The 57,671-nt window shown below is 45.1% G+C and carries 44 protein-coding genes (1 of these 44 running past the window's edge); 26 read left to right on the forward strand and 18 right to left on the reverse strand.

Features of this window, described 5'->3' with window-relative positions; all coding sequences use genetic code 11:
* Positions 1-760: 760 nt before the first annotated feature.
* The gene (locus BKN38_RS01200) at positions 761-1,075 is read right to left on the reverse strand and encodes a cytochrome c (protein WP_367593401.1); all 315 of its coding nucleotides are present in this window, start codon (positions 1,073-1,075) and stop codon (positions 761-763) included.
* Positions 1,076-1,129: 54 nt separating this feature from the next.
* Here BKN38_RS01200 and BKN38_RS10900 point away from each other — a divergent pair, with 54 nt between their 5' ends.
* Both BKN38_RS10900 and BKN38_RS01205 read left to right on the forward strand, forming a co-directional pair.
* The gene (locus BKN38_RS10900; protein WP_156528104.1) at positions 1,130-1,303 is read left to right on the forward strand and encodes a hypothetical protein; all 174 of its coding nucleotides are present in this window, start codon (positions 1,130-1,132) and stop codon (positions 1,301-1,303) included.
* 130 nt (positions 1,304-1,433) lie between these two features.
* Positions 1,434-2,573 (forward strand): glycosyltransferase family 2 protein, encoded by a 1,140-nt coding sequence (locus BKN38_RS01205; protein ID WP_066454152.1) that lies wholly within the window; start codon positions 1,434-1,436, stop codon positions 2,571-2,573.
* 21 nt (positions 2,574-2,594) lie between these two features.
* Here BKN38_RS01205 and BKN38_RS01210 read toward each other — a convergent pair whose 3' ends face one another.
* The 9 genes from BKN38_RS01210 to BKN38_RS10905 form a co-directional block, all read right to left on the reverse strand.
* Positions 2,595-3,662 (reverse strand): glycosyltransferase, encoded by a 1,068-nt coding sequence (locus BKN38_RS01210; RefSeq protein ID WP_066454160.1) that lies wholly within the window; start codon positions 3,660-3,662, stop codon positions 2,595-2,597.
* 47 nt (positions 3,663-3,709) lie between these two features.
* Positions 3,710-4,546 (reverse strand): radical SAM protein, encoded by an 837-nt coding sequence (locus BKN38_RS01215; RefSeq protein WP_158655932.1) that lies wholly within the window; start codon positions 4,544-4,546, stop codon positions 3,710-3,712.
* A gap of 43 nt (positions 4,547-4,589) precedes the next feature.
* The gene (locus BKN38_RS11590; RefSeq protein ID WP_256325506.1) at positions 4,590-4,724 is read right to left on the reverse strand and encodes a hypothetical protein; all 135 of its coding nucleotides are present in this window, start codon (positions 4,722-4,724) and stop codon (positions 4,590-4,592) included.
* 56 nt (positions 4,725-4,780) lie between these two features.
* Entirely contained in the window at positions 4,781-6,340 is a 1,560-nt protein-coding gene (locus BKN38_RS01220) for an O-antigen ligase family protein (RefSeq protein ID WP_066454164.1), read from the reverse strand.
* A complete protein-coding gene (locus BKN38_RS01225) occupies positions 6,333-7,370 on the reverse strand; it encodes an aspartate-semialdehyde dehydrogenase (protein ID WP_066454166.1) in 1,038 nt (345 codons plus the stop codon). The genes BKN38_RS01220 and BKN38_RS01225 overlap by 8 nt, the downstream gene beginning before the upstream one ends.
* Positions 7,371-7,523: 153 nt before the next feature.
* A complete protein-coding gene (locus BKN38_RS01230) occupies positions 7,524-8,858 on the reverse strand; it encodes a carboxynorspermidine decarboxylase (RefSeq protein WP_082942455.1) in 1,335 nt (444 codons plus the stop codon).
* Positions 8,859-8,906: 48 nt separating this feature from the next.
* A complete protein-coding gene (locus tag BKN38_RS01235; RefSeq protein WP_066454169.1) occupies positions 8,907-9,863 on the reverse strand; it encodes a chemotaxis protein in 957 nt (318 codons plus the stop codon).
* A gap of 90 nt (positions 9,864-9,953) precedes the next feature.
* Positions 9,954-11,159, reverse strand: a complete 1,206-nt coding sequence (locus BKN38_RS01240) for an LL-diaminopimelate aminotransferase (protein ID WP_066454172.1) — start codon at positions 11,157-11,159, stop codon at positions 9,954-9,956.
* Positions 11,160-11,396: 237 nt separating this feature from the next.
* Positions 11,397-11,546 (reverse strand): hypothetical protein, encoded by a 150-nt coding sequence (locus BKN38_RS10905; RefSeq protein ID WP_156528107.1) that lies wholly within the window; start codon positions 11,544-11,546, stop codon positions 11,397-11,399.
* 125 nt (positions 11,547-11,671) lie between these two features.
* On the opposite strand from BKN38_RS10905, the gene BKN38_RS01245 reads away from it, so the two are divergent.
* The 5 genes from BKN38_RS01245 (at position 11,672) to BKN38_RS01270 (ending at position 16,598) form a co-directional block, all read left to right on the forward strand.
* Positions 11,672-12,277, forward strand: coding sequence for a hypothetical protein (locus tag BKN38_RS01245; RefSeq protein ID WP_066454175.1), 606 nt, complete (start codon positions 11,672-11,674; stop codon positions 12,275-12,277).
* Positions 12,278-12,458: 181 nt separating this feature from the next.
* Positions 12,459-13,943, forward strand: coding sequence for a replicative DNA helicase (locus BKN38_RS01255; RefSeq protein WP_070957649.1), 1,485 nt, complete (start codon positions 12,459-12,461; stop codon positions 13,941-13,943).
* Between the two features lie 6 nt (positions 13,944-13,949).
* On the forward strand, positions 13,950-14,417 hold the full coding sequence (locus tag BKN38_RS01260; protein WP_066454189.1) for a hypothetical protein: 468 nt from the start codon (positions 13,950-13,952) through the stop codon (positions 14,415-14,417).
* 110 nt (positions 14,418-14,527) lie between these two features.
* Entirely contained in the window at positions 14,528-15,754 is a 1,227-nt protein-coding gene (locus BKN38_RS01265; protein WP_083329077.1) for a ComEC/Rec2 family competence protein, read from the forward strand.
* Between the two features lie 151 nt (positions 15,755-15,905).
* Complete coding sequence (locus BKN38_RS01270; protein ID WP_070957651.1) at positions 15,906-16,598, forward strand: hypothetical protein; 693 nt, start codon at positions 15,906-15,908, stop codon at positions 16,596-16,598.
* Between the two features lie 77 nt (positions 16,599-16,675).
* Here BKN38_RS01270 and BKN38_RS01275 read toward each other — a convergent pair whose 3' ends face one another.
* Complete coding sequence (locus BKN38_RS01275) at positions 16,676-17,599, reverse strand: PLP-dependent cysteine synthase family protein (RefSeq protein ID WP_066454194.1); 924 nt, start codon at positions 17,597-17,599, stop codon at positions 16,676-16,678.
* A gap of 3 nt (positions 17,600-17,602) precedes the next feature.
* Positions 17,603-18,829 (reverse strand): PLP-dependent aspartate aminotransferase family protein, encoded by a 1,227-nt coding sequence (locus BKN38_RS01280; protein ID WP_066454196.1) that lies wholly within the window; start codon positions 18,827-18,829, stop codon positions 17,603-17,605.
* Positions 18,830-18,959: 130 nt separating this feature from the next.
* Between BKN38_RS01280 and gltX the strand changes: the two genes are divergently transcribed.
* The 3 genes from gltX (at position 18,960) to BKN38_RS01295 (ending at position 22,462) form a co-directional block, all read left to right on the forward strand.
* Complete coding sequence (gltX, locus tag BKN38_RS01285) at positions 18,960-20,405, forward strand: glutamate--tRNA ligase (RefSeq protein ID WP_066454199.1); 1,446 nt, start codon at positions 18,960-18,962, stop codon at positions 20,403-20,405.
* Positions 20,406-20,501: 96 nt separating this feature from the next.
* The gene (locus BKN38_RS01290) at positions 20,502-20,786 is read left to right on the forward strand and encodes a YggT family protein (RefSeq protein WP_066454202.1); all 285 of its coding nucleotides are present in this window, start codon (positions 20,502-20,504) and stop codon (positions 20,784-20,786) included.
* A 14-nt stretch (positions 20,787-20,800) separates the two neighbouring features.
* Entirely contained in the window at positions 20,801-22,462 is a 1,662-nt protein-coding gene (locus tag BKN38_RS01295; protein ID WP_082942457.1) for a transglycosylase SLT domain-containing protein, read from the forward strand.
* Positions 22,463-22,816: 354 nt separating this feature from the next.
* Here BKN38_RS01295 and BKN38_RS01300 read toward each other — a convergent pair whose 3' ends face one another.
* On the reverse strand, positions 22,817-25,678 hold the full coding sequence (locus tag BKN38_RS01300; RefSeq protein ID WP_066454205.1) for a transglycosylase domain-containing protein: 2,862 nt from the start codon (positions 25,676-25,678) through the stop codon (positions 22,817-22,819).
* A gap of 693 nt (positions 25,679-26,371) precedes the next feature.
* Here BKN38_RS01300 and BKN38_RS01305 point away from each other — a divergent pair.
* The 8 genes from BKN38_RS01305 to BKN38_RS01340 all read left to right on the forward strand — a co-directional run bounded on the left by BKN38_RS01305 (position 26,372) and on the right by BKN38_RS01340 (position 42,163).
* Positions 26,372-32,026, forward strand: coding sequence for an alpha-2-macroglobulin (locus tag BKN38_RS01305; RefSeq protein WP_066454211.1), 5,655 nt, complete (start codon positions 26,372-26,374; stop codon positions 32,024-32,026).
* A 396-nt stretch (positions 32,027-32,422) separates the two neighbouring features.
* On the forward strand, positions 32,423-33,430 hold the full coding sequence (gene pta / locus BKN38_RS01310) for a phosphate acetyltransferase (protein ID WP_070957652.1): 1,008 nt from the start codon (positions 32,423-32,425) through the stop codon (positions 33,428-33,430).
* A gap of 363 nt (positions 33,431-33,793) precedes the next feature.
* Complete coding sequence (gene mqnE, locus BKN38_RS01315) at positions 33,794-34,876, forward strand: aminofutalosine synthase MqnE (RefSeq protein WP_066454216.1); 1,083 nt, start codon at positions 33,794-33,796, stop codon at positions 34,874-34,876.
* 3 nt (positions 34,877-34,879) lie between these two features.
* On the forward strand, positions 34,880-35,959 hold the full coding sequence (flhB, locus tag BKN38_RS01320) for a flagellar biosynthesis protein FlhB (RefSeq protein WP_066454218.1): 1,080 nt from the start codon (positions 34,880-34,882) through the stop codon (positions 35,957-35,959).
* A gap of 306 nt (positions 35,960-36,265) precedes the next feature.
* Positions 36,266-37,276 (forward strand): phenylalanine--tRNA ligase subunit alpha, encoded by a 1,011-nt coding sequence (gene pheS / locus BKN38_RS01325; protein ID WP_066454220.1) that lies wholly within the window; start codon positions 36,266-36,268, stop codon positions 37,274-37,276.
* Positions 37,276-39,813: a phenylalanine--tRNA ligase subunit beta gene (gene pheT / locus BKN38_RS01330; protein WP_082942458.1), complete on the forward strand. Its 2,538-nt coding sequence runs from the start codon at positions 37,276-37,278 to the stop codon at positions 39,811-39,813. Before pheS ends, pheT begins: the two co-directional genes overlap by 1 nt.
* A 1-nt stretch (position 39,814) precedes the next feature.
* On the forward strand, positions 39,815-41,263 hold the full coding sequence (locus BKN38_RS11595) for a 3-phosphoshikimate 1-carboxyvinyltransferase (RefSeq protein ID WP_066454223.1): 1,449 nt from the start codon (positions 39,815-39,817) through the stop codon (positions 41,261-41,263).
* A 60-nt stretch (positions 41,264-41,323) separates the two neighbouring features.
* Entirely contained in the window at positions 41,324-42,163 is an 840-nt protein-coding gene (locus BKN38_RS01340; protein WP_066454226.1) for a 4-hydroxy-3-methylbut-2-enyl diphosphate reductase, read from the forward strand.
* Between the two features lie 84 nt (positions 42,164-42,247).
* Here BKN38_RS01340 and bioB read toward each other — a convergent pair whose 3' ends face one another.
* Positions 42,248-43,198, reverse strand: a complete 951-nt coding sequence (gene bioB / locus BKN38_RS01345; RefSeq protein ID WP_066454229.1) for a biotin synthase BioB — start codon at positions 43,196-43,198, stop codon at positions 42,248-42,250.
* Between the two features lie 367 nt (positions 43,199-43,565).
* On the opposite strand from bioB, the gene BKN38_RS01350 reads away from it, so the two are divergent.
* From BKN38_RS01350 to BKN38_RS01360, 3 genes are all read left to right on the forward strand, one after another.
* Positions 43,566-44,171 (forward strand): hemerythrin family protein, encoded by a 606-nt coding sequence (locus BKN38_RS01350; RefSeq protein ID WP_066454349.1) that lies wholly within the window; start codon positions 43,566-43,568, stop codon positions 44,169-44,171.
* Between the two features lie 329 nt (positions 44,172-44,500).
* Positions 44,501-45,073 carry an HdeD family acid-resistance protein gene (locus tag BKN38_RS01355; RefSeq protein ID WP_066454231.1) on the forward strand — a complete coding sequence of 191 codons (573 nt, stop codon included), beginning with the start codon at positions 44,501-44,503 and terminating at the stop codon, positions 45,071-45,073.
* A gap of 139 nt (positions 45,074-45,212) precedes the next feature.
* Positions 45,213-48,107, forward strand: a complete 2,895-nt coding sequence (locus BKN38_RS01360) for a PD-(D/E)XK nuclease family protein (protein WP_066454238.1) — start codon at positions 45,213-45,215, stop codon at positions 48,105-48,107.
* 196 nt (positions 48,108-48,303) lie between these two features.
* Here BKN38_RS01360 and BKN38_RS01365 read toward each other — a convergent pair whose 3' ends face one another.
* The 3 genes from BKN38_RS01365 to BKN38_RS01375 all read right to left on the reverse strand — a co-directional run bounded on the left by BKN38_RS01365 (position 48,304) and on the right by BKN38_RS01375 (position 51,407).
* The gene (locus BKN38_RS01365; protein ID WP_066454240.1) at positions 48,304-48,924 is read right to left on the reverse strand and encodes a hypothetical protein; all 621 of its coding nucleotides are present in this window, start codon (positions 48,922-48,924) and stop codon (positions 48,304-48,306) included.
* A 57-nt stretch (positions 48,925-48,981) separates the two neighbouring features.
* A complete protein-coding gene (gene dnaJ, locus BKN38_RS01370) occupies positions 48,982-50,112 on the reverse strand; it encodes a molecular chaperone DnaJ (protein ID WP_066454242.1) in 1,131 nt (376 codons plus the stop codon).
* A gap of 101 nt (positions 50,113-50,213) precedes the next feature.
* Positions 50,214-51,407 carry a hypothetical protein gene (locus BKN38_RS01375; RefSeq protein WP_066454244.1) on the reverse strand — a complete coding sequence of 398 codons (1,194 nt, stop codon included), beginning with the start codon at positions 51,405-51,407 and terminating at the stop codon, positions 50,214-50,216.
* Between the two features lie 247 nt (positions 51,408-51,654).
* On the opposite strand from BKN38_RS01375, the gene BKN38_RS01380 reads away from it, so the two are divergent.
* A complete protein-coding gene (locus BKN38_RS01380; RefSeq protein WP_066454352.1) occupies positions 51,655-52,632 on the forward strand; it encodes a transaldolase in 978 nt (325 codons plus the stop codon).
* A gap of 281 nt (positions 52,633-52,913) precedes the next feature.
* Here BKN38_RS01380 and rdgB read toward each other — a convergent pair whose 3' ends face one another.
* Complete coding sequence (gene rdgB, locus BKN38_RS01385) at positions 52,914-53,540, reverse strand: RdgB/HAM1 family non-canonical purine NTP pyrophosphatase (RefSeq protein WP_066454247.1); 627 nt, start codon at positions 53,538-53,540, stop codon at positions 52,914-52,916.
* Positions 53,541-53,823: 283 nt separating this feature from the next.
* Between rdgB and BKN38_RS01390 the strand changes: the two genes are divergently transcribed.
* The 4 genes from BKN38_RS01390 to mqnP all read left to right on the forward strand — a co-directional run.
* Positions 53,824-55,167: an MFS transporter gene (locus BKN38_RS01390; RefSeq protein WP_172798596.1), complete on the forward strand. Its 1,344-nt coding sequence runs from the start codon at positions 53,824-53,826 to the stop codon at positions 55,165-55,167.
* Between the two features lie 111 nt (positions 55,168-55,278).
* A complete protein-coding gene (locus BKN38_RS01395; protein ID WP_066454248.1) occupies positions 55,279-56,226 on the forward strand; it encodes an LEA type 2 family protein in 948 nt (315 codons plus the stop codon).
* 12 nt (positions 56,227-56,238) lie between these two features.
* Positions 56,239-56,781, forward strand: a complete 543-nt coding sequence (locus BKN38_RS01400) for a DUF502 domain-containing protein (protein ID WP_066454250.1) — start codon at positions 56,239-56,241, stop codon at positions 56,779-56,781.
* A gap of 267 nt (positions 56,782-57,048) precedes the next feature.
* On the forward strand, positions 57,049-57,671 hold the 5' portion of the coding sequence (mqnP, locus tag BKN38_RS01405) for a menaquinone biosynthesis prenyltransferase MqnP (protein ID WP_082942460.1). It continues 295 nt past the right edge of the window; 623 of the gene's 918 nt are visible here — the first part of the coding sequence; it begins with the start codon at positions 57,049-57,051; the stop codon falls past the right edge of the window.

Consider the following 57,671-nt stretch of genomic DNA (forward strand, 5'->3'; position numbering starts at 1 on the left):
TCCACCTTTGGGTTTTGGGGTTTGTGGTTTGTGGTTTAGTGTGGTTTTTTTGCCTTTTGTTTTTGGTGCTTTTGTATTTTTTGCTTTTTTGGTGTGAGGGGTGATGCAAGCAAATAGTTTGGAGGGGGCTAAGCGATATTATGCTGGCCTAAACAAAAGCTAAGCGCAATATATTGCTATTTTCCCTAGTTTTATTTTTGTAAATTAGATTCTGCGTTTTGAGAATAGAAAATTGCAAAATAAAAGATTGCAAAAAGCCTAAGCAAAGCACTTGGAGAATCTAAAGCAACCAAGTAGATAAACAACTCGGAGGGTTGATTGTTGGTTTGGCATTCAGCGGGTATTTGTTTGGTTTTTAGTTTAGTTTGGCTTTTAGCATAAGCGAGGCTATATGGATATAATATTTATGTTGGTGTTTAAGCTCCTATATTTTTTTGTTTTATTTCCTAAACCCAGGCTTTATTTTAAGATTTTTTCTCTCTTTGCAAAATATTTTAACCATCTCTAAAAACAATTTTTAAGCTTTTGTAAACCAGAATGTAAATTCAAAGAGGCAGTAATATGAAGTTAAAAAATTAAAGACTCTAAATACGAAGATTGCTAAAGTATGACCAATGAAGTTATTATGAAAATTAGATTCTGCTTCAGACTCACATCTTTGGCAGAATCTAAATAAAGCCAGCAAGTGTCGGCTAGATGCTCTTATAGCTTTCTAGCCGAGTGTTTTAGCTAGATTTGGCTATTTGAGCTTTTGCTAGGCTTATTTTTTTAGTGTGGGGATGTATTTGGATAGCGCGTCGATCTCTTCGTCGCTAAGCGCTGCAGCTTGCCCCCACATAGTTGCGCCCAAACCGAAGTGGTTTAGCGTTTTTGCTTTGTAGCCTAGCAAATCTTTTTTGATCTCCTCTGGCGTCATGCTGTTGGTGACTTTGCTTTTGCCAAGGGCGTTTTTTTCCATGTTTGCGCCATGGCATGATTGGCACTTTGTCTTGATGATGTCAGCTGGAGCAGCCGCATTTAGCGCAGCGACGCAACCAAATATACCTAATGCAACGAGTATCTTCTTCATCTTCATCTCCTTTTGCGATGTGCAAAGGTAATTTTACAACTAAAAGATAAATGAGAATCTTTGCGCGGCGATTTTTTCTCAAAAATGTGTAATTTTGATAGCAGAGGGGTGGATTGGTGGTGGATTGATGGCTGGGGTTTGGCATCTGGCGCGGTTTTAGTATCTGACGCGGTTTTGGCAGCTGGCGCAGTTTTTACATCTAAGATGAGGCGGCGTGCGGAATCCAGAATCTAGATTTTTAGATTCTAGAATCGCCACAGAATAAGTATGGCGCAAATTTGATAGATTCTGGTGTTTTTGTGGTAGAATTTGCGCTTTAATATCCAGCAAGTAGTGGAATATAAGAATATTTTAAGGTTTTTCCATGATGTCGCATAGCCCGTTTTTTTCTATCGTTATTCCAACTTATAATGTCGAACAATATATCACAAGATGTCTAGAATCTTGCATTAACCAAACTTTTAGTGATATTGAGATTCTTATCGTGGATGATTGCGGAAGTGATGATTCTTTGCAAATCGCGCAGGGTTTTGCGGACAAAGATTCTAGAATCCGCATTATTCATAATCCTCGCAATTTGGGGCTATTTGGCGCGCGACTAAGTGGCGAGAGAGAAGCAAAGGGAGAATATATCCTGCCGCTAGATTCTGATGATTATCTTGAGCTAAATACTTGTGAATTGCTTCATAGAAAAATTATTTCACGCAATTTGGAATATACGCCTGATATTATCCATTTTAAGGCGCATTATTTGGGGGACAAAAACGCTGGCTTTGTGGAAAACTGCAAGCACAAGCTCCGCTATCTCCTCCCCACGCGATTTTCGCGCGCACCGCTTCAAAATGAGCAGATTGCGTATAATTTTTTCCTTAAAAGCAAGCAGTTTCCAAAATTCACCCTTTGGGATAAATGCTACAAAGCAAGCCTGCTAAAGCAAAGCGCGCTATATCTTAAGGGTATCACGCGTCCGCTGACGATGGCAGAAGACATGCTGAAGTTTTTTGTCATCGCAAGCCTTGCAAAAAGCTATACGAGCATTAACAATAAGCTATATGTCTATTGCCTAAATCATAGCTCCATTACGCAGAGGGCGGATTCTGCGGATAGAAAAATCAATGATATGCTATTTATTATGGAGAATTTAGACAGGCTAAGCACAGTGCTAAGTGGCGGCAACTCATATATGCCGCAAATTTCAACAAGAATGCGCTACAATCTAGCCTCTCTTGTTTTGCTAGAATTGCGCTTTAAAAATTCGCCAATAATATTTGCCGATAGCGGCAAAAGCGCAACGATACAATGTCAGCAACAAGCACTAATCCTGCCACCATTGCCAAAAAATGGATTTTTTATACGCACGCTAAAGCGTATAGCCACCGCGCTTAATGGCGCTGGTAGCACCTATTTGGCTTCTTGTGTATTTTCCCTAATGTATTGGAATCGCATTTTGACTTATATTCGTATTTTTGGTTATATTGTGAGCTTTGGTCGGGTTAGGCTTTAGCTATCGCATAAAGGCGCTCTTCTAGCTTTTGCTGCTTTTATAGATAGTGCAGCCAAAGATTTTTATTATATTATATTCTTTAAATAATCGGATTCTGAAATATTTTTTTGCATACAGATGCCATTTTTGTGCTACTATGATAGCCGCCTTGCATTTTTGGATAAAATCAAAATCACCAAAGTCGCCATTATAGCGATTTATCATAGCCTTATCTAGCGTGCCTTTTTGCGCACAATTAATTAAATCTTGAAGCAATATGACAGGGCTTACAAAATAAATCTGTCCTTCATAAATCCCTCGTGATAGGTTTCTCATCTCTTGCTTTGCTCTCGAAATACTCAATTCATACAATATCGCTAAATCATTTTTGCTAGCCAAGGTAAGCACATCGTTTAAGCCTCTTATCTGATCAACCCAAGATTTTTTATCCCATGAAATGTATCCGATTTTGTGGCCTATTCTATAGCGATAAGTAACCTCTGGAACTGCATAAAATCTCTGTGCTTTTATCATGGCTTGCACAAAAAACGGCGGATCTTCATATTTTGTATATGGAGGTTGAAAAATATTGTTTGCAAGCAAAAAATCTAGCCTATAAATAAACCTAGTCCAGCCAAAATCAAATTGATAGTCTTTGTATTCTACAAAATCTTCTTTTTCAAAGGTGTAGCCAAAAAGATGTGGCGGAAAATCTACAACAATTTTGCCTTGCATATATTCACTAAAGCATCCGCCGCAGATGAGCGCATCATTTTTTTGCGCTTTGGTGCAAAGCAACTCGATAGTATTTGCATCAGGATAAAAATCATCAGGGTCCATAAAGCACACATACTCGCCTTGCGCTACTTTTATCCCCATATTTCTAGCACTCGCCACCCCTTTATTTTCTTGCCCCATGTATTTTATCCTAGAATCTAGCGCGGCGTATTCTTGCGCTATTTTGCCGCTATTGTCGCTGCTGCCATCATTTATAAGGATTATTTCTAGATTTTTATAGGTTTGGTTAATGATAGAATCCAAGCATTCGCGCAAATATAGCTCGACATTGTATATGGGGACTATTATAGATACAAAAGGGGCAGAATCCAAATCGCAACCTTTGGCTTAAATATTTTGCAAATAAGATTGCTATCATATCACAAAAATGTGGATTCTGGTGGCATTAACTCCAATGTTTTTTTGGTCTGTACTGCTGGTGATATTGGCTTAGCTTCTTCCCATTTGTTGGGGCAATAGTCACATGCTTTATAAAAATCTTGTGCATAAAATCGCAATATGTCGTTTTTAAAATTGGGTGAATATGCGCGCACAAAATCACCTTCGAATTCTTTTGCACCTTTTAGCTTGACAAGCGCGGAAGCTATGGGACATATAGATATTATCGCTTCAGAATCTTTCTCTTTATCCTGGCATAGCAGGCTGACGCAGGGCATCTTGCATGCCAAATAATTTCGTCGTATTTCTTCAGTGGGTCTATTGCGCTTGTAGATTCCGCCTATTTCTCTCCACACATCGGCTGACTTTAACACAATATGGTTTATGTCAAAATTCACTAGTGATTTCATTATTGCTTGTTGTTTTAATATGCTTTTTAGAGCAGGATTTGAGCTATAGTCAGATATCGCTACGCGTATTTTTGGCGACCGAAGTGCTACAAGTAGCTTGTCGCCAAAAGGAATGGTAGCATTTGTTATAAGCTCTATGAATTTTATTTTTGACTGTTTTGAGAGATAGCCCATAAGTTCTGGCAGCTCTTTAAACAGCAATGGCTCGCCTCCCAAAACGGTGAAAAGCGATATGGAATCTATATTCTGCAATAGCTTATCTACATTTGATTTTATATTATCAATATTTGTTGTGAATTGTTGATTGCTTGAAAAATACTGCATCAAGTTGGAGCATGACTCGCATCTCAGCGTGCATTTGGTGGTTAATATTACCTCTATTTTTGGAATATCAACAAAGCCTAGCAATACGCGAAGCCGAAAAAAGCTGCTACCAAACTTTTTGAAAAATTTACGCTTGATTTTTGTCTTTATGCCCCCCCCCCCCCCTATTAGACAGCAAATCTATGACATATAGTCTAGAATCCTTGTTGCGATGTATATATACCTCTTTAAATAGTCTATTTTTTAACAATGCCAATCTCAATTGCATCTCCTTATATTTGATATTTGGGTATAAGCAATAAATATGCCCAAATGACATTATGACAGATCTTTTTGCGCAGAGGCCGGGATAATAGCTAGCGCAATACCAAAAATCATAAATAGCATAATCTGCCCCGCCCTATTTGGCAATGCGTCAAATAGATTTGAAACTATAAGCCCCACAAGTAGAAGCGTTAAGCTTATCGAAAAAATTTGCGCCAAGATATTAAAACTGTTCTTTGGGCGCAGGTTGTGTTTTTTGTATAATGTTCTCATTTGCATAAATATCCAAGCATGCAACCAAATCATAAAAATAACACCAAAGACACCTAACTGAAACCAAATATATAAAACCCCATTGTGATTCGTCCAATAATATGGCAGTATAGAACCATCTCGTTGTATTTGTATGGGGTAGGGCATATTTTGTGGAGATTTGGCAAAAATTTGTGCTATATTTTTACCAAATAATATTAATCCAAAACCATTTGGCCTAAATGGATTATCAAGAATAGCAAGGATGGCGGATTTTGTCATGGAGATTCTGCTTAGAGATGAGTGTTCTAGCTCTATATGACTATCTTTTGGTAATGATTGGGGCATACATATTCTATTTGATACACACAAGCTGTCAAACTTTCCCATAGCAGCCGGTGGCATACTCCATATTTTTGCGACATTATCAAGTATTTTTTGCAGATTGTAGCGGTCGCTAAAAGATGCGCTTATATAGTAAAGTGATACAAAGAATGCAAAAATCACTATGCCAACTAGGCTAATAATTTTATATTTATGCTTATAGCTAAAAATAAAAAATGGCATAGCGCACACAACAATGGTGGCGATATATAAAAATCTTGTGCCTGCAAATGTACATGCAATCAAGTTTATAATAACCAATATAGCAAATAATGCTTTATATTTTGTGGCAATAAGCCCCCCTATGCTTATACTTAAAGGAATTAATAAAAAAAAGGCATAACCCGTTTGAGCTTCGCTGAAAAATATAGGCATAGCCCTATAAAAACCTAGCGAATGCGTATTATCAGTATCAGAAAATTTCATATGCCGCTCTGTCATAAAATCAAAAAAATCAATAATTGTAAATAGTGGTTGTAACATGCAAATCGCAACAAAAACATATAAAAATATTATTTTTGCTCTTACATTTATGCTAGCAAAATAAAAATATATAGTAATAAGAAAAATGCTTGGCTCCAATAGAAAACGCCTCAAATATACTGCACTTAGTTTTTTATCTACAGTAAATATAAGCGATATAAATGCAAGGACAATGATTGCAAAGAGGCACATAAAAAATATTTTAGATTCTGTAAATTTGTTTTTTGTAGATATCAAAAAACTATGTATTTTCATTTTTAGCGGTTGTTTTTGTTTTATAAATATATATGTCTGGCATAATGCAAAAATAATAAGCGCTACATATAGCGCATTTATAGCTATTTTAAATAATGGATTTGGTTTTATTGTGGGTTCGCCCGTGTTAAGCAAGGCAAGGCCTACTAAAAACAAAGCGCCAGCAATGCTATAGCCAATACTGCGTATTTTATGCATGGTATTTGGGCTGTCTTTATCTCCACCAAGCGCTTTACGCATCTCTGCCTTGCTCCAGCTCTATCCATTTTTGCGCGATTCGCACGGCATTTGTCGCGGCACCCACGCGGATTTGATCCGCCACACACCAAAGATGCAAAATCTTTTTGTCAAAATTATCCTCGCGGATTCTGCCCACATAGGTATGATCGGTGTCTGTGGCGATGGAGGGCATAGGGTAGATGTGGCTTTTTGGCTCATCAAGCAGCACGATGTTTGGCGCTTTTTCCAGCACTTCGCGCGCTTTTTTGGCACTCATCTCTTTACTAAATCGTATCGTGATGCTTTCACTATGACTCCTAAGCACTGGCACACGCACGCAAGTAGCACTCACCGGGAAGTTCGCGTGCATGATTTTATGCGTCTCATTTATCATTTTCATCTCTTCTTTGGTGTAGTCATTGTCGATGAAAATATCGATATGCGGGATCACATTGAGCGCCAAACGATGCGCGAAGACTTCGGGCTTGCAGTCCTCCAGCTCAAATGCAAAAAACTTTTGCATCTGCATCACAAGCTCTTCCATACCGCGCTTGCCCGCACCGCTGGCGGCTTGGTAGGTGCTGACATCCACGCGCTCTATCGCGCATACTTCATGCAAGGGTGCGAGCACTTGCACCATTTGGATGGTCGAGCAGTTGGGATTGGCGATGATGTTGCGCGCGCGCCAGGCGGCTATGTCTTGCGGATTGACTTCGGGGACGACTAGCGGGATGTCTTTGTCCATGCGAAAATGACTGGTGTTGTCTATCACGAGCGCGCCGACTTTTGCAGCGCTTGGCGCAAACTCCTTGCTGACACTCCCGCCAGCGGAGAAAAACGCTATCTCAATGCCTTGCTCGCCAAAGACTTCATGTGTCGTCTCAAGCACTGGAATCTGCTTGCCAAACGCCTCTATCTCCGTGCCAGCCGACCTTGCAGAGGCGAGTGCCACGATGCGCTCCACTGGGAAATCCACCTCTTCTAGCACTTTGATGATCTCTTCGCCCACCGCTCCGCTAGCACCCACGATGCCTATGACAAATTTTTTCATTATCGCCTCCTTTTTGGATTTTGGATTTTGGATTCTAGAATCTGCTCTGCGCTTTGGCTTTTAGATTCTAGTTTTGGATTCTAGATTCTAGTTTTTAGATTCTGGGCTGGTTTGCGCTCTTGATTTTTCTAGTTACGCTCTTTAGTTTGCTTCCTAGTTTCGCTCTTTATAGTCTTGGTAGCCAAACTCTTTTAGCATCACAAATCGCCCATTTTCCACCACGCCAAGAGAGGGCAGCGGGACGCCATTAAAAGTGGTGTTTTTCACGATAGTGTAGTGCAGCATATCCTCAAACACCACTCTATCGCCCACATTTAGCGGCGTATCAAAGCTAAAATCCCCGATGATATCGCCTGCTAGGCATGTGGGGCCACCTAGGCGATAGTGGTATTTGCCGCAGGTTTTGGGTGGATTCTGGTTTGGATTCTCGTGCGCGCTTTGGCTTGCCTTTATGTCAGATATATCAGAATCTGGCTCGCGCGGATCGCCTTTGTCCGCTTCGGTTATCTCTATTTTGCCATCGCTTGCCTCATCGCTTATTTGTCGCGATACTTTAAACACACTCGGGCGATAGGGCATCTCTAGGCAGTCAGGCATATGCGCGCTAGCACTCACATCAAGGATAGCGATTTGCCCATCATTTTCCACGATATCCACCACTTCGCCGACTAAGAATCCACACTGCCAGCCCACCGCCTCGCCCGGCTCCAAAAACACCTCGATATCATGATGCTTGGCTTTAAACTCTCGTATGAGCGAAACAAGCAGCCCTCTATCATAATCCGCGCGCGTGATGTGATGCCCCCCGCCGAAGTTTATGCACTGCATCTGCGGGATATACGCGCCAAAGTGCTTTTCGACATGCGCTAAGGTGCGCTGCAGCGCGGCAGAATCCTGCTCACAATGCGTGTGAAAATGCAAGCCGCTGATGCCTTCCAGCCCATAAGATTCTACGCCCTTTTGAAACTCGCTAGGTATGATGCCAAGCCTGCTTTTTGGCGCGCATGGATTGTATATCGCGGGGCTTACTTCGCTATAGAGTGGATTTACCCGAAGCCCCACAGATATGGGCGATAGCCCGAGCGTTTCTAGTTGCTTGTTTTTAGAATCTATCGCGCTTTTGTAGCGCTGCCATTGCGCGAATGAGTTGAAAATGATGTGCGTGGCGATTGGCAAAAGCGCGTTTATCTCGCTAGGCTTATAGGCCGGCGAAAACACGCACACTTCCTTGCCACTCTCCCTCCCGCCTATCTCTTCAAACCCAAGCCTTGCTTCATGGATCCCGCTAGCAGTGCTTCCGCTCAAAATCTTGCCAACCTCTTGGAATCTACGCCAAAACGCATAGCCTTTGAGCGCTAGCAGGACTTTGGCGCCGGATTTTTCTTGTATGTCAGAGAGTGTGGCGAGGTTAGATTCTAGCTTGTCTTTTTCTAGCACATAGCTGGGTGAGGGGATAGAGAAAAATTTTATATTATTATAAGATTGCATATGCGCTATTCCCGATTATGCTAGTTGCGCTGGTTGGCATTGCTTTGGCTACTTTAGCATAAAGTTTTTGATGACGCGCTCCACATCCAGCGGATTTGACTTGGAAATAAAATCATTTGCCTTAAGCGACATCGCCATATCTTCGTTGCTGCTGCCACTCATCGATGAATTTACGACGATTGGGATGTGAGCGGTGTTTGCATGCGCTTTTACTTGCTTGATGACTTCAAAGCCGCTCGCCTCTGGCATTTCTAGGTCAGTGATGATAAGCCCGATTCTGCTTATATCTGTCGTTGGCGCGAAAAGATAGTCCATAAGCTTTTTGCCATTCAAAAAGTCATGATGCACCACACCTATGCGATCAAGGATGAGGCGCATAGTTTTTAGCACGCTTGGGCTGTCATCTGCGAGCAAGATTTCTTTATCTGTCTTGATTTTGGAGACTTTTTGCAGATCTTCTTCTTTTTCTTTCTCAATCCATGGGAACACATCCACAAGCATCTTTTCGATATCCACCACCTGCACCAATCGCCCATCAAAATACCTTGTGCGGCTCACTAGCTTGCTTGTTGGGTTATTGCCTACAGCGCCGGTGCTTTGCTCTATCTCTGTCCATTTTTTGCTTAGGATTCTATCTGCTTCATACACGCGCACGCCGATAGTCCAGCGCGAAAACTCACAAATCATCACAATATCTTCATTGCCATCTTGCTGGATTTTGTAAGGGCGGAGATCTTTTGTTTTGTTGGCACTATCATAGTAAAACCATTTTCGCATATCAATAAGCGGAATGGTAAGCTCGCGAATCGTGATAAGCCCCTCTACGAGCGAACTTGGCTCATGGCTTACGATAGTGATAACCCCGCGATATTTCACCACCTCGCGAATCTTAAAAACATTCACCGCGTAGAGATCTTTGCCCTTTTCTATGCGAAAGCATAGCAATTGTAGCTCGTTGTTTTTATGCAGGTTGGTGACTTGATCTACTTGTGATAGATTTGACATGTAAAATCCTTTAGTCAAAGTTAGTCAAAGTGCGATATGCTAAACCCTATTTATAATCCGTTATGATAGCATAAAAAGAGCGCGTTTAAATTAAAATTGCTTTAAAAACACTTTTAGATTCTTAGCGGCTTGGCGGATTCTATTTTCATTCTCGATAAGTACGATTCTCACATAGCCTTCGCCATGGTGTCCAAAGCCAACTCCGGGGCTCACAGCGATTTTTGCCTCTTGCAAAAGGCGCTTTGAAAACTCCATGCTTCCTAAACTCCTCGCACATTCTGGAATCTGCGCCCAGATAAACATACTCGCCTGCGGTTTTGCCATCTCCCAGCCCGCGGATTTAAAAGATTCTATCAAAACCTCCATGCGCTTTTGGTATTTTGCGCGGATTTCATCCACGCATTTTTGCTCGCCATTGAGCGCGATTGTCGCGGCGATTTGCATTGGCGTGTAGATTCCATAATCAAGCCAGCTTTTTATTTTTTGCAATGCCTCTACCATCTTTGCATTTCCCACCACAAAGCCCACGCGCCAGCCCGCCATATTGTAGGTTTTACTCAAAGTGTAGCACTCCACCGCCACATCTTGCGCGCCCTCCACTTGCAAAATGCTAGGCGCTTTATACTCGCTAAAGCAAAGCTTGGCATACGCAATATCGCTAATAATATAAAAACGCTCTTTTTTTGCCAACGCCACGAGGCGCTCATAAAAGCTAAGATAGGCGATTGTCGTGGTTGGATTATGTGGGAATCCTACGACGACAAATTTTGGCTTTGGCGCGGATTCCTGCAAAGAGGCAAGGAGTTTTTCAAAATAATCCTCCTCATCAAGCTCCATTTTTTCATTCCATTTGATAGGGAAGCTGATGACATTTGCGCCATTTAAGATAAAGGCGTAAGAGTGTATCGGATAGGCTGGCTCGGCTACGATGGCGGTGTCACCCGGATTTGTGATAGCCTGTATCAAATGCGCGTAGCCCTCTTTGCTCCCCATAGTGACGCAAGCTTGCGTGTTTGGCTCAAGCTTCACGCCATATTCGCGCATATACCAATCACATATCGCAACTCTAAGCTTATAGATTCCCTTGCTTACGGAATAGCCGTGATTTTTTGGCTTATTTGCTGCCTCGCACATTTTGTCAATTATATGCTGTGGTGTCGCGCCATCAGGATTCCCCATGGAAAAGTCGATCACATCTTCGCCATTTTGGCGCATGGCAAGCTTTATCTCATTAATCGCGGCAAAGACATATTTTGGCAGTCGCCTTATTTTTTCAAATTGTATTTCATCAAACATCGCTTCTCCTTAAAGTATCCTCACAAGCTAACATTCTTGACAAGCCAAAGCATTCTCGTAAGCCAAAGTATCTCGACAAGCCTTGCAAAAGATGCAAGTTTAGCGTATTTTACAAAAAGATTTATAGAGATTTTGCCAAGTTTGTAAAAGTTTGCATCAAAAGCGCACAAAATCGCAGAATCCAAAAAACACCAGAATCTAAATTATGCACTAGAATCTAAATGACAATAAGATGATTTAGCTTAAAGTTTTGGTAGAATCTGCGACTCGATTTGGCTTGGCAGAATCTAAACTTTTGGCAGAATCTAAAAACTTAATATTTCGGAGGTCATAAGTGCAAAAATTTCTGCAATGGTATAAAAAAAGCACAAAAAACAAGGTTATCATCTTTGGTATTGTCTTTGTTCTTTCTTTATTTTATTCATTTTTGCATAGACCTTTGGGGCTAATAATGTGGTATAATATCAGCTTTATACGAAGAAAAAGAGCGAATAGGAACATTAAAAAATTACATGGTTAATGAAGAAAAGTTTTTAGAATCCTATAAACAATATAATATTACAGATAAATTTTATAAAAACCAAAAAGAGCTTTTTAGATATATTGATGATTTTGAAATAGACTTGCTTGCGAGCTCTTTTGTGGGATTGAGCGAATGGTATCTGCAATCTTTTTTGTCAAAAAGTAAAAATTATATCTTTTATTTTGGTCTCTATATAACCTACCAGAAATACTATGACAACACCTATACCCCTGAAAATACCGCTATGTTTATGGAGTTTTTGAACAAAAATGAAAAAATATCTTTTTTTATTGATAAATTAGAACTTAATGATGAGGAATTTGCGCGTTATGCGATTCAACAAAATATACTTAAAATAGTATTTATATTTCCATATATATCTTTTCTCTCACAAGAGCAAGTTTGTGCTTTGCCAGATAGAGAAAAAATTTTAGAGAATTTGGAGCAATCTAATGCTGTATTACAAAAAGAACTAAAAAATGGCAATATGATATATGAAGAAATGAAACAAAAATCAGAAGGACTTGAAAGTAATATTCAAGGAATATTTGATATGTATAATAAAACTAAGGACAAACTCAATGAATGCAAATGAAAATACAAGATAAAAAGCGATATGCGAGCCAAAAAGCTTAGGCCAAAAGCTTATCTAATGCTTTTATGCATTTATTCTTTGTTTTTGTATTCCTTGTTTTTATCTTTCGCTTTTATCTTTTACTTCTATACATTTTGCTACAATCCGCTTGCAAAATACACACCAAAACCACGAGAAAACAATGAAAAACAACGATTCTAGCGCGCAGATTCTAAACATCGAGCGCGGGCTGATTGCGGCGATTTTGTTTGATGAGGAGATTTTTTCAGAGGTGAATGATTCTTTGGCGATAGAGGATTTTCTCTATCCCTCACATCAAAAAATCTATGATGTATGCTGCGAGCTAAAAGCGCAAAACACGCCTATAAACGCCGATTTTGTGCGCGCGCGATTGCAAGAGAAAAAAGCGATTCCAGATGAGGATTTCGCGCAGATTCTAGCGACAAGCCCCATCGCCAACATAGAAGCCTACATCAAAGAGATAAAAAACGCCTCTATCAAGCGCAACCTCGCCAAACTCGCGATGAATATCGCAACACTTACCAATGACACAAGCCTGCAAAGCGAAGACATCCTCGATAATATCGAGAAAGAAGTCTATGCGCTCTCATCCAAAGGCGCGCAGGTGGATTTCAAGCATAGCAAGCAAGTCGTGCTAGAGATGCTAGAATCTATAAAAGAGCTAAAAGAGCGCGGGAATAATATCCTTGTGGGGCTGGATACTGGATTTATGCGGCTAAACCGCTATACGACGGGATTTAACGCGGGCGAGCTTATAGTCATCGGCGCGCGCCCTTCTATGGGAAAAACCGCGCTTTTTTTGAATATGATACAGCACACCATAAACCGCAATGAAGGCGTGGCGGTGTTTAGCCTAGAGATGCCAGCTACGCATCTTATGCAGCGTATGCTTTCATCGCTTACTTCGATCCCGCTGCATGATTTGCGCGTGGGGAGGCTTGATGATGTGTCGCTAGAAAAGCTCACCATAGCTATGGATAAAATGGCAAAAAGACCGCTTTATATCGATGAAAGCAGCTCGCTAACTATCGCGCAGCTGCGCTCCAAACTCCGTAAGCTAAAAACCAAAGAGCCAAATCTAAAAATGGCAGTCATCGACTATCTGCAACTAATGCGCGGAAGCGGGCTAAGGCGCGGCGATGGCGCTAGGCAAGAAGAGATTAGTGAGATTTCACGCGGGCTAAAAACACTAGCGCGCGATTTGGAAATCCCAATCATCGCGCTTTCACAGCTAAACCGCGTAGTCGAGACGCGCGAGGATAAGCGCCCGATGCTCTCCGACCTAAGAGAATCTGGCGCGATAGAGCAGGATGCGGATGTGATTTTGTTTTTGTATCGCGATGATGTGTATGCGAGGCGCGCGGATAGAGAAAAGATAGCCAAGGCAAAGCGCGAGGGCAAAGATGATGAGGTGAAAAAGCTAGAAGAAGCCTTTCTAGCGCGCGAGCGCGAGCACACTATCGAGCCTGCAGAAATCATCATCGCCAAAAACCGCAATGGCGAAACGGGCACGGTGGATATCCAGTTTAACAAGCCTTTTATACGATTTGAAGATAAAGAAAAGCCACAGGAGCTAAACTATGCGCCAACAGACACGAGGATAGAATCCGATAATAGCGATGTGATAGAGACTATCCAGATATAGCGCAAAATGAAACGAGGGGTGCAAAAAGCAGAATCTAGGGGCAAGAAAGCCAAAAATGTGGAATCCAAAGGGGTGGGTTTGGTGAAAATAGATTCTGGGGGTTTTGGTGCGGTAGATTCTGGTTTTTGCGCGGATTCTCGCGCGGCGGATTCTGCGGGCGTAGATTTTGGGGCGAATTTTGTGGATTCTGCGGGCGTGGATTCTGGAGTAGATTCTCGCGCGGATTCTGGCAATGTAAAATCTAAAAAGCTAGAATCTAAAGAATCTCAAAAGCCAAAAACCAAAAAGCTAGATTCTGGTTTTCGCAAAGCAATTTTTGCCAAGATAAAATTACTACAATCGCTACAAGCAAAAATCCCAGAATCCAAAATCCCAGAATCTAAAATCCTAGAATCTAATTTTGCCAAAATCAAATCCGCGCTCGCCACCCCCAATCCACATTCAAATCCAAAGCTGCCAAACTCAAATCCATAAAATCCAAACTCGCCAAATTTACCAAACTCAAATCCGCCAATTCCAAATCCGCCAAAACCAAGCGCTCGCCCTATGACATCGCACTTTTTGAAGGCAAAGAATGGCTGTTTGTGATAGGGATTTTGGCGCTTGTATTTTTGGCGCAAGTCGGGCTAGAGTATCGCAAATGGCGCGCACTGCCCTTCGAGACACCCGGCGAAATCACAGCGCAAATCCTAAACCAATACCAAAAAACAAAAGATAATAAAACCTACTGGGTGATGAAGCTAAAATCAGAAGGGCATACATTCTACACTACTTCGAGAGAGGATATCAAGCCTTTGCAAGGGCGGTATGTGCGCGTGTATGGCAAGACGAATTGTAGCTTTGTCGAGTATTTTAGAAGCTGCTTTTTTATAAACTTCACCTTCTCGCTCCTCCCGCATCAAGAATCCACCAAGCCCATAAAAGACTACATCGCAAGCCAGCATGAAAATCAAGAAAACGCAAGCTTATTTAACACGCTATTTTTCGCCGACACGCTTAGCAAAAAATGGCGCGGTGTTAGCAATCTGCTGGGGCTTGCGCATATTTTGGCGATAAGCGGGTTTCATCTGGGGATTTTGAGCGCGTTTTTGTTTGCGATTTTGGTGCTTCCTTATCGCTTTTTGCAGCGGCGATTTTTTACTTATCGCAATGAAGTGTATGATATCGGCGCGATTATTTTGGTGGTGCTGTTTGGGTATTTGGTGGTGCTTGATTTTGTGCCTTCATTTTTGCGCGCGTATGCGATGGCGGTGTTTGGCTTTTTGCTGTATTTTTCTGGCTTGCAGATTCTAAATTTTAAGCTCCTAGCACTCGTGGGGCTTAGCTGCATCGCGCTATTTCCAAGTGTGGCGTTTAATATCGGCTTCATTCTCTCCATGGCTGGCGTGTTTTATATATTTTTGTTTGTGCGATATTTTCCCAAATGCCATGCGCTGTGGTATTTCACGAGTTTTAATATCGCGGTGTTTTTTAGTATCACGCCGATTGTGCATTATTTTTTCCCATATTTTTCGCCCTATCAGCTGGTGTCTATCCTAGTAAGTATCGCGTTTGTGGTGTATTTTCCGCTGATGATAGTGCTGCATATTTTTGGGCTTGGCGGGGTGCTTGATAAGTGGCTAGATATGGTGCTAGCGCTTGAAATCCCAAGCATTGATTATTATCTGCCATGGTATTTGGCGCTCATTTATGCAGGGCTTGGCATGGCGGCGATGTTTTCTCGCGCGGCGTATGTGGTGATGCTTATTTGTGCGCTTGCGTTTTATGCGTATTTGTGCGCGCTGTTTTGGGGACTTGTGGGGATTGCTTAAATGGCGTCTGGATGGATTTGGATTCTAGTTTAGATTCTAGTTTGGATTCTGGCGCAGAATCTAGTTTTGGAATCTGCTTTAGATTCCAGCGCTTTTGGAATATCTTTTGCTTTTCTAGGGCATAAAACTTAGCAAACTTTTGGAGAATCTTGTGCGATTTTTTATCTATATCTGCGGTGTGATTTTTGCTGTATTCTTTGCCGGAGCGTCGCTCGCGGGCTGTGCTAGCAATATGGTAGAGATGAAATACAGCTCTAGCATCAAGCAAAACTACCAACTAAACATAAACTCCCCCATAATCATCGCTTACAACAAAGGCGATTTGCTCGCGGCTTCATACATCCCCTATGTCATCGAGCTGCTCGGCAGGCGCGGGTTTAACTCACTCTACACACAAGACCAGCTCCCCATCCAAAAAGCGCGCAACATCATCTACATAAGCCTCGTCAAAACGATAAAAACCACGCCGATTTCTAGCGTGCAATATGTGCCTACAAAAATGCTCGATAAATCATCTTGCATCAATTATGATGGCATGTATTACTGCCGCGAGGAGACTTACCCTATCATCACAGGCTACTCCACGATGCTAAATCTATCCTCGGGGTATCATTTCATCATGGATTGGTATGATGTGCATATGCGAAAGCGGATACTCTACATCGATGGCAGCGTGGATGATGGACCATGCCTTGGTGAAGGTGTGTATCAAGACCTCATCTATCAGACGATTTCACGCATCGATTTTATGCGCCCAGAATCCTATAGCTACTCTTCACTCATCGCGCGCCAAAGCTTTGGCTGCATGTTTCAAACCTCCAAAGTCCTAGGCGTCAAGCGGTAGGATTATTTTTGTTTTATTTTAGCAATATGAAGATGCAAACAATTTAGTCAAAATATCATAAAAATTGCCAAAATATACTAAATAATATCTCGGCTTAGGTATCTATCTAGCCCATCGGGGAGGATGGTAAGGATGTTTGCGTTTTGCACCTTTTGTGCCAGCTTCATGCAGGCAGAAAAGCTAGCGCCCGCTGAGATTCCAGCTAGCACGCCTTCACTCTTGGCAAGCATCCTCATGCCCTCATACGCCTCTTCATCGTTGATTTTATACACCTCATCTATCAAAGACATATCCATAGTTTTGGGGATGAAGTCGTTGCCGATACCCTCGATATGTGATTTTTGCGTGTTTGGATTCTCGCAGCCGCCGATTATCGAGCTTAGCGGATCACAAAGCACAGCTTTGGTGCTAGATGAGCGCTCTTTGAGATAGCGCGCCACGCCGCTGAAGCTCCCTCCGCTCCCCGCCCCGCACACAAAATAATCGATATGTAAGCCATTGCTAGCCATATCGCTATAAATTTCTCTCGCGGTGCTTTCATAGTGCGCGCGCGGATTGTCCGGGTTTTCAAACTGCGAGAAGCTTATCGCATTTGGCATGCTAGCTAGAATCTCTTGCGCCTTTTTTATCGCGCCCTGCATGCCTTCATCCTTTGGCGTGAGGCAGATCTCAGCACCTAGTGCTTTGATGAGTGCCTGCTTTTCTTTGGAAAAATATTCTGGTATCACTAGCAGCGCCTTGCAGCCTACTTCTATCGCGCCAAGTGCGATGCCAAGCCCTGTGTTGCCAGCAGTAGCCTCTACTATGATAGAGTCAGAATCTATCTGCCCGCGCTCTTTCATGCGAGAGAGTATATAGAATCCGATGCGGTCTTTGATGCTGCCAGCAGGGTTGCAAAACTCGCATTTGACAAAAATGCGGTTGTTGTTTGGGATGCGGATTTTGTGTAGCTCAAGTAGCGGCGTGTCGCCGATGAGCTCTGAAATACTATGATATAGCATATTTTATCGCCCAAACTTGTCTATCGAGGATTTGTCTATCGCGGATTTATCTATCACAGATTTGTCGATAGCGCGCGAGACATCCGCGATAAGATCGCTCACAGATTCTATGCCTACAGATAGCCTTATGAGATTGTCGCTGATACCCATTTGCGCGCGGATGTCTTTGGGGATGGAGGCGTGCGTCATGCTCGCTGGATGGCATAGCAGGGATTCTGCGCCGCCTAGGCTTTCAGCTAGCACAATGATCTCTGTCGAGGCGAAAAACTTCTTATAGTCATAGCCCTCTTTTAGCTCAAAGCTTATCATCCCCCCGCCCCTGCTTGCTTGCGAGGCGTGTATCTCATATCCTTCAAAGCCCTTTAACCCCGGATAATACACCCTCTCCACCGCGCTATGAGCGCTCAAAAACTCCGCTAATGCTAGCGCGTTTTCACAATGCCTTTGCATCCTAAGCCCAAGCGTCTTTATCCCGCGTATCAGCAAAAAGCTATCAAATGGCGCTAGCACGCCGCCGATGCTGTTTTGCAAAAAGCCTATTTTGCTAGCTAGCTCCTCATCATCCACCACCGCAAGCCCCGCTACTAGATCGCTATGCCCGCCTAGATATTTGGTCGCAGAATGCAGCACGATATCCGCGCCTAGCTCTAGCGGGCGCTGGAGATAGGGCGTCATGAAGGTATTATCTACGATTGTCAAAATTTTTTGCTTTCTAGATTCTGATTTTGTCTTAGCGATTTTCACCACCTCGCGCAGAGGCGTCACACTCATCAAAGGATTTGCCGGCGTTTCTAGCAGCAAAGCTTTGACATCGCTAGTTATCGCTTGCTCTAGCGCGCTTAGATCGCGCATATCGATGATTTTATAAGTGATGCCAAAGTTTGCAAACACCTTATCCAGAATCCTAAAAGTCCCGCCATACACATTATGCGAGATAATCACACAATCCCCGCTTTTAAAAAGGCTCAAAATCGTGCCAATCGCCGCCATCCCAGAAGCAAAGGCAAAGCCATATTTCCCGCCCTCAAGCTCGGCTATCAAGCTTTCTATGCCATCGCGCGTGGGGTTTTTGGTGCGCGAGTATTCATAGCCTAGATTCTGCCCCAATGCTGGCTGCGCAAATGTCGAGGTCTGATATATAGGCGTATTTACCGCGCCTGTGCGTGCATCTGTGGTGCTGCCGCCATGTATCAAAAGCGTGTCAAAAGCTATATTTTGCGTGTTTTTCATACTAGAATCCTTGTCGATGATATGCTATAAAAGCGCGCATTATAGCGAATTTGCATTGCGTTATTGTTAATATATGGCGGATTTGTGCGCTTTGTGCTAAAATGCCAAAAATCTATGTCAAAGGTCAAACATGCTTCGTTTCGCTCCATCGCCCACCGGTGATATGCATATCGGGAATCTACGCGCTGCTATTTTTAACTACATCCTTGCCAAACAGCGCGGCGAGCGCTTTTTGATACGCATCGAAGATACGGATATGGAGCGCAATATTGAGGGCAAAGACAAAGAGATTTTGCAGATTCTTACACTTTTTGGGCTTTTGTGGGATGAGCTGGTGTATCAAAGTGGCAATTTCGAGCGACATCGCGCCTTTGCTAGCAAGCTACTGGATGAAGGCAAGGCGTTTTATTGCTACTGCTCCAAAGAATTCCTAGAATCCAAAAAACAAGAGGCGATAGCCCAAAAGCGCGCTTTTCGCTATGATGACTCCTGGGCGGATTCTGGCAAAGCGGATTCTCGCGTGCGCCCGGTGGTGCGACTCAAAGGCAGCACAGAATCCATCGCGTATGATGATATGATAAAGGGGCATTTGGAGTTTGCGCCAAATGAGCTTGATAGCTTTGTGATTTTGCGCGAGGATGGTGTGCCGACTTATAATTTCGCGTGCGCGTGCGATGATATGATATATGACATCAGCGCGATCGTGCGCGGCGAGGATCACACGAGCAACACGCCAAAGCAGATTCTCGTGCATAAAGCGCTTGGCTATGCGCGCGAGATAGAATACGCGCATTTGCCTATCATTTTGGGCGAAAGCGGCAAAAAGATGAGTAAAAGAGATAGCGCATCAAGCGTGGCGTGGCTGCTTGAAGAGGGGTTTTTGCCAAGTGCGATTTGCAACTATCTCATCGCTATGGGAAACAGCACACCACAAGAGATTTTCACGCTAAATGAGGCGATAGAGTGGTTTGATATCAAAAAGCTTGCCAAATCGCCGGTGAGATTTGACATCGCGCGGCTGCGCTTTATAAATCACGCGCATTTGCAGAGGCTAGAAGATGGCGCGCTGGCGTATCTGCTAGAATCGGTGCTTGATAAAGAGGTGCTGGAGGCTATTGGTTTGGATTCTGGTGTGGACTCTAGTGCGGCTGGTGGTTTGGGCGGTGTGGATTCTAGTGTTTTAGATTCTGGCGCGACTGGCGGCATTAGTGATGCGGTAAAAAATCTAGGCGCGCTTGGCAGAATCTACCTCGAAGAAGCAAGCACACTCAATGAATTGCGCGCCAAAATCACACCGATTTTTATGCCAAAAGACATACGCGCGCAATATGAAGGCGAGGATTTTTCAAACGAATGCGAGAAACTTTTACAAAGCCTAGCGCCAAACTTTGCGAACCCGCCAGCGACTTATGATGAGTTTAAAAAGGTAGCGATGGAGGCTAGCGGGCTAAAGGGCAAGGCGTTTTTCAAGCCTTTACGGATATTGCTAAGTGGCGCGAGTCATGGTCCTGATATCGCGCTTCTTTATCCGCTTTTGCGCGAGAATCTAGCAAATATCATGCGCGTGAAAAGTTAGAATGGGGCTAGATTCTAGATTTTTGGATTCTGCGCCAGCGCATCGTTTAGAATCTAAAACCGCAAGCCAAAAACTAAAAGCCAAAAAGGAGAATCTATGAGTATCATAATAAACGCCCTCGCGCAGACTTTGCACATGCTGATTTGGGCGTATATGTGGATTATCATCATCGCGGTGTTTTTGAGCTGGGTGCGCCCAGATCCTAGCAATCCTATCGTGCAGGTGATTTATCGCCTAAGCTATCCGCTGCTAGATTTTGTGCGCAGGAAGCTGCCATTTTTGGTGATAAATGGCATTGATCTTTCCCCGCTTGTGGTGGTGATTTTGCTGCAAGTGATAGATCAAGTGCTTATGCAAGTGCTGCTACAGCTAGCTAGATAATGGAGGAGTAAATAATGCCTAGCAAATTTTTGCAAATCTTGCCTTTTTCACTCGTCCTAGCTTTTGTCGCTTTTAGCGCATTTGCCACAAGCGCGCACGCTACGCCACTTCTTAGCCTAAAAGAGCTGCAAAGCAAGCCAAAAGGCGTGGAAAGGGATTTTTATATCTGGGAGTTTATAAGCGACAAAGATACGAACCTACAAGAATCCATCCAAGCCTACAAACTCGTAAATACCGAAATCCCAAAGCTAAAAAAGGCGCTGCAAGAAAAGGGCTTTCACGAAGAGATGCCAAAAAGCGTAGCATGCGTGCAGCTGCCTATAAATGAGCTTAAAAAAAAGGATGCCGAGTGCATCGCCTATGGCTTAAAGCTTGCCAATGTGCCTACGATGAACGCTAGCGATATAGAGTTTTTCAGCAAAAAACTAGCTAGCAACAAAAATATTACAACCCAGATAAAAATCCTGCGCGCGCCAAATATCGCCCAAGCGATGTTTGATTCTGATGCGGTGATGTTTGCTAGCATTTTCAACGCCCTGACTTATACCCAAAAGCTAAAAATATTTGAAAGTGGCATCAAGCCAAGCAATATAAAAAAGCTAGCGCATGAGAACAAATACGCCTTCAATCGCGTGCTACAAAGCATCATCTTAGATGCTAATTTCGCGCATTTTAAAAAGGCGATTTCCCAAGCAGATATCAGCATCTCTGATACCAACACCTTCTTTTTGCTAGGTATCAATGAAGTGCTAAATGGCAGCAAACGCGACGCACTAAAATACTTCGCACGCTCACGCGAGGCAGCACTTGATCCGTTTTTCCGCGATAGAGCGATATTTTGGCAATATCTTTTGAGTGACAATGAGCTTTATTTGCATGATTTGCAGACAAGCAATTTTGTGGATATTTTCTCTATTTTTGCCAACCAAAAGCTAAAAACAACGCCCAATTATCAGATAATCTCTAGCTTTGAAAACATCACCAAAAAAGCGCCAATCATCGATATAAAAGACCCATTTGCATGGCAAATCATACGCCAAAAAGTCACCGCCATAAAAGACGAAGAAAAATACGAAGCCGCCACCAAAACATTTTACACCACCGATACGATCCCGCATCTTGCGTATTTTAGCAACCGCCTCACCAAATACAGCATGAACTACTACATCATGCCCTATGTCGAGCTGGTAAAATGGCGCGATGATAGCAAAAAGGCTATGAGCCTAGCTATCGCCAAGCAAGAGAGCAATTTTTTGCCAGCACTTGTTTCACGCTCCTATGCGCTTGGGATGATGCAAATCATGCCTTTTAATGTCGAGCCATTTGCCAAAAAGCTAGGCATGCAGAATGTGTCGCTTGATAGTATGTTTGACCCAGCGTTTGCGTATCGCTTCGGCTCGATGTATTTGGATGAGCTTGATGCAGAGTTTAAACACCCGCTTTTTGTCGCGTATGCGTATAATGGCGGTCCGGGATTTTTGCGCCGACTGCTCGTCAAAAAGAAGCTTTTCCTAAAATCGCGCAAATATGAGCCATGGATTTCTCTAGAGCTGATGCCTAGCGAGGAACCGCGATTTTATGGGATGAAAGTGATTGCAAACTATGTCATCTACCAGCAGCTTTTAGGCAAAGAAATACCCATCGAAGAGCTGCTAAAAAAGACACTTCGATACTAGGCAACCAGCTATCTGGCAGATCGCGTTTAGTGAGTCGTATTTAGCAAAGCCGCGCTTGGTAAGCAACATTCCGTCATTGCAAGCATAGCGAAGCAATCCAAAGAAAAAATCCGCAAGGATTTTTATATAAATCGAGATAGAAGGCGCGCTAGCGCCAAACCTAGATTCTACCCAGATTTCACAATGCAGAATCTAGGCAGAATCCAAATCCCAAACTAAGCAAAACTTACAAAACCAATAAACCAAAAGCGGCTAAGGTAGTCAGTTTTTAGATTTTAACGCTTTTTTGTGGATTGCTTCGGATTTTTCAAATCCTTGCAAAATGCTAGCTTATTTGGCAATAAATGTGTGGCGTTAGCGTATCACTTCAAACCACACGCTGTCGCTGCTGCCATCTTGTTTTATCACATAGAGCGTGTTTTTGCCGACTTTTGGCGCTAGGCGTATGCGCCCGAGCGCGTTTGCGCCGACAAACTCGCCATTTAAGAAAAAATACGCCTTCTCTTTGGCATCAATAAGCGCTACTAATTCTATGGCACTGCTTTGTGTGCTGTTGCGCGGTTTGGCGCGCGATGCTGGCGTAGAATCTGCAGAATCTACAGAATCCAAAGCAGAATCCCTCTGCAAATCCACTCTAGAATCTACCCTAGAATCCATTCGCAAATCCGCCCCCAAATTCACTTCAGAATCCGCGCTAGATTCTGCATTTTTAGATTCCGCGCTTCTAGATTCTGCCCTATTTACACCAGAATCCACCTTTTGCACCCGCGCAGAATCTATCTTTTGCATTTGCATAGCTTCCGCTCCTTGTGCCCGCAAATCCGCCCTCGTAAAATCCGCCCTTGCTTGCATATTTTCCAGCCTAAGCCCTTGCGTGGGATACACGATGATGGGCTTGTTTGCGCTAGATTCTTGCGCGGTGCGAAGCGGTTTGGCAAAAGCTGGCATATACGCCACTCGCGCACTAGAATCCAGCGTGCGATAGCCATTTTCATCGATATGCACCGCGCGCATTTGCGACGCCCTGCTCCATTTCCCCACCTCCGCCCACGCGTCAAACTCGCGCGCATCCTGCGAAAGCAGCCCAAAAATATCAAACATAAATCGCCCCGCAATCTCCCTGCCTGTGATTTTCGTGCTAGAGCGCGCGTCAAAATTCCCGCCCCACACGCCAATCACCCATTTATCGCTCGCGCCAATCGCCCAGCTATCGTGGTTGCCAAAGCTAGTGCCGCTTTTCCACGCAATTTTATCGGCTAGCTTTGCGCTTTGCAGATCAAATGACAAATCCAGCAAGCTTTGCAGCGTGATATAGGCGGCTTCTTTGGATATGGGCGTGGCGGAGGTGGGATTTTGTGCGCTTTGGTGGTGGATGTAGGCATCTAGCAAATCGATATGGCGCGCTTTAGAATTCAAACCTGCAGAATCCACTTTTGCAAAATCCGCTCTACTAGATTCTGCTATTTTAGATTCTCGCACGCGTGTGTTTGTTGCACTAGAATCTACCCTGCCGGAATCCACCTCACCAAAACCCACTTCACCCCTCTCAATCGTATTTGTGCCTAGCTTTATCTCATCAAACACCCCGCCGCGCCTTAGCCCTAGATAAAGCTTGCTAAGCTGAAAAAGGCTAAGCTCCTTGGTGCCAAGGATGAGTGAGAGCCCATATTTGGAAAAATCGCGCTCATAAAAGCCCGCATTTGCGCGCAAAAAATAAAAAAACTCCTCCAGCCCAAAATCCTGCAAAAGCGCGACAAAAGGCGCATTTAGCGAGGCTCTAAGCGCATTTAGCGCAGACACTTTGCCATAAAAATTTAGCGAGGCGTTTTGCGGGTTGAAATTGCCATAAAACTGATTGACATCAGGCAGCTTGGTTTGCGGGATGATGAGCCCAGCATCAAGGGAGAGCGCGTATAAAAACGGCTTTAGCGTCGAGCCGACACTGCGACTTGCCTGCACGCCATCGATTTGCCCAAGCCCCTTGATATCATAAAAATCCTGCGAGCCCACATAGCCCGCCACCTCACCATCGCGAGAATCTAGCACGATGAGCGCGAGATTTGATGCGCCTTTGTCCTTCACCACGCTTGCATATTCTTTGGCGCGCCGCTCTAGCAGGCTTTGCAGCGATTTGTCAATATGCGTATAAAACACCTTCTGCCCCGCGTATCGCTGCGCTAGAAACATCGTGTAATGCGGCGCTATTGAGTTTTGGCGCTCGAGCTTTGGCAGCGGCTCTAGCAGGGCTAGCTTATAGTCTTGCGCGCTTATGAGATTTTGCTTCAATGCGCGCTCTAGCAAGAGATTGCGCTTGTTTGCTAGTTTGTCTGGCGCGGTGAAAATCAGATTTGGCGCGTTTGGCATCACGGCTAGGAGCGCCATCTCTGCGGGGCTTAGCGCGCCTAGGGGCTTGCGGAAATAAAGCAGCGCCGCACTTTTGATACCTACGATATTGCTCCCATAAGACGCATTATCGACATAGATTCTCAAAATCTCATCCTTGCTATGCCTCATCTCTAGCCTTAGGGCTTGAAGTGACTCTTTGATTTTGGTGGGAATCGTGCGCTTGGCGCGCTCGCCGAGCTTGATGGCCTGCATGCTAATCGTGCTTGCGCCATAGCGCTTGCTATGCGCGATATTGGTGCCTATCGTGCGCGCTATCGCCAGCACATCCACGCCATGATGCGAATAAAATCGCTTATCCTCATACAGCACGATAAAATCGCGCAAAAGCGGCGGAATCTCCTCTTTTTCTGCATCGATGCTTACTTTGAAATTGTCGCGCTCATTGACAAAAAAGCTCAAAAGCTCGCCGTGTTTGTCAAAGCTGATGAGTGAAGGTGGCTCATAATCCAGAGAATCCACATCGCTAAATATCCAAAAAAAGCCAAAAAGCGCGATGAGGGCGGTAAAAATAGCGAGCGTGAGGCGCTTATTTTTGGGCCTAAGGGGTGTGAATCTGGTGCGAAGGCGGGCGTGGTTTGAGGTAGATGGTGCTGAACTTGTCGTGAAAGCACGCGTTTTTTTGGGAGCAAATCGCGCAAATCTAGTGCGAAACGCGCTTTTTGGGATAGCTAGTGTGAATCTAGCGCGAAGGCGGGCGATTTTTTGGATAAATGATGCAAATCTATCACAAAAGCGCGCGAAAAAATTAGCAAAATATAATCGCAATGACGCGACTACCAAGCGCGGATTTTTGGGCTTTGCTTTTTTCATTTATTTAGATTCTACCTTTTTGGTGTTACAACTTTTGGCTTCTGGATTTTATTCTATCTAGCTTTTGTCTTTTTGTGTTGCAACTTTTTTGATTCTAGATTCTGCCTTGTTGCGATTTTTGGATTCTAGATTTTAGCAGAATCTAAATTTATAGGCTATATATCATGCAGGCAATGCAAAATCGTCATTACTTAAAAAGCTGACGCTTTGCCTCGTCGCTTCGCTCCTTGCAATGACGAGAATCTACTTGGGATTTATTTGAGGATTGCCTAAAATCTAGAATTCGCCTAAAATCTACCAAAAATCCGCCAAAAATCTACTTGGAGAATTTGCTTGGAGAATCTACTTAGAAAAACTGCTTGTATCGTATCGGCTAGGGGCTAGTTTTAAGAGTGTGTTATAAAGAGTATTATTAAGTTAAATACGCTAGAATCTACATTTTATACGCGCAAAAACGCAAGCCGCATAAACTGCGCGCAAGCATAAAACGCGAAATACGCGCAAGCGCAAGCATAAAACGCGCGTGCAAACAATGCAAAACGCACACAAACGCAAACACGCGCGCAAAACGCGCAAGTCGCACTTAGAGCCTCGAAGTCATTCACTTGAAGGTTTTTTGCCTACAGCCTTTTTACTTGAAGTCCTTGTCGCTTGAAAACTTTTAAGCGTTTGGCAAACTATTTAGGAGCAATCATGCAAAACACACAAAATCCGCAAAATCCACTACAAAACCCACAGCAAAACCAAAATTCATCAAACGATAAATCCCCAGCAAATCCCAAATCCTTTCTTAAATCCTCCATCAAATCCCCCAAATCCCTTTTGGCAAAAGCGCCCAAAAAGGCTGTGGCTATCGCCGTTTTTGGTGTGCTGGTGATTGCTGGTATTATATTTTTGCTCGCTGGCGGGGTGAGCCAGCAAGAGCGCACCAACGCGATTTCTATAAGCTTTGGCTATCCGACATTTACCAAAAATAGCGAGAAAAACACCACGCAAATAAGCCTCCCCATCCAAGCCACGCAAAACATCCCGCAAGACATCCTAGAATCTATCACCACCATAAATGGCGCGCCGCTTGCGACTTCTCGCGCGACATATAGCGTGATAAATGGATTCTCGTGGAATCTAACATGGGAAGCGAGCGCAAAAGCGAACGCGGGCGCGGGCGCGGGCGCAAAAAATGCAGAATCTAGTGCGGGCGCTCAAAGCGCAGAATCCAGCACAAACGCGCAAGGCACACCAAACGCAGAATCTAGCGCCAAATCAAGCTTCACCATAGCACTAGATTCTAGAGCAATAAAGCTAGAAAACGCCAAAGGTAGCGAGATTTTCACGCACGCCATCGAGCTAGATTCTAGCGAGTCACAAACTGCAAAAGTGCTTGGCATGCAAGCTTATAGCAAGCAAAAAACGCTAGAAGTGTATCTAAGCAAAGATCTAAGCCTAGAGCCAAACCGCCTAAAAAACCTCATAAGCATAAAAAACAACAATAACGCAAACATGGATTTCAAAGCCCTAAGTCAAGGAAGCAAGATAATAATCACTAGCGAATTTGCGCCAAATAGAGGGTATAGCATAGATTTGGGTGCGCCGATAAACCACAGCCAGCGCGTGGATTTCCCTAGCCTCACACCAAGCCTTGAGTTTGCCTCTCAAGGAAGTATCCTCTCAAGTGATGCGGATCTAAAAATCGGACTCCTAACGACAAGCATCAAAAAAAGCACCCTAACCGCCTACAAAATCCATGACAACAGCATCGCTGAAATCTTGCGCTACAGCAATAGCAATGTCGCAGCAAGAAATCGCGGCGATGAGATATATCGCGGTGAGATAGAGTTTGACACAAGCGCGGATACGACACAAACGATACTTGATCTAAGCATGCTTACCAAAGATGGCAGCGGCAAGCTAGAGCGCGGCGTATATCTGCTACACATCGCCACTGATAGAAAAGACACGATAGACTATGATAAACGAGAATCCAGATACGAAGATGATGATTATGGCGAGGTTTATGGCTTGGGGCGCGATAAGCTTATCATCATCTCTGACATCGCGCTAGTAGCGCACAAAGACAAAGATAAAATCATCGCTTATGCGCTAGATTCTGCCACTAGCACGCCTTTGGCAAACGCCAAAATCTCGCTCATCTCTGATAGCAGCCAAGTGATAGATTCTGCTTTGAGTGATAAAAATGGGCGCGTGGAGCTAAATGCTATCAAATCCACCGCCAAAGATAGCCCCTCAAACATCAACAAAGAAAACCAAACAATGACGCCTTTTTATATAGAAGCAAGGCTTGGTGATGATAGGAATTATCTAAGCCTTCGCGATTTGCAAAATTATCTGCTTGATGGGCTGGATTTAAGCGGTGCGCAAAAAGGCTATCGCAAAGTTTTCACCTACACTGATAGAGGCATCGCAGAGCCGGGCGAGAGCCTCCAGCTAAACGCACTCATCCGCGATAAAAAAATCCAAGATATGCCTATAAAGCTCTCCATCATCAACCCAAAAGGAAGCAAAATCATCAAAGATGCGGTGATAAATCCGGTGGGCTATGGGCTTTATAGCTATGTGTTTAGGACGGATTCTAGCGCGCTTACAGGCAAGTATCGCGCGGTGTTTAATATCGGCGGCGAGGAGTTTTATAATGATTTTCAGATAGAATACATCATCCCAAACAAAATCCGCCTCGAGCTAGACGCGCCAAAAATCGCTGATAGCGCGAAAAAATCCCTAGAGCTAAAGCTATCTAGCAGCTATCTCACGGGCGCGAAAGCTTCTGGGCTAAAATACAGCATAAATACGCAAATCTCGCCACTGCGCTATAAATCAAAGTCATATAGTGATTTTGTCTTCTATGATGGCGCGGACTTTTTGCATGAGATAAATAATAGCGGCAAGCTCGATGAAAGCGGCAATGCAAAAGCGACCATAGACATAGCAAAAGCAGAATCTAGCCTGCAAAGCAGCCGCCAGCTAGATTCCAAACGCGCAAAACACCTAAAAATCACCTACAACGCGCAAGTATTTGAAAGCACCGGGCATCCTGTGGGCAACACCGCTAGCACGCAGTATTTTGGCGCAAATAGCATCATCGGCGTAAAACCCATAAATCGCTATATCGACCTAAGCCAGCCTTTCAACCTCCCCATAATCGTGCTAAATCCGAAAAATGACAAACCCATCGCCAACGCCTCGCTAAACTACAAAATCTATCGCAACAATCGCTACTGGTGGTTTGACTATGACGCGCAGCAAAACTTCGATGCCAAAATAAAAAGCGATATAAACACCACGCTAATCAAAGAAGGCGTGATAGAAAGCGGCACCGAGCCTGTGATGCTAAATGAGAATCTAGCGGGGCTGGTGCAAGACTATGACTCGGTGTTTATCGAGCTAGATGATGGCAAAAGCGCGCCGCGCGTGGTGTGGATAGTGGCTGATATGTATGGCAAAGCCGCCACCAAAGCAAACCCCAAAAAGCTCCCCATAGAGCTAGACAAGCCCTCTTATAATGTCGGCGAAAATGCTAGCATAAGCTTTGATTCTAGCGGGTATTCGCGCGCGATTGTCGCGATAAACTATGGCGATGAGCTAAGCAAAGTAGATACTATCCCAATCACAAGTGCCAAAACCACCTACCAAATCCCAATCATCGCAGAATACGCGCCAAATATCTATGCGAGCGTGACGCTTATAAAAGCTGACATCACGCCAGAATCTAGCGGGGCAGCAGAATCTAATGCAATAGATTCTAGCGCGCCAAAAGCAAGCACCGCCACAAATATCATAAAACGAAGCTTTGGCATAGTCAACATCCCGGTGGTAGATTCTAGCCTAAACCTCGCCCCCACGCTTGAAGTAGCGCAATCCATCAAGCCAAACTCCACGCTAAACATCCGCATAGCAAACCCCGCCAAACGCCAAATGGCTTACACGCTAGCGATTGTGGATCGTGGCATACTAGATATCATCAATTTCCGCACGCCAGACCCGATAAAAGGGCTTTATAGCAAGATTAGCCTAGATACGCGGTATTTTGACAACTATGACAGCTTCCTTACCAAAGTGCTAGGCGTGGTAAATCAAAGCGTGCTAATCGGCGGTGATGATAGCGATGATAGCAGCGAGGCGCAAAGCAAGCTAGGCAAAGAGCGCAGGGAGAATCTAGTCTATTTCACAAGCGGGCTGACTGATGAAAAAGGCGAGGCAAATATTCAATACCAGCTGCCAAACTATGTAGGAAGCGCGCGCGTGATGCTTATCACAAGCGATGAGGCAAGTGTAGGCAACGCGCAAAAAGATGTCTCAATCGCCCAAAGCGCAAACCTCTACTCAAACCTGCCAGAAGAGATAAAAATAGATGATGAAATCATCGTGCCTATCGAAGTAGTCGCACAAGATGGCGCGACGATAGAAAAGGCAGATTTTGCCTTTGAAAGCGATATGAATGTGAAAAAGCTGCATGCTAATATGAATGCCAAAAAAACGCGACTCATGCAATACATATCCGTGCGTCCAAAAGCGCTTGGCGAAGCAAATCTCACGATAAAGCTAAATGCTACGACAAATATCAAAGGCGGCGCTGGCGCGGATTCTAGCGCGGATTCTGGTGGCCTAGATTCTGCGGATTCTGCGGATTCTGGTGCAAATGCAGAATCTAGCGCGGGCGCAAATTCTAGCGCGGATTCTCGCACCAGCGCAAACGCGCGCGCCAAATCCGAGCAAATCTCACAGCACAACACCTACAAAGTCCGCGTAAGCACGCCCATAGCACCGCAATCTTTTGAAGAGCTTTTCACGCTAGAATCCGGCAAATCGCGCACTTTAGGCACAGAGAAAACCGGTAAAAAATTTGTCGAAGGCTCGCTAGCCCAAAGCATCACTATTTCGCCATCTGCTATTTTTGCCTATCAAGACAAAGTAGAATACCTGCTGCACTACATCTATGGCTGTATAGAGCAAAGCGTATCCGCGACCATGCCTTTGATGCTAGGCTTTGAAGGCACGCGCGATGAGGGCGAAGAGGCGCGCAAACAAAAGGTGCAAAAATCAATCAACCGCATCCTAAAATTCCAGCACGGAAACGGCGGGTTTGGCTATTGGATAGATTCTGATTATGTGAGCCGCTATGGCAGCGACTATGCCGCGCTTTTCTTGCTGCTAGCCAAATCCAAAGGCTATGAAGTGCCGGATTCTGCGCTCAAAAACTGGGCGCGCTATGCCAAAAATAGCCTGCGAGATGGGCATGTGTCGATGCGAGCGTATCCACTATTTTTGCTAGCACTTTATGGCACGCCTGATGTGAGTGCGATGAATGCGATGTATTCTGAAGCGTTTTCTGCGCTTTCACTGCGCGAGAAGCTGACCCTTGCCGCTGCTTACAAGCTAAGCGGACTAGAATCCATAGCCAAAGAAATCCGCGCCAAACTCCCCAAAAATATGCTTGATGCCTCGCTGTATCGCAAAGAAAATGACGAATACGCATGGTATTACTACTATGGAAGCGCTACTACCAACCAAGCGATGAGTGCCTACATGCTATCCATAATCGATGGCAGCGCGCCTGCTGATATGATAGCCAATCTTGCAAGGGCGATGCAGGATTCTAGCTGGATGGGCACGCAAGATATCGCCACATCTTTGCTTGCTCTAAGCACGCTAGATAGCGGGAATGAGCGCAAAAAAGAAGTGCGATTTAGCCTAAATGGCAAAGACTACACCATAGACAAACCCACGCGCATCGCCCTAAACCCAAGCAGCAAAAACACACTAAATGCCAAAGACAAAATATATGCCTCACTCGTAAGCAGCGGCGTGCTAGATGAAGACCCGCTAAAAATGCCAGAACTCTCATCCAACCTAAAAATAAATCGCGAGTTTTTCCGCATAGTAAATGGCGAGCGCGTCTCTATCGACCCGGCGATGCTAAAGAAAAATGATGAGTTTTACATCGCGCTAAGCCTCTCAAACACAGGCGCACGCTCTATCAAAAACCTAGCCCTCACGCAAATCATCCCTTCTGGCTGGGAGATACAAAACACACGCATCACGCGCCAAAGCGATGATGATGAGGATAGCGAGCAGAATCTGGGGCGCAAATTTATGAATAACTCAAGTGCGAGTTATATGGATATTTTGCCAGATAGGGTGATGTTTTTCTTTGATGAGGGCATCGATAGCAGCTATGATGGCGAGATAAGATCTTATAACACGCGCCAAGTCTTTATCAAATGCACCGCCACTATCGCTGGCAAATATATCCTAAGTGGCGCGTTTGCAGAGGCGATGTATGATGGCAGCTTCCAAGCCCGCACGAGTGCTAAAAGCGTGCAGGTGGAGTAAATCTGCACTACGGGCGCAAATCGCGGCTAAAAAAGCACACAGTTAAAAATACACACATGGAAATTGCGGTTAAAAGTAGGTAAAAAACGCATGGCTAAAAAGTGCAGCTAAAATCAACATATAGAATCTAGTTTTGGCGTTTTTGCATAATTTAGATTTTGAGCGATTTTAAGATTCTGCCTAGTTTAAATTCTGCGCCGCCATTGCAAAGGGATCGTGCCAGTATTTATTCAAATCCCACTACTGCGCTTTTATAAAATATCTACATAATTATGTTCTACCATCTTTCATTACATTATGTTACACAAGCAAGGCGGTGGGCGATTTTTGTGCGGCTTATTGAGCGCTTTTAAGCTACTTTGCATAATATAAAGCAACACGCAAAAAGGAGAATCCATGAGCTTCATAGAAAATATCAAAGCCCAAGCAAAAGCTAGCAAAAAGACTATCGTCTTGCCAGAGACTAGCGACATACGCACGCTAGAGGCGGCACACATCGTGCTGCAAGAAGGCTTTGCCGACATCGTGCTAGTAGGCGAAGAGGCTAGCATCGCTGCTAAAATCGCAGAATCTAAAAAGCCCCTCGACATAAGCAAGGCGCGCATCATCAGCCAAAATGATGGCGCGTTATTAGAGGAGTTTGTCGCGCTTTTGGTAAAACTCCGCGGGCATAAGGGCATGGACGAGGCAAAAGCGCGCGAACTTTTAGTGAATGATGCGCTGTATTTTGGCGTGGCGCTGGTGAAAAGCGGCAGGGCAGATGGCATGGTGGTGGGCGCGATAAACGCCACGCCTGATGTGCTGCGCGCGGCGTTGCAGATAATTGGCACAGCGCCTGATAGCAAGCTTGTGTCGTCGTTTTTTGCGATGGTGGTGCCTGATTGTGCGTATGGGTTTAATGGGACTTTTTTGTTTTCGGATTGTGGGCTGTGCCAGAATCCGGATTCTAGCGAGTTAGCGCAAATCGCGCTCGCCTCTGCCAAAAGCTTCCGTGCGCTGACTAAGCAAGAGCCGCTTGTGGCGATGCTAAGCCATTCTACCTATGGAAGCGCGAAGCATGCGGATGTGGATAAGGTGGTGGAGGCTACCAAAATCGCGCGCCAAGCAGCGCCCGCGCTCGCGCTTGATGGCGAGCTGCAGCTGGATGCGGCTATCGTGCCAAGTGTCGGAGAATCCAAAGCCAAAGGCTCAAGCGTGGCGGGCAGGGCAAATGTGCTTATTTTCCCGGATCTTGACGCGGGCAATATCGGATACAAGCTCGTCCAGCGCCTAGCAAAAGCGGAGGCCTATGGACCTATCACGCAAGGCATGGCAAGCCCGGTAAATGACCTCTCGCGCGGCTGCAGCGCCCAAGACATCGTAGGCGTGGTAGCTATCACCGCACTCCAAGCCACGCAAGAGTAGAATCTAGAATCTAAAAATAACAAGCTAAACGCGAGGCTTTGCTGGCATACTTTTTGCAATGCCAAAAGCCCTAGGCGCTAAAAAGTTGTTAAAAAATGCAAAGTTTGCCACTATAAAATCCTGCAAAAGTTAAAAACTCTTGCTAGATTACCGCGCTCGCTTCACTCGCTCGCAATGATACTCTCCTTATTTTTTTATTTTTGACAATTGCAAGCCTGAAACCAAATTTTAAAAAATGCAAAATAAACAAGTAAAAATAATGTAAAATAGCGAGCCAAAAACAATATGGATAAGCAAAATAAAATCTCAAGAGGCCAATTAAACAACAAAACACGACGCGACAACGCAACCAAAGGAGCAAAAATGGATTTATTAGACAAAGTCCTGCAAGGCAGGGAGTTTAGCGCGCAAGAGCTTACAAAGCTTTATGATTATGAGCTTTTCACGCTAGGCAATGCTGCCAATGAAATACGCGCCAAAAAGTATGACAAAAAAGTGTTTTTCAATATGAATCGGCATATAAATCCTACTAATATCTGCGCGGATGTGTGTAAGTTTTGCGCGTTTTCTGCGAGTCGCAAAAACCCAAATCCTTATGAAATGACGATAGATGAGATTATCGCGCAGGCTTTAGCATCCTACAAACGAGGCGCAAAAGAGGTGCATATCGTATCTGCGCATAGCCCAAACTACTCGTATGATTGGTATATGACTTGTTTTAAAGAAGTCAAAAAGGCGATTCCTGAAATCCACCTAAAAGCAATGACAGCAGCGGAGGTGGATTATCTAGATAGAAAGTTTGGCGTGGGGTATCAAAAAGTGCTAGAAGATATGGCGCGCGCTGGGGTGGATTCTATGCCCGGCGGGGGGGCGGAGATATTTGATGAAAAGGTGCGTAGGCGCATCTGCTCTGGCAAAGTCAGCTCGACGCGCTGGCTTGAGATTCACGCGCATTGGCATAGCATCGGCAAAATGAGTAATGCAACTATGCTTTTTGGACATCTAGAATCTAGGGAAAATAGGCTAGATCACATGCTGCGCCTAGCGCATACGCAGTGTGATACTAGCATCGTAGAATCCAAAAATGGCGGGTTTAATGCCTTTATCCCTTTGCTTTATCAGCGAGAAAATAACTTTCTAAGTGTGGGCGAGCCACCAAGCGGGCAAGAAGTGCTAAAAACCATCGCAATAGCGCGCATTGTGCTAAGAAATATCCCGCATATCAAGGCGTATTGGGCGACTTTGGGCGCAAATCTAGCGCTTGTAGCGCAAGAGTTTGGCGCGGATGATATGGATGGCACGATAGAAAATGAAAGCATCCAATCCGCCGCCGGCGCGAAATCCAAAAAAGGCATGACGCAAGAGCTTATGATCTCACAAATCAAAGATGCGGGATTTACACCTATAGAGCGCGATAGCCTATATAATGAGCTAAGGGTTTGCTAACAAATGGCAGATGAGCAAGAAAAGACGCAAGCCCCCTCCGCGCACAAGCTAGAAAAGGCAAAGCAAGAGGGAAATGTCGCCAAAAGCCCGGAGGTTAGCGGCGTCATTATTATGTTTGTAGGGCTTGCGATGATATTTTTTCTCTTTCCTTATTGGCTGGAGAAAATCCGCGGAATCTACCTCTACATCATCGCCTTCCCCAAAGAAGACTTGAAGCCAAATGATGTGGTGGATATCATCTGGACGCTTGTAGGCGTGGCTGGGATGATGCTACTGCCGATATTTTTGCTGCTGCTTATTGCTGGTGTGGCGGGAAATGTGATGCAGTTTGGTTTTTTGCTGACGATTAAAGCGATAAAGCCAAAGTTTAGCAAGATAAATCCCATAAGCGGGATAAAAAATGTATTTTCGCTAAAAAAGCTTATGGATGGCGGGATGATAACGCTAAAGGTGCTTGTAGCGCTCATTGTCGGCGGCTCGGTGTTTTTTTTGTTTTTGCATGATATTGCGGGCGTGGCGCATCTGGAGCTTATGAACCAAATCCTTTGGTGGCGCAATAAATGCTTGATTCTCATCGGCACGATGCTTGGCGTGTTTGCGGTGATGGCGTTTGCGGATTTTATGCTGAAGCGCTATCAATATCTAAAGACATTGCGTATGAGTAAGCAAGAAGTCAAAGATGAGTTTATCCAGCATGAGGGGAATCCAGAGATAAAAGCGCGCATCCGCCAAATCATGCGTAAAAACGCGATGAATCGCATGATGAGTGCCGTGCCAGAGGCAAAAGTAGTCGTCACAAATCCCACGCATTATGCGGTGGCTATCGCTTTTGAGCCTGCCAAGGATAACGCGCCGCGCGTGGTGGCAAAAGGGATAGACCATCTAGCTATCAAAATAAAAGACATCGCTAGACAAAATGAAATCGAAATCATCGAGAATCCAAAGCTAGCGCGAAGCCTCTACAAAGATGCGCAACTCGAGCAAGAAATACCGCGCGCGTTTTTTGGCGCTATTATAAGCGTGCTGCATGAGGTCAATCGCCTGCGCTATCTCAAAGGCAAAAAGCCATTTGAATGGGTGTAGAATCTGGGGCGGAAGTGGATTCTATTGCGCTTCGCCAGCTTGGATTCTGCCGCGATTTAGATTCTGCTATGGAGCGCGCGGGTTTTGCCAGAATCTAGATTCTGCAAAAGTTTAGATTCTGCGCCACTCTAGATTCTGCACTGCGCTAAATTCTAGCCAAGTCCTTAGAATCCACAAAGCTAGCAGTTTCAAAGCAGAATCTTAAGATTATTGCGCTAGACTTGCAGGCTTAAAAGCTAAGCATTAGCTAGCGCCCGCGCCAGCCTTCAAACAGCGCGCCAAATAAACAAGAATCAAAGGCAAATCATGGAGATATTAGACAATCTGCAAAAGTCCTTGCTAGAAAAAATCGCATCTAGCAAAACGCTAGAGATACTAGAATCTATCCGCATAGAAGCGCTAGGCAAAAAGGGCGAGATAACCGCGCGTTTCGCCTCACTGCGCGAGCTTGCGGGCGAGGAGAAAAAGACACTTGCTAGCAAGCTAAACACCCTGCGCGCAGCGGTAGAATCCGCCCTAGAATCCAAAAAAGCCACACTCACACAAGAGCGCCTAAAAGAAAATCTAGAAAAGCAAAAAATCGATGTGAGTTTGTTTAACCTCGCGCACAAGCGCAGCATCGGGCATCCGATAAACTACACCAAAGATAAGATTATCCAATATTTTGCGAGCATGGATTATGAGATTTGCGAGGGTCCTTTGGTGGAGGATGATTTTCACAATTTTGCCGCGCTAAACCTGCCAGAATACCACCCCGCGCGCGATATGCAAGATACATTTTATTTCAATGATGGCAAGCTTTTGCGCACGCACACTTCGCCTGTGCAAATCCGCACGATGCTTTCACAAAAGCCGCCTATCAAGATGATAGCGCCCGGTGCGACTTTTCGCAGGGATTATGATCTCACGCATTCTCCGATGTTTCATCAGATAGAGGGGCTTGTGGTAGATGATGCTGGCAAAGTAAGCTTTGCTAATCTCAAATATATATTAGAAGATTTTTTGGCATATATGTTTGGCGATGTGAAAGTGCGCTTTAGAAGCTCGTTTTTCCCTTTTACAGAGCCTAGCGCGGAGGTGGATATATCTTGTATTTTTTGCAAAGGCAGCGGGTGTCGCGTATGCTCGCACACTGGCTGGCTAGAGGTGCTAGGCTGTGGCATGGTGGATGATCGCGTGTTTAGCGCGGTGGGATATGAGAATGTCAGCGGATATGCCTTTGGCATGGGGATAGAGCGGCTTTGTATGCTAAGCCTTGGTATTGGCGATTTGCGAAGCTTTTTTGAGACAGATTTGCGATTATTGGAGCAGTTTTAATGGTTATTTCAACTTCATTATTGTCGTATTTTATCGACATTTCAAACATAGATATAAACGATCTTTGTCAGACGCTAAATGACATCGGCATCGAAGTAGAAGGCGTGCAAAAGGTGGATATCCCTTCACAAGTCGTGGTAGGCAAAGTCATATCCAAATCGCCCCATCCAAATGCTGATAAACTCAATGTCTGCCAAGTGGATGTAGGCACGCAGACGCTTCAAATCGTGTGTGGCGCGAAAAATGTAGAAAAAGATCAGTTTGTCGCGCTTGCAATGGAAGGCGCGGTGCTGCCGATAAATCAAGCGAGTCAGAAGGATTCCAAAGCAGAATCTAGCGCAAAAAGCGAGAACGAAAAAGGCGCTAAAGAAAAAGAATCTAATAAAGCAGATTCTAGCCAAACAGAATCTAATAAAGCGGATTCTGCGCCAAAGTCGCTTATCATCAAGCGCGCCACGCTTAGAGGGATTGAAAGCTGTGGGATGATATGCTCTGCCACTGAACTTGGATTGCAAAAGATAAATGAAGGCATCATGGTGCTAGATTCTAGTATCGGCGAGCTAGTCATCGGCAAGCCACTCAATGAGTATCCGATATTTTCTGACTATCTTATCGAGATTTCTATCACGCCAAACCGCGGCGACTGCCTAAGCGTGCTAGGCATAGCAAGAGAGCTAGCCTGCGCGTATAGCCTAAGCGTGCGCTTGCCAAAAGAGGAGGAGTATGGCCTAGTCTTTGGCGTGGGGCGCGCGCTAAATCTTATCGTAGAAGGCTATATAGATTCTCTGCTTTTATACAAAGCTATCGAGATAAAATCCGCCCAAAGCATGCTAGCACACCAAATAATCCTAGCCTACAATGGCTTGCTAAAACAAGGCGCGCTGCAAAATTACAAAGCATTTGTCACGCTTATGAGTGGTGTGCTGTTTAACCTCTACCCGCTGCCAAAAGTGCATGAAGAATCGCTGCCAAAAAGCCAATTTACTGGCGAGACGATAATCAACCAATCGCCAATCACCCTGCGCGTCAAAAAAGACAGCAACAGCCTAGAATCTATCTATGACAATCAAGGCAACAAACTCGCCACCATCGGCGTAAAAAGCGAGATAGATGAGGCGCAGATTAGCGATTTTCCTTTGCTTATCATTATCGAAGCAAACTACACCAACCCAGAATCCATATCAAAAGTCCTCTTTGCCAACAAACTCCCACAAGACAAAGAAATCACCTACCGCTCGATGCGCGGCAGCAATCCAGAGCTGCTTTTGGGGATGAATCTTTTGTGCTCCATACTAAATGCTTTCACCCAATGCTCTATCTACTCTGGGCATCAAGAAGTCGAGATGCGTAACGAAGGCAAGCGCGAGTATGTCAATATGACTTTTGGCTTCATCTCTGAAGTGCTAGGCAAACGCGTGGAGAAAGAGGATGTCGCTAGCGTGTTAAAGCGGCTAAACTTCAAAATAGACGCCGATGGCGATGGCGTATTTTTCCGCATCACGCCGCCTATTTATCGGCATGATATACACACCGCGCAAGATGTGGCAGAGGAGTTTTTGAGAATCTATAGAATCAAAAATATCCCTTCTATTCCCTATTCTGGCGCGCAAAAACGCGGGATAAATGAAGTATTTTTGCGCTATCAAAATGAGCGCGATATCGCCTTGCGCGCGATAAGTGCGGGATTTTATGAGACGATACATTATGTGTTTTGCGAGCGCAAAAAGCTTGAATTATGGGGATTTGACACGCTAGAATCTAGCCTCGAGCTTACAAACCCCATCACTAGCGAGCTAGACACGCTTCGCACTTCGCTTTTGCCTTCCCTCTTAGATTCTGTCGCGCGCAATCATCGCTTGGGATACAAAAACATCAAAGCCTTTGAGCTAGGCATCGTGTATGATGCCAAAAGGGCAGAATCCAAACAACTTGCCCTTGTCGCAAGCGGTTTGGCTACCAAAGAAGCATACCCATATCCTAAGGGACAAAAGCGTGATTTTTACTCATTTAGTGAGGAAGTTTCGCGCATTATAGGCGAGTTTGAGCTGGTGGCGTATGAGAATCCACCGCATTACGCCCACCCCTATCAAAGTGCCAAAATCATAGAATCCACCACGCAAAAGCCTCTGGGAATGATTGCTATGCTAAATCCGGCGTTTGCTAGCAAGCTTGATTTGGCGGATTCTTGTGAGGTGTTTTTCGCAGTGATTGAAAAGATACCAGATAGGACGCCTAGCCAAGCCAAGCCTTATGCGCGCTTGCATGCAAATGAGCGCGATTTGAGCGTGCTTATTGATGAAAATATCGCATTTAGCGCGATAAAAAAGAAAATCCTAGAATCTAATATCGCGCATCTCCACGCGCTTTATCCGCTAGATATTTACAAAGAAAAGTCAAGCGATAAGCAGATATCCCTAACCATCCGCGCGGTGTTTATGCCAAGTGGCGCGAGTCTCACAGAAGAGCAGCTGGCACAAAGCATGGCAGGCATCCTAGCCGCGCTAGAATCTAGCTTCCAAGCCAAGCTAAAGGCGTAAAATGCTAAGTGTCGCTCGCCTAGATTCTGGCTTTTCTTTGGAGGTGGATTCTATCGCGCCGGATAAATCGATCTCGCATCGTTGCGCGATTTTTAGCCTGCTTAGCGATAAACCAAGCATCATTAGAAACTACCTAAAAGGCGAGGATACACTGCATTCGCTTGCTATCGCGCAGCATTTGGGGCTGAAAGTCGAGAATCTAGATTCTAACACCATGCGCTTCACACCGCCAAAGCACATTGCCGAGCCTAATTGCGTGCTTGATTGTGGCAATGCGGGCACGGGCATGCGGCTGTATGCTGGGCTGCTTAGCGGGGTTAGCGGGTTTTTTGTGTTAAGTGGCGATGAGTATCTTTGCGCGCGCCCGATGAATCGCATCATAAAACCACTTAGCGCGATAGGTGCAGAGATCCACGCGCGCGCCAATGGACTCGCACCGCTAGGCATCATAGGCAGGCAGCTAAAGGGCTTTGACTACACAAGCCCCATCGCTAGCGCGCAGGTAAAATCCGCGATGATCCTAGCTGCGCTTCATGCGAGCGAGCCAAGCGTATATAGAGAAAATGAGCTAAGTCGCGATCATACCGAGCGGATGCTTCGCGGGATGGGGGCGAGGCTCCAAGTGGATTTTGGTGTTTTAGATTCTGGGGTGGATTCTCGCGTTTTAGATTCTGGCGCAGAATCTAGCAAAAAATCTGGCGTTTTGGATTCTGGGGCGAATTTTGGCAAAATAGATTCTCGCGCAAACAAAATAGATTCTAGCGCCCCAAACTCCGCCGCTTTGCAAATCCGCATAAACCCGCTAGAATCCAAACTCGACCCGCTAGATTTTAGCATACCAGCTGATCCATCTAGCGCGTTTTATTTCGCGCTCGCCGCTGCTATCATCCCAGAGAGCGAAGTTTTGCTAAAAGGCGTGCTGCTAAACCCCACGCGCATCGAGGCATTCAAAGTGCTAAAAGACATGGGCGCAAAAGTAGAAATCCACACCAAACAAAGCGCGTATGAAGAGATAGGCGATATTTATGTGGCGCATGACAAACTGCGCGCGGTGGTGGTCGAGGAGCGCATATCTTGGCTCATCGATGAGCTGCCCGCACTTGGCATCGCCTTTGCCTGCGCGGAGGGGATAAGCGAGGTGAAAAACGCCAAAGAATTGCGCGTCAAAGAGACAGACAGGATCAGCGCGCTGCTAGAGAATCTAAGGGTGCTTGGCATAGAATGCGAGGAAAAAGAGGATGGCTACACGATAAAAGGCGGGGAATTTTCTAGCGGCGTGGTGAAGTCATTTGGCGATCATCGCATGGCGATGAGTTTTGCTATCGCTGGACTCAAATGTGGCGTAAAAATCGAGGATGAGCAATGCATCGCGGTGTCGTTTCCAAACTTTATCGAGATTTTGGGCGAGATTGCTAAAGTCGGCGTGGATTTTAAGCCGCTAGATGCTTAGTATAAAGCAGAATCCACCGCCAAATTTAGCCCAGAATCTAGCCCCAAACAAAGGAAAAAAATGCAAGTCAAGCTAGCCAAAAAGCATGGATTCTGCTTTGGCGTGAAGCGCGCTATCAAGATAGCCGAGCGCAACAAAGACGCGCACACGCTAGGGCCGCTCATCCACAACTACCAAGAGATAAACCGCCTCAAAGAAAATTACAATGTCGGGCTCAAAGAAAACCGCGATGATTTGGGCGATTTGCAAGAAGGCGCGACGCTCATCATCCGCACGCATGGCATCCCAAAACAAGACCTAGCAGAGATAAAAGCAAAGCATTTTAACATCGTCGATGCGACTTGCCCCTTTGTCACCAAACCCCAGCAAATCGTGGAATCTATGAGTAATGAGGGGTATGAAATAGTGATTTTTGGCGATGCGACGCACCCAGAGATACAAGGCGTGCGTAGCTATGCCAAAGAGGGTGCTAGCGTGATAGTCATCTCTAGCCTCGAAGAGCTAAAAGCGCAAAAAATCGCGCGCAAAGTAGCGCTCATCTCACAAACCACCAAGCAGATAGAAAAATTTAACCAAATTGCTTGCTATCTTATCGAAAACGCGCAGGAAGTGCGGATTTTCAACACCATCTGCAACGCTACTTTTGACAATCAAAACGCCACGCGGGAGCTAAGCGGCGAGGTGGATGTGATGATAATCGTGGGCGGCAAGACCTCCTCAAACACCAAGCAGCTCTATATGATAGCCAAAGAAAAATGCCATGATAGCTATCTGGTCGAAAATGAGGATGAGATACAAAAAGAATGGTTTGAAGGCAAAAAGCTGTGTGGCGTGAGTGCGGGCGCTTCTACGCCGGATTGGATAGTGCAAAAAGTGCGCGCCTACATCGAAGCGGTGTGAATAAACAATAATATTTTGCTTGATGTTTTTAATAACAGAAAATTTTATATCATTTTTGTGTTGCTTTTCTTAATGATAATCCCATTACGCCTTCATCTCGATGAAATTTTCTTTCTCCAAATCAAGCTTTTGGAATAGCAAATCATCATTGCTTGGGGCTGCGTTGGTGGTGGTTAGCAGTTTGTCACCATAAAACACCGAGTTTGCGCCGGCAAAAAAGCAAAGCGCTTGCAGCTCCTCGCTCATCGCCTTGCGCCCAGCAGAGAGCCGCACATAAGAGGTTGGCATAAGGATTCTAGCAAGTGCTATGATACGCACGAAGTCAAACTTATCTACATCAGGCGTGTTGGCAAGCGGGGTGCCGGGGATTTTCACGAGCTGGTTTATAGGCACGGATTCTGGCGGGATAGGCAGGTTTGCTAGCATCACTAGCATTTTGATGCGATCATCATTGCTCTCTCCCATGCCTAGAATGCCCCCAGCGCAGATTTTTAGCCCCGCATCGCGGACATTTGAAAGCGTATCGAGTCTATCTTCAAAGGTGCGCGTGGAGATGACTTGGGAGTAGTATTCTTTGGAAGTGTCGATGTTGTGGTTATAAAAATCAAGCCCCGCATCTTTTAGCTTGCCTACTTGCTCGCTTGAGAGTAGCCCTAGCGTGACGCATGTTTCAAGCCCTAGATTTTTCACTTCTTTTATGATTTCACATATTTTTTCTAGATCTTTTTCGCTCGGACTTCTGCCAGATGCACCCATGCAAAAGCGCGATGAGCCGGCGTCTTTGGCGCGTTTGGCAAGTGTTAGAATCTCATTTTTATCTAGCATTTTTTCGACATTTACGCCGGTGTCATAGTGCGATGACTGCGCGCAGTAGCTGCAGTTTTCCGAGCAAGCGCCGGTTTTTACGCTAAGAAGCGTGCTTGTTTGGATGGTGTTTGGCGAGAAATTTGCCTTATGCACGCTGTGCGCTTGGTATAAAAGCTCCATAAAAGGCTGGCTAAAAATCTCTTTGGCTTTTTCAAAAGTATAAGACATGCTCGCTCCTTGCGGTGTCTGCGCGCTAGTTGCTCGCGTGGATTTGCTTGAAATATTTTGCGCGCTAAAATAAGCGTGGCATTATATCTTAAATACCTTAAGTTTGCGTGCTAGATTCTGCTGCAAAAGTTTGCGCCAGAATCTAAAATGCCAAAAATTTAAACGCCAGAATCTAGCCAGCAGAATCCAAACGCCAGAATCTCGATTGCAAAAATCTTGATTGCAAGAATCTAGCGCGCCACGCAAAGACTGCGCAAAACTAGCATTTAGATTCTACACTTTGCGCGCGCAAAGCAAACTTTTAAGCATTTATAAGCGTTTTTTAAAGTATAATGAAAAATATTTTGGGGTGAAAAGGGGGTTTGCAATGTTTATTCCTGAATGGGATGACAAATATAGCGTGCATAACAATCACATCGACAAGCAACACCAAAAGCTTTTTGACATCGCTAAAAGGGCGGCTATCCTTATCCATAAACAAGTGGATTCTAGCGAGATAAAGACGATTTTGATGGAGCTTTTTGATTATATGAAGTTTCACTTCCGCGATGAAGAGGCGTATATGGAGCAGATCCGCTACCCACATCTTGCCGATCACCGCGAAATCCACAAAGAAATGATCGAGCGCGTCACTGATCTCATCCAAAACATCAAATACGACTTCAAACAAAAGCTAGCGATAATCACGCGCGACTGGCTCGTAGAGCATATCATGAAAGAGGATATGAAAATCGAGCAATGGTATGAAGAATACAAAAACTCCCAAACGCTTGATGGCGGCAGCGAGGATGGCAGCACAAAAGAGGAGATAAATATCGAGATAGGGCATTTTTATAGATGCGAATGTCGAGAATCTTTCCGCGTGCTAGAAACGGTGCATAAAAAGATTCTCGGCGGGCAGAGCTATCACTGCAAAAAATGCAATGCAAAGATTGAGTTTGTAGAAGATGCGCCAGTGAGACAGGGGAAATAAAGGCTGACCGAATGGGGCGGGAGTAATGATATAAGCAGGATTTGGCGGGCTTGTTTTGATAATTTTGGTGCGAATTTGATTTGGGATATTTTGATTTTGATATTTTTGCAATATTTTTGCGTTTTGGGCGCGGTGTGATTAACTTTTTGCGTTTAAAATTCTGCTTTTGTTTTGGCTGTTGGCGTGCGTTTTGAGATTTTGCGCGCGTTTAAAAATTTATGCGCGCGTTGAGATTTTCGCAAAATGACGCAAAATAGCAGAATCTAGCGCCAAACTTTGTAAGTCGCAAATCATCCAAAGCAATTCATCTTAAATTTTAGGAGTGCATCATGCGCGTTTTTGGAAGTATTATTTGGGTTTTGTTTAGTTGCATTATGATTGTGGGCGGTATCGCTGGGTGCTTTACGCCGCTAGAGACGCTCGCTAGCGTGGCGTTTTTGCTGCCGATTTTTCTTATTATTAGCGGCGTGGTGGATTTGGTGTATTATTTTCGTATCAAAAAGGCTAGCAAAGAGCTTTTTGCGGATTCTGTTACAAGTCATGGCGGCGCGCAGGTGCTACTGCTAGATGGGATTTTCAACCTTATTTTTGCGGTGATTTTCATGGCTGTTGGGATAGAATTCACCTCGCTTACTATCGTGTTTTTGGTGGCGTTTGTGGCGATGTTTCGCGGGATTTTGGCGCTTATTTATGCCTTTGATATACGCAAGGTCGGCATCAAATCTTGGTGGTGGATTCTGCTTCTTGGCATTGTAAATATCGCGGCTTCAATGATTTTTGTCATTTTCCCGCAAGTGGGCGGCATCACGATTGGTATCATGATTTCTGTGCTTATTGCGCTTTTTGGCATGGCTTCTTTGCTGGGATTTTGGGGCGTCAGCCGACTTTTTGGCGCAAGATAATTGCCAAAAGCTAGAATCTAAAAGTGTCGGATTCTAAAAAATCCTAGAATCTAAAGCGCGCGAGAATCTAGAATCTAAAACTTCGCGCTAGATTTTAAGCCCGCGCCAAATACACAAAACACGCCAAAATGGAGCAAAAATGCTAGAGAACAGACTTGATGACAGACTTATCGTGTGTTCGAGCCAGCGGGCTATCTCTAGCTTTTACAAAAGCCAAGAGGTTAGATTTGAGGAAGAAGGGCTTATGCCAAAGGCGATGAGCATTGGCGAGTTTTTCTCATCAGCCTTCATCATCCCGCGCAAATCCATAGCGCCCGCCAGAATCCAGCGCATCATCCTCTATGCGATACTCCAAGACATCCTAAAAAGCAGCGCCAAAAGTATCACAAGCCTGCTTACATTTGAAAAAAGCTTTTTGGGATATTTGCAAGGCAGCGATTTTTTGCTCGGATTTTTTCGCGAGATCGCCAGCCACAAGGTGGAGTTTGCGCAGATTCCATTGCGAGATATTTATGCGGATTATGCCGAGCATTTGGAGATTTTGAGCGAGATTTATACGAGATTTTGCGCGAAACTGCGCGATCATGGCTTCGCGCTGCCTTATGAAAAAGCACAGCCGATTGCGGAATTTTTGCAGAGTTTTAGCGCGGTGGAGGTGTATCTAGATGGCTTTTTGAATCCAAAGGAGCAAGAGCTTATCGTGCTTGCAAGCGCGCTTGTGCCACTGCGGATACATCTGCAGACGGATGCTTATAACTATAGGCATTTTCTATGGCTAAATGAGAAAATAGAGCCAAACGCGTCGTATGTGATAGGCGTAAATGGGGCGGATTCTAGTTTGGATTCTGTGGATTCTAGTTTAGATTCTGCGAAATTGGTAGAATCTAAAGGACTTGCAGAATCCACCGCGCCAAGCGCGCGCGCAAGCCACACTCCAAGCTTTGCAAGCGACATCATTTTGGCGACTCCAGCGCGCACGCTCGCACCCATTAGCGCGCTTTATTTTGACATCCGCATAGCACAATGCAGCTTCGTGCTAGAAAAGGTGCGCGAGCTGCTAGAATCCGGCGTGCGCGGCGATAGGATCGCTATCATCGTGCCAGATGAAGGATTTGGCGAGTATCTAGCCCTCCTTGATAGCGCGCACAACCTAAACTACGCCATGGGAAAAAGCCTAGCGCTCTCACCCAAACACAGCGCGTTTTTGCAAAAGCTAGAAAGCGCGCTTTTGGCTATCGGCGCTGCTAGCGATGATAAAAGCGCGCTGACGCTTAAACTTCTAGAATCTATTTTTATCCACATTTTTGCCAAAGCCAGCCAAAGCGCGCCAGCAAGCACAAATGCAGAATCCGCGCTAGAATCTGAAAATTTGGATTCTGCCTCATTAGAATCCACACCACTAAAACACACCGCGCCAAAATCAAGCGCGCCAGAATCCACGCAAAAATCCAGCGCAGAATCCGCGCTAGATTCTACCTCGCAAAAACCCACTCCAGAATCAAGCGCGCCAGAATCTAAAAAACCAGAATCCCCCCAGCCCCCCTTGCCACCAGACATTTTGCCCTTTATAGATTCTCTGCCGCTTTGTCCTTTTGGCATGCGATTACGCACGCAGATTTTAGATTTTCTCTTTGAGCTAGGTATGGTTAGTGGCGAGTTGCGCGCGCTTTCTTGGGAGAATCTTATCTCGCTTATCATCGCCTTTGCTAATGATTTGCATATCGATGATGTGGGCGGCGGGCAGGTGCGCGTGATGGGGATTCTCGAGACGCGCGGGCTTGAGTGCGATTATGCTTTTGTCGTGGATTTCAACGAGGACTTCATCCCGCGCATCAAAGATAGCGATATGTTCCTAAACAGCGCGATCCGCCAAAGCCTCAATATGCCTACGCTAAAAGACCGCCAAGATTTGCAAAAACATTATTATCACCAGCTTTTTTGCAACACGCACAAGCAGATTTTCCTCACCTTCGTGCAAAATGATGAGATGGGCGCTGCTGGCATGCTCGATGAGCTGCAAGCAGAGCAGAATCTAAAAATCAGTAATGGCGACAAGCAATACGCGCTATTTGCCAAAGGCGCGGTGAAGCCTTATGTGGAGGAAGACATCCGCGGCAGGATCGCACAGCACACATTTTCGGCTACGAGTATGAATGCGTTTATCGAGTGCAAGCGTAGATTTTACTATCGGTATGTGCTTTTTCTGCAAGAGCCGCCAAGCGATGCGCCTGCCAAAGATATGGGAAATATGGTGCATGAGGCGCTCGAGCGTGCGTATAGCGCGCATATGGGCGAGGTGGTCGATGAGGCGCTGCTGCGTGATATCAGGGCGGATTTTGCGCGCATGCTAGAATCTAGTATCGCAGAAAACAGCGCACCGCTAGGACATACCAGCATGCTAAAATGCAAAATGCTGCTTGCTAATATGAAAGGCTTTTGGAAAAGCGAGAGGGCGCGCGCAAAAGATTCTGGCGTGATGCGGCTCATCGCTTTTGAGCGCGCGTTTGAATCCAGCATAAAGCATGGGGGTGCAGCGCATCTACTGCAAGGCAAAATCGATAGGATTGATAAAATCGCGCCAAATACTTATGTGATAATCGACTATAAATACGCCTCCAAGCCACAAAATGCAGATAAGCACATAAGGCAGCTGGCGTTTTATAAACTGCTGCTAGAATCTAGCGAAAATGTGAGCTTGCAAAATGGCGGTGCGGCGCTGTTTTTGGATTCTGGCGGTATTTTGCAGGGCGGCTCTAAGGCTAGCGATTTTCAGACAAGCGATTTGCGCTCAAACGATTTTCACTCAAGTGATTTTCTGGCAAGTGCTTTTCATCAAAGCGCTTTTGTGACAGGCGTGTATTATCTACGCGACAAATCACCGCTATTTATCCCAGCAGATGAGAAAATGGCGCAAGCTAGAGAGGAGATTTTAGGCGCGCTAGATGAGGCTAGCCATGAGATAAACTTCGCCAAAACCGAAAAATACGAAAACTGCCGCTACTGCCCCTACACCACAATGTGCGACCGCGCATAACATAAAAAATAAACGATTCTTGAAATACTGTAAGCTAGCCATTGTGATGATTTATGTATAAAATAGTATCATGTAGTTTATTGGGTAAGCCACCCTATAATTTACAAAAATTTCAACCAATAGTATATGCACAAACTAAATAAAACGCGTAATGATTGATTCTTGGCTGCTTGCAAATTTTAATGCTCGCCAGAATCTACCCGATGACTTCGATTTGCGTGACGATTCTGATACCTAGTCGCGCGCAGACTTGGCTGACTTTGGCGGATAGGTTTAGCGCTAGCTTGTCCTTTTTGTTGATAAAAGCAAAGATTTTTAGCACCAAAAATGCGTTGTATTCTTCTTTGATGATTTGTAGTGTTTTGTGCTTTTTGTCGATGCGCGATATGAAGCGCTCGCATTCTTTGCGGAAGGATTCTGGTGTGATGTTTTTGGAGTGTATTTTGTAAAATCCGGGCGGTGCGCTTGGCGCGGTGTATTTAGTGTTTGCGATGTTTGCAGCGTCTGCGGTGCTTGCAGAATCTACAGAATCTACATCGGCAGAATCTGCATCAACAGAATCCTCATCAGCAAAATCAAAGCCAGCAGTTTTGGATTCTGCGCTAGCATTGCTCGCATTTTGCAGCAGCCTTTGCACATGCGCGTTTTGGTAGTCTTCTAGCTCCTCGCGCCAATTCTGATAGCTCGCCACAAGCGGCGCGGCGTGGTTTATCTTGCACTCATTTGGGCGCATACCAAGCACCTCATATATCTCAAGCGGTGCAAAATCATCCATATAAATTTCTAAGCTCACAGCACAATATGAGCGCTTTTGCATAGATTCTCCTTAAGTTTGCTTTGGGCTTTTGGGCTATTTTTTAGCCATTTTTGGCGCTTATTTTTTGTCGCTAAACCAGCCTTTGATTTTCTCAAACGCCTCTTTAAACACATTTTCATAAGGCTTGCTATGTATGCCAAAGCTAGAATCTAGCTTCTCTAGCAGCTCTTTTTGCTCGCTATTTAGGCTGCTTGGGTAGGTTATCTCGATTTGCGCGATAAGCCTGCCTTTGCGCGCAGTATTGACATCTGCCACGCCTTCATTAGCGAAGACAAACTGCTCTTTGTCTTTGGAGTTTGGCGGGAGATTTAGCTCTAGTTTATCGCCCTTTAGTGAGGGGATTTCGATTTTTGCACCTAGCAGAATCTGCGTGAAAAACACCGGGACGCGCATATAAACATCATTTCCATCGCGTATAAAATGTGGGTCATCCTCGACATAAAGTGCTAGATACAAATCGCCCCGCCTGCCATTTTTGCCCTCATTCCCGCGGTTTGCAGCGCGCAGACGCATATCATTATCCACACCCGCTGGCACATCCACTTCAAATTTTTCCTCTTTATTTACAAAGCCATTGCCCTTGCAGGTTTTGCAAGGATTGGTGATGATTTTGCCTTCCCCCCTGCATTTTGGACAAGTCTGCCCAAACGCCATAAATCCTTGCTGGACAAACACCTGCCCGCGCCCTTGACAATCAGGACATGTGCTAGATTTGCCATCCGCGCAGCCACTGCCTCCACAATCGCTACAAGGCGCTTTATACACGCTTTTTATGGATTTTTTGCAGCCAAACACCGCTTCTTTGAAGCTAAGCTCTAAGTGCATCAAAAAGTCTAGCTCGTATTTTTCGCTATCGCCCCTAGCCCTGCTCCTGCCCCCGCCAAAGCCAAACTGCTCAAAAATCGAGCCCAAGTCGCCAAAAAGATCGCTAAAATCGCGCCCGCTAAAGCCCACGCCCTGCTGTTTTAGCCCCTCTTTGCCATAGCGGTCGTATATCGCGCGCTTGCTATCATCGCTCAAAATCTCATACGCCTCATTTATCTGCTTGAAACGCTCCTCGGCTTGCGTGTCGCCGGGATTGCGGTCGGGGTGGTATTTTAGCGCCATTTTGCGATAGGCTTTTTTGATGATTTCTTTATCGCCAGTTTTTTCAATCTCTAGTATTTCATAATAATCAAAACTTTCCATGTTCCGCTTTTCCTTTTTGTTTGCTTTCTTCTCTGCTTGCTCTAATTTTGCTAATGCTACTCGTCAAATTTTGGTTTGCCAAATTTTGACTTAAGGCTTGCCTAAAACAATATTTTTATCCCAAGATTTGCGCCATACGCATACGCATCGCTGGTATATATGCCATATCCGCCAAGAAGTGCGTCTATATTTTTTTTGGCGCGAAACTCTAGCCCAAAAGAAAGCACGCCTTGACTTCGATATTTGCTATCTGGCAGTGCGAAAACCACGCTGTTATCGGCATTTATCGCCATCATGCGCGAGAAAATATCCGCGCCTATGATGCCTATATCTTGGCGAAAAACAGGCGTGATATAAAGCAGGACATGCGCGCCCATAAACTGCTGGTATTTCACGCCTAGCTCGATGTTTGAGCGCAAAATGTAGGTGGGGAGATCGAGGCTATTTTTTTCTATGTTAAAAAGCGTGTGGAGGTGGAAGCGCGCGAGTGGCTCTATGAAGCTGCCAGCGCTATTTAGCGCGAAGACATAGCCATACGCGATTTCTGCATTTGTAGTGCTTGAGATAAGCCATGACTTGCTAGATTCTAGGGCAGAATCTAGCCTGCTGATACGCATCGCATTGAAACTCTGCGCGGCAAAAAGCGATATATGATGCGCTTCCAAAAACATATCGCTATAGAGCCCAAGCTGCGCTGTGTGCGAGAGTGTGGGCTTTTCTAGCTGATTTATGCTATTTGTCGTATTTTGCGCGGCAAGTGTGGCGCCTACGACATCGCCGCTACTGCCAAGATATGCCACCATCATGCCAAGCGGATAGCGATCGATGATGCCATCATAAGTGAAAACGCCCCCGCCATAATAGCTACTAGCATCAAAGATTTTCGCGCCCCCGCCTATAGCTTGCACGCGGATATTGTTTGGCTTGTCAAAGCGCGTGTTGTAGCGGTGCATATAGATAGAATATGGCTCAATCTGACTAGAATCTATTATCGCGTTTTGTGGCGTTTGGCTGGTGCTTGGTGCTGGGGTGTTTAGGCTTTGGATGCCCTGCGCGCCTAGCGCGTTTTGGATGCCTTGAGCGTTTTTGCTAGTAGAAAAAGCAGAGGGCGCGCTAGAATCTAGCGATTTGGATTCTGCTTGTTTTTGCGTGGATTGCGCGGGTGTGGATTCTGCTTGTGCGGGTGCAGGCGCTGCTTGCAGAATCTGCGCGCCAAAAAGCGCGAGCACACAAGCGCACAAAATCCGCATCATCTGCGAAAAATGCCTAAAAAAGCCACATGAAAAATACTTCATAAATATCCTTAAGCAAAGTTTATAGATTCTAGTTTGTGACGCGCGCGGCGCGCATATCGCGATATTTGACACAATAAAAGCGCGATTATAAAAAAAATGTATTTTAAAAGGGCTTAAGTCTGCTAAAATTCCCTCCGTCAAACTATTGTGTAAAACATTGTGTAAAAACATTATGCAAAGCATGGCGCGCATAATGGTGCAAAGCATAAACACACAAACCCAAAAGGAAAACTCCAAAAGGAAACCCATGAAAACCACAAGCATCAAAAATTTTAGCCTATGGTGCGATTTTATCGAGCGCGGATTTTTGCAAAACGAGTTTGAGACGCTGATAAAAGATGCGCGATTTGTCGGTGCTACGAGCAATCCTAGCATTTTTGCCAATGCGATTTTGCACTCAAGCGCTTACAAAGACCAAATCGCGCAATGCAAATCCCAGAATCTAGCGCCAAAAGGCATCTATGAAGCACTAGCGATAGAAGATATCAAGTTTGCCGCGCAGATGCTTCAAGGGCTGTATGAAGCGGATAAAGACTATGGATACATAAGCATTGAGATAGACCCCACGCTTTGTGATGATGCAAAGGCGAGTATCGATGAAGGCAAGCGGCTTTTTGAGACGATAGAGCATGAAAATGTGATGATAAAAGTGCCCGCTACAAAGGCTGGCTATGAGGTGATGGGCGCGCTTTTTGCAGAGGGTATCAATGTTAATGCGACGCTGATTTTCTCCCAAGACCAAGCCAGAGAATGCGCCAAAATTTTTGATAAAAACGCCAAAACAAACGCGCGTGCTGTGATTAGCGTGTTTGTCTCGCGCTTTGATTCTGCGATTAGCGATATCGCGATGCCGCCAAGGCTAGGCGTGCTAAATGCGATGGCTTGCTATGACATCATAGAATCTTTTAAAAATCCAAATATCCGCACGCTTTTTGCCTCCACTGGTGCGAAGCTCGCAGGGCTTACGCCAGATTTTTACATCACTAATCTCATCGCACCTCATAGCGTAAATACCGCGCCGCTGGCGACTATCGATGCGTTTTTGCACTCATCAAGAGAGCGCGCGATAGAGTGGATGAGCGCCAAAGATGCGCTAAATGAGATAGGCAAAATGAATGTAGGCGGGCAGACACTGGAGGGTTTGCAAAAAAGGCTTTTTGATGATGGCGTGGTGGCTTTCAAAAATGCCTTTGGCGAGCTGCTAAAAGCCCTCGCAGTGGTGTAGGCAATACTCTATTAAATTTTACCTCTTAAATTTCACCTCGGCAATTTTTACCTAAAATTTTTATAGTGTTTTTGATTTTTGGTAGATTTAAAATTGCTGCCAAAATCCAAATTTTAAACAAAGTGCCATTGTCAGATCTTAAATTTTATACCCTTAAAATACCATAAAATAATAGATGACATTATGTATTTGTATAATATTTTGCAAGCATTTTTATGCAAAATACTGTTGAACTAAATATGTGATTTGCATCACTCAAACCCATAGGAGAACCCAAAAAACTACTCAAGCACGCTTAGATACTCCCTCACTTTTTGCAGTGCTTTGTGGCGGTGGGATAGTGCGTTTTTGACTTCTGGGGCGACTTCGGCGAGCGTTTGCGTGAAGCCTTCAGGGATAAACATACTATCATAGCCAAAGCCGTTTTTGCCGCGCTCTTCAGCTATCACCTCGCCATCGCACTCGCCTATCGCGCTAAACTCTATCCGCTCGCCATGCGCGCCCTCCCCTACAAGCGCTATGCAAGCGACAAATTTCGCCTTTGAGCGCTCGATTTGCTTTGCTTTTAGCTCGCTTATGAGTTTGTTGCGATTGGCGCTATCGCTGGCGTTGTGCGAGGTGGGGCTTGCGTATCGCGCGCTTTTCACACCCGGCGCGCCATCTAGCGCATCGACGCAGATTCCGCTATCATCGGCTAGGATGAAGATGTTTTTGGAGTCTTTTGGCAGGGTGTTAAATATCGTTTTTGCCTTGATGAGCGCGTTTTCTTCAAATGTCTCGCCGCTCTCTTTTGGCTCTATGTGGATGTTTGCCTCTTTTTGGCTTATCACTTCGCCCATATCGCTTAGCATGCTTTGAAATTCTCGTATTTTGCCTTGATTGCTGCTAGCTATGATAAACTTAAACATTTTTTCTCCTTTGAGATTTAAGCTGCATTTAGTCAGAATCTGGATTCTAGCCAAACTAGATTCCAGTCATTTTGGATTCTAGCTAATTTGGATTCTGCCAAACTAGATTCTACCCAATTTAAATTCTAGCCAATTTAGATTCTAGCCGCCCAAAATCCGCCAGTCCAGAATCCACAAAATCCCACAAACTGACAATCTTTTGTATTATCGCACAATTATTGCATTTTTGAGAAAATTATTAGCTATAATGCCAATTATATAATATTAAACAAGGTTTATGCAAATGTTGAAAGCAAGTATTCCTCTCACTCTGGTGGTTTGTCTTAGGTTTTTGGGACTTTTTATCGTGCTTCCTGTGATTTCGCTAGAGGCGCAAAAGTTTGGCGGAGAAGTCGGTGTCAGCGCGTTTTTGCTAGGGCTTGCTGTGGGTGGTGCGTATCTTACGCAAATCATTTTTCAAACGCCCTTTGGCGTGCTAAGCGATAGATTTGATCGCAAAAAAATCGTGATTTTTGGCTTGCTGATTTTTATGGCGGGCTCTATCGTGTGCGCGCTGTCTGATAGCATTTATATGCTAATCATCGGGCGGTTTATACAGGGCGCTGGCGCTGTGGGCGGCGTGGTGAGCGCGCAGATTTCAGATCTTGTGAGAGAAGAGCATCGCACAAGCGCTATGGCTATCATGGGCGGGGGGATTTTCGCTAGCTTTACGCTTGGGATGCTTTTGGGACCTATCGTTGGCGCGTATCTTGGCGTGGATTGGCTATTTTTCATCACCGCGGGGCTTAGTCTTGTGGCGATTTTGCTCTTGCAGTTTTTTGTCCCGCCCACGCCTAAAATCGAGTATTCTTTCAAGCAAGATTTGCGCTGGAGCTCCGTGCTAGGCGATAAAAACTTGGCTATTATGAATCTAAGCTCGTTTTTGGAAAAGGCGTTTATGATGATTGTTTTTGTCATCGTGCCGCTGGTGTTTGTGGATAAAATGGGGTTTGGTGAAAGCGATTTATGGAAAATCTATGTGCCCGGCGCGATTTTAGGCATATTTGCGCTAGCGCCCGCTAGCATTTTGGCAGAAAAGCACGCCAAAGCAAAGCTCGTGATGAGCTATGGCATCGTGTTTTTCTTGCTGTCATTTGTGGTGCTAGCGCTTGGCGCAGAATCCAGCAAGATGTGGGTGTTTGTCATCGGCGTGGTGCTGTTTTTCATCGGATTTGCCACGCTTGAGCCTATCATGCAGTCCCTCACTAGCAAATACGCCAAAGCACCGCAGCGAGGCAGCGCGCTTGGGATTTTTACCACTTTTGCATACATTGGCAACTTCGCAGGCGCGATGGTAGGCGGGCTGGCTTACAAGCATCTAGGCATGATAGGCACAGCGATCACTGCTGGAGTCATCTGCCTAGCGTGGCTTGCAAGCCTAGCGCTCATCAAAAACCCAGCCAAACAAAAAAACCTATATCTCCCCATAAGCGACTATGATACAAAAATGATAGACGCACTGCAAAATAGCTCTGGCGTAATAGAATGCTATATCAACACGACAGAAGGCGTCATCGTGCTAAAATATGACAGCGCCATCCTAGACACCGCCGCCGCGCAAGCCATAGCAGATAAATACGCAAAATAACGCTGGCATTTAGGCAAAATCTGGATTCTAGCCGCTTTAGATTCTGGCGCATATCTGCGCACTTTTGGCTATACTTGCGCGTAAAGATTATTTCACGATAAGGATTCCAAAATGACTCATTTGCCAAACTCCGCCAAAATGACTCTGTCAAACTCGGCTGCTAAAATAGCGCTACCAAACTCCGCCACCGCTCTATCAAGCAAGCAAAAAGCACAAAAAAGCGCGCGCCAAATCGCGCTAATCGCGTGCTTGATAGCAATCGCCCTGCTTTTTAGCGCGTGCATCAAAGACACTAGCACCGCCAAAGATATCGCCACCAAAACGCTGCTCCCAGAAGCCAAAATCGCTGGCATCAAGCTAGAATCCATAAGCCTTGAAGGCATCGATTTTGCTGTGCAGCTAAGCGTGAAAAACCCCTACAACACGCCCCTATCGCTAGATGGCGTCCTCATCTCGCTTAGCGTGCAAAATAGCGAAGTGGCATCAAGTGCTATCGCGCAAACCTTCACGCTAAAAGCATCCTCCAGCACGACTATCGCACCAAAAATCAGCATCAAACCTAGCGCGCTATGGGCTAGCATCAAGGATTACAATTCGCTAAAATCCCTACCTATCGCTATCCGAGCGCGCTTCAAAATCCCGCTACCCAAAATCCAAAGTCTTGATTTGAGCCAAACCAAAATGCAGGATTTCTTCTCGTTTGATGAGAGTTTTTCGTATGATTTGCCGACTTTCAAGCCCAAATTTAGCGTCGATACAATCGATAGCGAGTCGCTGAAATTTAGCCTCAAAAACGAGAGTGGCGCCGCGTTTGCGCTAGAGGATGTGGGCTACAATCTAAACATAAATGGCAAAAATCTCAAAGGCTCTGCCAAAGTGCGCCAAACAAGCAGCGATAGCGTACAAATCGCGCTGCCGCTAAAAAGCCTTAGCGAAAATGTCCTAGGCTTCTTGCTCCCAAGCGGCGGCAATGCCAAAAACGACATATCCTTGCAAAGCTCAATCAAGCTAGGCGACATCGCATATCCGGTGCCTTTGAAGCTGGACTTTGAATTCTAGAAAGGGGAATACATGTCATCACTTTTAAGGCTTGTGGGAAAAGGGATTTTGGCGCTTTCGCCCATTATCATTTTGATTTGGATTCTGAAATTTGCCTATGATATTTTGGCGCGCATTATCGGCGTGATTTTTAACACCACTGCTAATAATCTTTTTGCCACGCTTGCGATTTTGCTGATTTTGCTGCTGATTTTGGCGTATGCTGGGCATCTGCTCGAGACCAAAAAAGACTTCATACTGCTTAAAATCTCGGAGTTTTTCATAAACAAGATTCCGGTGGTTGATTCGTTATACAATGTCATCAAAGATATGGTAAAAATGTTTTCTGGCAGCAGCGACACGCAATATCTTGGCGTGGGCTATTTGCAGCTTGGCGAGCACAAGGTGGTGGGATTTATCACCAAAGAGGAGGATGAGCATTTGTGGGTGTTTGTCCCGACAACGCCAAATCCTACCTCTGGCTTTCTTTTCCGCGTGGAAAAAGAAAAAATCGAGCGCACTGATATAAGCGTGGCCGATGGGCTGAAAAAAGTCGTCTCGCTTGGGATAAAATAAGCCAAAAAGTCGCGAGATATAAATAAATATGCTAGAATCTAGATTTTGGATTCTGGGGCTTAAAAAGGCTGGAATAAAAAAGCGAGAATAAAAAGTCAGAATCACAAGCTAGAATCCGGATTTTTAGAATCTAAAAAGCTAGAAACCAAAAACTAGATTCTGGGATTTGAGGCTTAAAAAGTCAGATTCTAGAATCTAAAAGCCAGAATCTAGAATCTAAAAGCCAAGGCAAGCAAAAACTACAAAAGCATCAAACTAGGCGGAAAAATGTCAAATCTACAAGAATGCAAAACAAAGTCCCAAAAATGCAAAATCGCAAGTGCCTTTGCCAACTTCAGCGAGCTTGTGATGCTAGGACACACTATTTTTAGCGCATCCTTCATACTTATTGCTATGTGTGTCGCATCTATCGAGGTAAATGCCAGCGTTTGGGCGGGCTGGCGCGTGTTTTTTTTGTGCGTTATAGCACTTATTAGCGCGCGCAATTTTGCCATGGGATTTAACCGCCTATGCGACAAAGACATCGACAGCCGTAATGATCGCACCAAGCGCCGCCCAAGCGTGGATGGCAGAATCTCTGTCAGAGCGATGATAATCTTTTGCGTGGTAAATGCAGCGATTTTTATCATTACGGGGTATTTTATCAACACCCTAGCATTTGCGCTAAGCGTGCCATTTTTGGTGATTCTTGGCGGATATAGCCTCATGAAGCGCGTAAGCTCGCTAGCCCACATCGTGCTAGGCATTTCTCTTGGACTCGCACCCATCGCTGGGGTCATTGCGATAGAGGGCGCTATCACGCTATGGTGCGTGCTTCTCGCACTTGGCGTGGTGTTTTGGGTGGCGGGATTTGATATACTTTATTCATTGCAGGATTTGCAGGTGGATAA

Source organism: Helicobacter sp. CLO-3 (assembly GCF_001854545.1).
Taxonomy (GTDB): Bacteria; Campylobacterota; Campylobacteria; order Campylobacterales; family Helicobacteraceae; genus Helicobacter_B.

Coding starts and splice junctions, on each gene's coding strand:
- pta (WP_070957652.1), top strand. CDS start 32,423: ATGAGCTTCATAGAAAATATCAAAGCCCAAGCAAAAGCTAGCAAAAAG.
- BKN38_RS01240 (WP_066454172.1), bottom strand. CDS start 11,159: ATGTTTGATGAAATACAATTTGAAAAAATAAGGCGACTGCCAAAATAT.
- BKN38_RS01365 (WP_066454240.1), bottom strand. CDS start 48,924: ATGCAAAAGCGCTCATATTGTGCTGTGAGCTTAGAAATTTATATGGAT.
- BKN38_RS01205 (WP_066454152.1), top strand. CDS start 1,434: ATGATGTCGCATAGCCCGTTTTTTTCTATCGTTATTCCAACTTATAAT.
- BKN38_RS01390 (WP_172798596.1), top strand. CDS start 53,824: ATGTTGAAAGCAAGTATTCCTCTCACTCTGGTGGTTTGTCTTAGGTTT.
- BKN38_RS10905 (WP_156528107.1), bottom strand. CDS start 11,546: ATGATAACCTTGTTTTTTGTGCTTTTTTTATACCATTGCAGAAATTTT.
- rdgB (WP_066454247.1), bottom strand. CDS start 53,540: ATGTTTAAGTTTATCATAGCTAGCAGCAATCAAGGCAAAATACGAGAA.
- BKN38_RS01280 (WP_066454196.1), bottom strand. CDS start 18,829: ATGAAAAACACGCAAAATATAGCTTTTGACACGCTTTTGATACATGGC.
- BKN38_RS11595 (WP_066454223.1), top strand. CDS start 39,815: ATGCTAAGTGTCGCTCGCCTAGATTCTGGCTTTTCTTTGGAGGTGGAT.
- flhB (WP_066454218.1), top strand. CDS start 34,880: ATGGCAGATGAGCAAGAAAAGACGCAAGCCCCCTCCGCGCACAAGCTA.
- pheT (WP_082942458.1), top strand. CDS start 37,276: ATGGTTATTTCAACTTCATTATTGTCGTATTTTATCGACATTTCAAAC.
- BKN38_RS01245 (WP_066454175.1), top strand. CDS start 11,672: ATGGTTAATGAAGAAAAGTTTTTAGAATCCTATAAACAATATAATATT.
- mqnE (WP_066454216.1), top strand. CDS start 33,794: ATGGATTTATTAGACAAAGTCCTGCAAGGCAGGGAGTTTAGCGCGCAA.
- dnaJ (WP_066454242.1), bottom strand. CDS start 50,112: ATGGAAAGTTTTGATTATTATGAAATACTAGAGATTGAAAAAACTGGC.
- BKN38_RS01220 (WP_066454164.1), bottom strand. CDS start 6,340: ATGCGTAAAGCGCTTGGTGGAGATAAAGACAGCCCAAATACCATGCAT.
- bioB (WP_066454229.1), bottom strand. CDS start 43,198: ATGTCTTATACTTTTGAAAAAGCCAAAGAGATTTTTAGCCAGCCTTTT.
- BKN38_RS01350 (WP_066454349.1), top strand. CDS start 43,566: ATGTTTATTCCTGAATGGGATGACAAATATAGCGTGCATAACAATCAC.
- BKN38_RS01255 (WP_070957649.1), top strand. CDS start 12,459: ATGAAAAACAACGATTCTAGCGCGCAGATTCTAAACATCGAGCGCGGG.
- BKN38_RS01305 (WP_066454211.1), top strand. CDS start 26,372: ATGCAAAACACACAAAATCCGCAAAATCCACTACAAAACCCACAGCAA.
- BKN38_RS01225 (WP_066454166.1), bottom strand. CDS start 7,370: ATGAAAAAATTTGTCATAGGCATCGTGGGTGCTAGCGGAGCGGTGGGC.
- BKN38_RS01380 (WP_066454352.1), top strand. CDS start 51,655: ATGAAAACCACAAGCATCAAAAATTTTAGCCTATGGTGCGATTTTATC.
- BKN38_RS01400 (WP_066454250.1), top strand. CDS start 56,239: ATGTCATCACTTTTAAGGCTTGTGGGAAAAGGGATTTTGGCGCTTTCG.
- BKN38_RS01295 (WP_082942457.1), top strand. CDS start 20,801: ATGCCTAGCAAATTTTTGCAAATCTTGCCTTTTTCACTCGTCCTAGCT.
- BKN38_RS01275 (WP_066454194.1), bottom strand. CDS start 17,599: ATGCTATATCATAGTATTTCAGAGCTCATCGGCGACACGCCGCTACTT.
- BKN38_RS01300 (WP_066454205.1), bottom strand. CDS start 25,678: ATGAAAAAAGCAAAGCCCAAAAATCCGCGCTTGGTAGTCGCGTCATTG.
- BKN38_RS01355 (WP_066454231.1), top strand. CDS start 44,501: ATGCGCGTTTTTGGAAGTATTATTTGGGTTTTGTTTAGTTGCATTATG.
- BKN38_RS01235 (WP_066454169.1), bottom strand. CDS start 9,863: ATGTCAAATCTATCACAAGTAGATCAAGTCACCAACCTGCATAAAAAC.
- BKN38_RS01340 (WP_066454226.1), top strand. CDS start 41,324: ATGCAAGTCAAGCTAGCCAAAAAGCATGGATTCTGCTTTGGCGTGAAG.
- BKN38_RS01260 (WP_066454189.1), top strand. CDS start 13,950: ATGAAACGAGGGGTGCAAAAAGCAGAATCTAGGGGCAAGAAAGCCAAA.
- BKN38_RS01200 (WP_367593401.1), bottom strand. CDS start 1,075: ATGAAGATGAAGAAGATACTCGTTGCATTAGGTATATTTGGTTGCGTC.
- BKN38_RS01230 (WP_082942455.1), bottom strand. CDS start 8,858: ATGCAATCTTATAATAATATAAAATTTTTCTCTATCCCCTCACCCAGC.
- BKN38_RS01290 (WP_066454202.1), top strand. CDS start 20,502: ATGAGTATCATAATAAACGCCCTCGCGCAGACTTTGCACATGCTGATT.
- BKN38_RS01375 (WP_066454244.1), bottom strand. CDS start 51,407: ATGAAGTATTTTTCATGTGGCTTTTTTAGGCATTTTTCGCAGATGATG.
- gltX (WP_066454199.1), top strand. CDS start 18,960: ATGCTTCGTTTCGCTCCATCGCCCACCGGTGATATGCATATCGGGAAT.
- pheS (WP_066454220.1), top strand. CDS start 36,266: ATGGAGATATTAGACAATCTGCAAAAGTCCTTGCTAGAAAAAATCGCA.
- BKN38_RS01360 (WP_066454238.1), top strand. CDS start 45,213: ATGCTAGAGAACAGACTTGATGACAGACTTATCGTGTGTTCGAGCCAG.
- BKN38_RS01395 (WP_066454248.1), top strand. CDS start 55,279: ATGACTCATTTGCCAAACTCCGCCAAAATGACTCTGTCAAACTCGGCT.